Source organism: Lysinibacillus sp. HST-98 (assembly GCF_016757845.1).
GTDB classification, from domain to species: Bacteria; Bacillota; Bacilli; order Bacillales_A; family Planococcaceae; genus Lysinibacillus; species Lysinibacillus capsici.
In genome coordinates this window covers 1-57671 of sequence record NZ_JAENHX010000006.1, presented here as the reverse complement: position 1 = coordinate 57671, position 57671 = coordinate 1, and the positions used below count along the sequence as shown (strand labels likewise).

The 57671-nt window shown below is 36.7% G+C and carries 55 protein-coding genes, 8 tRNA genes and 1 rRNA gene (1 of these 64 running past the window's edge); 52 read left to right on the top strand and 12 right to left on the bottom strand.

The annotated features are described in order from the left end of the window. On the bottom strand, window positions 1–466 hold the start of the coding sequence (gene thrC, locus JIN86_RS14535) for a threonine synthase (protein ID WP_004231969.1). 587 nt of this gene lie to the left of the window's left edge; the window shows 466 of its 1053 coding nt (coding positions 1–466); it begins with the start codon at window positions 464–466; its stop codon lies beyond the left edge, outside the window. A 204-nt stretch (window positions 467–670) separates the two neighbouring features. On the opposite strand from thrC, the gene JIN86_RS14530 reads away from it, so the two are divergent. After that, complete coding sequence (locus JIN86_RS14530; RefSeq protein ID WP_202342255.1) at window positions 671–1900, top strand: MFS transporter; 1230 nt, start codon at window positions 671–673, stop codon at window positions 1898–1900. Window positions 1901–2217: 317 nt separating this feature from the next. Then, entirely contained in the window at window positions 2218–3081 is an 864-nt protein-coding gene (locus tag JIN86_RS14525; RefSeq protein ID WP_202342254.1) for a MurR/RpiR family transcriptional regulator, read from the top strand. Between the two features lie 110 nt (window positions 3082–3191). Here JIN86_RS14525 and JIN86_RS14520 read toward each other — a convergent pair whose 3' ends face one another. Next, window positions 3192–4022: a GNAT family N-acetyltransferase gene (locus JIN86_RS14520; RefSeq protein ID WP_237497296.1), complete on the bottom strand. Its 831-nt coding sequence runs from the start codon at window positions 4020–4022 to the stop codon at window positions 3192–3194. 436 nt (window positions 4023–4458) lie between these two features. Between JIN86_RS14520 and JIN86_RS14515 the strand changes: the two genes are divergently transcribed. Then, on the top strand, window positions 4459–5385 hold the full coding sequence (locus tag JIN86_RS14515) for a manganese-dependent inorganic pyrophosphatase (protein WP_004231973.1): 927 nt from the start codon (window positions 4459–4461) through the stop codon (window positions 5383–5385). Between the two features lie 38 nt (window positions 5386–5423). Here the strand turns inward: JIN86_RS14515 and JIN86_RS14510 are convergent, their stop codons facing one another. Further along, the gene (locus tag JIN86_RS14510) at window positions 5424–6803 is read right to left on the bottom strand and encodes an FAD-dependent oxidoreductase (protein WP_009370647.1); all 1380 of its coding nucleotides are present in this window, start codon (window positions 6801–6803) and stop codon (window positions 5424–5426) included. Window positions 6804–6928: 125 nt separating this feature from the next. On the opposite strand from JIN86_RS14510, the gene JIN86_RS14505 reads away from it, so the two are divergent. From JIN86_RS14505 to JIN86_RS14495, 3 genes are all read left to right on the top strand, one after another. Beyond that, window positions 6929–7636 (top strand): DsbA family oxidoreductase, encoded by a 708-nt coding sequence (locus JIN86_RS14505; protein WP_004231975.1) that lies wholly within the window; start codon window positions 6929–6931, stop codon window positions 7634–7636. A gap of 173 nt (window positions 7637–7809) precedes the next feature. After that, window positions 7810–8436, top strand: coding sequence for an FMN-dependent NADH-azoreductase (locus JIN86_RS14500; RefSeq protein ID WP_048394231.1), 627 nt, complete (start codon window positions 7810–7812; stop codon window positions 8434–8436). 303 nt (window positions 8437–8739) lie between these two features. Then, the gene (locus JIN86_RS14495) at window positions 8740–11100 is read left to right on the top strand and encodes a bifunctional 2',3'-cyclic-nucleotide 2'-phosphodiesterase/3'-nucleotidase (protein ID WP_202342253.1); all 2361 of its coding nucleotides are present in this window, start codon (window positions 8740–8742) and stop codon (window positions 11098–11100) included. Window positions 11101–11131: 31 nt separating this feature from the next. On the opposite strand, the gene JIN86_RS14490 is transcribed toward JIN86_RS14495, so the two are convergent. Both JIN86_RS14490 and JIN86_RS14485 read right to left on the bottom strand, forming a co-directional pair. After that, a complete protein-coding gene (locus tag JIN86_RS14490; protein WP_004231978.1) occupies window positions 11132–11497 on the bottom strand; it encodes a DUF2500 domain-containing protein in 366 nt (121 codons plus the stop codon). A gap of 34 nt (window positions 11498–11531) precedes the next feature. Beyond that, a complete protein-coding gene (locus JIN86_RS14485) occupies window positions 11532–12059 on the bottom strand; it encodes a YceI family protein (protein WP_004231980.1) in 528 nt (175 codons plus the stop codon). Between the two features lie 359 nt (window positions 12060–12418). Between JIN86_RS14485 and JIN86_RS14480 the strand changes: the two genes are divergently transcribed. From JIN86_RS14480 to JIN86_RS14425, 12 genes are all read left to right on the top strand, one after another. Beyond that, the gene (locus JIN86_RS14480) at window positions 12419–12724 is read left to right on the top strand and encodes a winged helix-turn-helix transcriptional regulator (RefSeq protein WP_004231981.1); all 306 of its coding nucleotides are present in this window, start codon (window positions 12419–12421) and stop codon (window positions 12722–12724) included. Window positions 12725–12944: 220 nt separating this feature from the next. Beyond that, the gene (murB, locus tag JIN86_RS14475) at window positions 12945–13859 is read left to right on the top strand and encodes a UDP-N-acetylmuramate dehydrogenase (RefSeq protein ID WP_004231982.1); all 915 of its coding nucleotides are present in this window, start codon (window positions 12945–12947) and stop codon (window positions 13857–13859) included. 52 nt (window positions 13860–13911) lie between these two features. After that, entirely contained in the window at window positions 13912–14667 is a 756-nt protein-coding gene (locus tag JIN86_RS14470) for an exodeoxyribonuclease III (RefSeq protein ID WP_202342252.1), read from the top strand. A 419-nt stretch (window positions 14668–15086) separates the two neighbouring features. Next, window positions 15087–17456, top strand: coding sequence for a penicillin acylase family protein (locus JIN86_RS14465; RefSeq protein ID WP_202342251.1), 2370 nt, complete (start codon window positions 15087–15089; stop codon window positions 17454–17456). A gap of 142 nt (window positions 17457–17598) precedes the next feature. After that, complete coding sequence (locus tag JIN86_RS14460; protein WP_004231987.1) at window positions 17599–17970, top strand: ArsR/SmtB family transcription factor; 372 nt, start codon at window positions 17599–17601, stop codon at window positions 17968–17970. After that, on the top strand, window positions 17951–20074 hold the full coding sequence (locus JIN86_RS14455; protein WP_202342250.1) for a heavy metal translocating P-type ATPase: 2124 nt from the start codon (window positions 17951–17953) through the stop codon (window positions 20072–20074). The genes JIN86_RS14460 and JIN86_RS14455 overlap by 20 nt, the downstream gene beginning before the upstream one ends. 170 nt (window positions 20075–20244) lie before the next feature. After that, window positions 20245–20541: a late competence development ComFB family protein gene (locus tag JIN86_RS14450; RefSeq protein WP_004231991.1), complete on the top strand. Its 297-nt coding sequence runs from the start codon at window positions 20245–20247 to the stop codon at window positions 20539–20541. Between the two features lie 122 nt (window positions 20542–20663). Further along, window positions 20664–21083, top strand: coding sequence for a transcriptional regulator MntR (mntR, locus tag JIN86_RS14445; RefSeq protein WP_004231993.1), 420 nt, complete (start codon window positions 20664–20666; stop codon window positions 21081–21083). Window positions 21084–21112: 29 nt separating this feature from the next. Further along, a complete protein-coding gene (locus tag JIN86_RS14440) occupies window positions 21113–21970 on the top strand; it encodes a CvfB family protein (RefSeq protein WP_004231994.1) in 858 nt (285 codons plus the stop codon). Between the two features lie 158 nt (window positions 21971–22128). Next, on the top strand, window positions 22129–23043 hold the full coding sequence (locus JIN86_RS14435; protein WP_004231995.1) for a DUF1002 domain-containing protein: 915 nt from the start codon (window positions 22129–22131) through the stop codon (window positions 23041–23043). Window positions 23044–23272: 229 nt separating this feature from the next. Beyond that, window positions 23273–23554: a GNAT family N-acetyltransferase gene (locus tag JIN86_RS14430; RefSeq protein WP_009370656.1), complete on the top strand. Its 282-nt coding sequence runs from the start codon at window positions 23273–23275 to the stop codon at window positions 23552–23554. Between the two features lie 499 nt (window positions 23555–24053). Next, window positions 24054–24362 (top strand): hypothetical protein, encoded by a 309-nt coding sequence (locus JIN86_RS14425; protein WP_004232000.1) that lies wholly within the window; start codon window positions 24054–24056, stop codon window positions 24360–24362. A gap of 17 nt (window positions 24363–24379) precedes the next feature. Here the strand turns inward: JIN86_RS14425 and JIN86_RS14420 are convergent, their stop codons facing one another. From JIN86_RS14420 to JIN86_RS14410, 3 genes are all read right to left on the bottom strand, one after another. Beyond that, window positions 24380–25522 (bottom strand): MFS transporter, encoded by a 1143-nt coding sequence (locus tag JIN86_RS14420; protein WP_004232001.1) that lies wholly within the window; start codon window positions 25520–25522, stop codon window positions 24380–24382. A 154-nt stretch (window positions 25523–25676) separates the two neighbouring features. Beyond that, on the bottom strand, window positions 25677–27197 hold the full coding sequence (locus tag JIN86_RS14415; protein ID WP_004232003.1) for a succinyl-CoA:acetate CoA-transferase ScpC: 1521 nt from the start codon (window positions 27195–27197) through the stop codon (window positions 25677–25679). Window positions 27198–27537: 340 nt separating this feature from the next. Continuing rightward, window positions 27538–28188 carry a LytTR family DNA-binding domain-containing protein gene (locus JIN86_RS14410; RefSeq protein WP_004232004.1) on the bottom strand — a complete coding sequence of 217 codons (651 nt, stop codon included), beginning with the start codon at window positions 28186–28188 and terminating at the stop codon, window positions 27538–27540. Between the two features lie 505 nt (window positions 28189–28693). On the opposite strand from JIN86_RS14410, the gene JIN86_RS14405 reads away from it, so the two are divergent. The 4 genes from JIN86_RS14405 to JIN86_RS14390 all read left to right on the top strand — a co-directional run bounded on the left by JIN86_RS14405 (window position 28694) and on the right by JIN86_RS14390 (window position 31669). After that, window positions 28694–29488: a helix-turn-helix transcriptional regulator gene (locus JIN86_RS14405; protein ID WP_004232009.1), complete on the top strand. Its 795-nt coding sequence runs from the start codon at window positions 28694–28696 to the stop codon at window positions 29486–29488. 176 nt (window positions 29489–29664) lie between these two features. Next, window positions 29665–30426 (top strand): membrane protein insertase YidC, encoded by a 762-nt coding sequence (gene yidC, locus JIN86_RS14400; RefSeq protein WP_004232011.1) that lies wholly within the window; start codon window positions 29665–29667, stop codon window positions 30424–30426. 64 nt (window positions 30427–30490) lie between these two features. Next, window positions 30491–30739, top strand: a complete 249-nt coding sequence (locus tag JIN86_RS14395) for a hypothetical protein (RefSeq protein WP_004232012.1) — start codon at window positions 30491–30493, stop codon at window positions 30737–30739. Between the two features lie 150 nt (window positions 30740–30889). After that, a complete protein-coding gene (locus JIN86_RS14390) occupies window positions 30890–31669 on the top strand; it encodes a M15 family metallopeptidase (protein ID WP_004232013.1) in 780 nt (259 codons plus the stop codon). Window positions 31670–31718: 49 nt separating this feature from the next. Here JIN86_RS14390 and cls read toward each other — a convergent pair whose 3' ends face one another. Together cls and JIN86_RS14380 are read right to left on the bottom strand one after the other, a co-directional pair. After that, window positions 31719–33176 (bottom strand): cardiolipin synthase, encoded by a 1458-nt coding sequence (gene cls / locus JIN86_RS14385; RefSeq protein ID WP_202342249.1) that lies wholly within the window; start codon window positions 33174–33176, stop codon window positions 31719–31721. Window positions 33177–33394: 218 nt separating this feature from the next. After that, a complete protein-coding gene (locus tag JIN86_RS14380; RefSeq protein ID WP_004232017.1) occupies window positions 33395–34555 on the bottom strand; it encodes an MFS transporter in 1161 nt (386 codons plus the stop codon). A gap of 368 nt (window positions 34556–34923) precedes the next feature. On the opposite strand from JIN86_RS14380, the gene JIN86_RS14375 reads away from it, so the two are divergent. Further along, a complete protein-coding gene (locus JIN86_RS14375; protein WP_004232019.1) occupies window positions 34924–35061 on the top strand; it encodes an Lmo0850 family protein in 138 nt (45 codons plus the stop codon). Window positions 35062–35118: 57 nt separating this feature from the next. Here the strand turns inward: JIN86_RS14375 and JIN86_RS14370 are convergent, their stop codons facing one another. Continuing rightward, complete coding sequence (locus JIN86_RS14370; RefSeq protein WP_004232020.1) at window positions 35119–36306, bottom strand: FtsW/RodA/SpoVE family cell cycle protein; 1188 nt, start codon at window positions 36304–36306, stop codon at window positions 35119–35121. A gap of 353 nt (window positions 36307–36659) precedes the next feature. Between JIN86_RS14370 and JIN86_RS14365 the strand changes: the two genes are divergently transcribed. The 8 genes from JIN86_RS14365 to JIN86_RS14330 all read left to right on the top strand — a co-directional run bounded on the left by JIN86_RS14365 (window position 36660) and on the right by JIN86_RS14330 (window position 45519). After that, window positions 36660–37412 (top strand): hypothetical protein, encoded by a 753-nt coding sequence (locus tag JIN86_RS14365; RefSeq protein WP_004232022.1) that lies wholly within the window; start codon window positions 36660–36662, stop codon window positions 37410–37412. 244 nt (window positions 37413–37656) lie between these two features. Next, window positions 37657–38736, top strand: a complete 1080-nt coding sequence (locus JIN86_RS14360) for a D-alanine--D-alanine ligase (protein ID WP_004232024.1) — start codon at window positions 37657–37659, stop codon at window positions 38734–38736. An 11-nt stretch (window positions 38737–38747) separates the two neighbouring features. Further along, on the top strand, window positions 38748–40115 hold the full coding sequence (locus JIN86_RS14355; RefSeq protein ID WP_004232025.1) for a UDP-N-acetylmuramoyl-tripeptide--D-alanyl-D-alanine ligase: 1368 nt from the start codon (window positions 38748–38750) through the stop codon (window positions 40113–40115). A 75-nt stretch (window positions 40116–40190) separates the two neighbouring features. Beyond that, on the top strand, window positions 40191–40883 hold the full coding sequence (locus JIN86_RS14350) for an alpha/beta hydrolase (protein ID WP_004232026.1): 693 nt from the start codon (window positions 40191–40193) through the stop codon (window positions 40881–40883). Window positions 40884–41235: 352 nt separating this feature from the next. Further along, window positions 41236–42759: a degradosome RNA helicase CshA gene (gene cshA / locus JIN86_RS14345; protein ID WP_004232027.1), complete on the top strand. Its 1524-nt coding sequence runs from the start codon at window positions 41236–41238 to the stop codon at window positions 42757–42759. A 134-nt stretch (window positions 42760–42893) separates the two neighbouring features. Beyond that, window positions 42894–43373, top strand: a complete 480-nt coding sequence (locus tag JIN86_RS14340; protein ID WP_004232029.1) for a PH domain-containing protein — start codon at window positions 42894–42896, stop codon at window positions 43371–43373. Further along, complete coding sequence (locus JIN86_RS14335; protein WP_004232031.1) at window positions 43366–44832, top strand: PH domain-containing protein; 1467 nt, start codon at window positions 43366–43368, stop codon at window positions 44830–44832. The genes JIN86_RS14340 and JIN86_RS14335 overlap by 8 nt, the downstream gene beginning before the upstream one ends. 111 nt (window positions 44833–44943) lie before the next feature. Then, window positions 44944–45519: a GNAT family N-acetyltransferase gene (locus tag JIN86_RS14330; protein ID WP_202342248.1), complete on the top strand. Its 576-nt coding sequence runs from the start codon at window positions 44944–44946 to the stop codon at window positions 45517–45519. A 65-nt stretch (window positions 45520–45584) separates the two neighbouring features. On the opposite strand, the gene JIN86_RS14325 is transcribed toward JIN86_RS14330, so the two are convergent. Continuing rightward, a complete protein-coding gene (locus JIN86_RS14325) occupies window positions 45585–46208 on the bottom strand; it encodes a rhomboid family intramembrane serine protease (RefSeq protein WP_004232049.1) in 624 nt (207 codons plus the stop codon). Window positions 46209–46273: 65 nt separating this feature from the next. On the opposite strand from JIN86_RS14325, the gene acpS reads away from it, so the two are divergent. The 21 genes from acpS to JIN86_RS14220 form a co-directional block, all read left to right on the top strand. Continuing rightward, entirely contained in the window at window positions 46274–46627 is a 354-nt protein-coding gene (acpS, locus tag JIN86_RS14320) for a holo-ACP synthase (protein ID WP_004232050.1), read from the top strand. Between the two features lie 124 nt (window positions 46628–46751). Next, a complete protein-coding gene (locus tag JIN86_RS14315; protein WP_004232051.1) occupies window positions 46752–47810 on the top strand; it encodes a LolA family protein in 1059 nt (352 codons plus the stop codon). A 181-nt stretch (window positions 47811–47991) separates the two neighbouring features. Beyond that, the gene (gene alr / locus JIN86_RS14310) at window positions 47992–49113 is read left to right on the top strand and encodes an alanine racemase (RefSeq protein ID WP_009370664.1); all 1122 of its coding nucleotides are present in this window, start codon (window positions 47992–47994) and stop codon (window positions 49111–49113) included. Between the two features lie 301 nt (window positions 49114–49414). Then, window positions 49415–49678, top strand: a complete 264-nt coding sequence (locus tag JIN86_RS14305) for a hypothetical protein (RefSeq protein ID WP_004232053.1) — start codon at window positions 49415–49417, stop codon at window positions 49676–49678. Window positions 49679–49682: 4 nt separating this feature from the next. Continuing rightward, the gene (locus tag JIN86_RS14300) at window positions 49683–50033 is read left to right on the top strand and encodes a type II toxin-antitoxin system PemK/MazF family toxin (RefSeq protein ID WP_004232054.1); all 351 of its coding nucleotides are present in this window, start codon (window positions 49683–49685) and stop codon (window positions 50031–50033) included. Between the two features lie 361 nt (window positions 50034–50394). Then, window positions 50395–50796, top strand: a complete 402-nt coding sequence (locus tag JIN86_RS14295; RefSeq protein ID WP_004232055.1) for an anti-sigma regulatory factor — start codon at window positions 50395–50397, stop codon at window positions 50794–50796. 58 nt (window positions 50797–50854) lie between these two features. Continuing rightward, window positions 50855–51805 (top strand): PP2C family protein-serine/threonine phosphatase, encoded by a 951-nt coding sequence (locus JIN86_RS14290; protein ID WP_009370666.1) that lies wholly within the window; start codon window positions 50855–50857, stop codon window positions 51803–51805. Window positions 51806–51868: 63 nt separating this feature from the next. Next, window positions 51869–52201, top strand: coding sequence for an STAS domain-containing protein (locus JIN86_RS14285; RefSeq protein WP_004232057.1), 333 nt, complete (start codon window positions 51869–51871; stop codon window positions 52199–52201). Beyond that, window positions 52201–52671, top strand: a complete 471-nt coding sequence (rsbW, locus tag JIN86_RS14280; protein ID WP_004232058.1) for an anti-sigma B factor RsbW — start codon at window positions 52201–52203, stop codon at window positions 52669–52671. The genes JIN86_RS14285 and rsbW overlap by 1 nt, the downstream gene beginning before the upstream one ends. Then, window positions 52649–53434, top strand: a complete 786-nt coding sequence (sigB, locus tag JIN86_RS14275; protein WP_009370668.1) for an RNA polymerase sigma factor SigB — start codon at window positions 52649–52651, stop codon at window positions 53432–53434. Before rsbW ends, sigB begins: the two co-directional genes overlap by 23 nt. Before the next feature lie 135 nt (window positions 53435–53569). Then, complete coding sequence (locus tag JIN86_RS14270) at window positions 53570–55741, top strand: Tex family protein (protein WP_004232060.1); 2172 nt, start codon at window positions 53570–53572, stop codon at window positions 55739–55741. A gap of 67 nt (window positions 55742–55808) precedes the next feature. Further along, window positions 55809–56270 carry a SprT family protein gene (locus JIN86_RS14265; protein ID WP_004232061.1) on the top strand — a complete coding sequence of 154 codons (462 nt, stop codon included), beginning with the start codon at window positions 55809–55811 and terminating at the stop codon, window positions 56268–56270. Between the two features lie 91 nt (window positions 56271–56361). Beyond that, window positions 56362–56438: transfer RNA gene (locus tag JIN86_RS14260), tRNA-Asn, on the top strand. A gap of 1 nt (window position 56439) precedes the next feature. After that, a tRNA-Glu gene (locus tag JIN86_RS14255) sits at window positions 56440–56511 on the top strand. A gap of 30 nt (window positions 56512–56541) precedes the next feature. Next, a tRNA-Asp gene (locus JIN86_RS14250) sits at window positions 56542–56617 on the top strand. A 5-nt stretch (window positions 56618–56622) separates the two neighbouring features. After that, window positions 56623–56697 (top strand) — tRNA-Gln (locus JIN86_RS14245). A 15-nt stretch (window positions 56698–56712) separates the two neighbouring features. After that, window positions 56713–56785: transfer RNA gene (locus JIN86_RS14240), tRNA-Lys, on the top strand. Window positions 56786–56851: 66 nt separating this feature from the next. After that, a tRNA-Leu gene (locus JIN86_RS14235) sits at window positions 56852–56937 on the top strand. Window positions 56938–56955: 18 nt separating this feature from the next. Further along, window positions 56956–57032, top strand: a tRNA-Arg gene (locus tag JIN86_RS14230). 17 nt (window positions 57033–57049) lie between these two features. Beyond that, window positions 57050–57123, top strand: a tRNA-Gly gene (locus tag JIN86_RS14225). A gap of 199 nt (window positions 57124–57322) precedes the next feature. Next, a 16S ribosomal RNA gene (locus JIN86_RS14220) occupies window positions 57323–57671 on the top strand; the annotation flags it as partial.

Genomic DNA, 57671 nt, shown 5'->3' with positions numbered 1-57671 from the left:
GGTTTACAGAGTTAACAAGTGCAACTGGTGTCGTTTCACTTACTTGGCGAACGATATTGAGTGCATCATCAAAGTTTCCGTCAATTTCAATGATCTTTGCCCCGTACATTGTTGCCTGTGCTAGCTTTCCAAGAGCAACTTTACCTTTTGGAATAACAACGATTGATTGGATGCCTGCACGAGTTGCATAGGCAGCCGCAGCAGCGGAAGTGTTTCCTGTAGAAGCGCAAATAACGCATTGACTTCCATCCTCGATAGCTTTTGCAACAGCAAATACCATTCCTCGGTCTTTAAATGAGCCAGTTGGATTTGCACCCTCAATTTTTCCGTAAAGCTCAATGCCTAGTTTCTTAGATAAATTCACTAAATGTATAAGAGGCGTATTGCCTTCGTTTAAAGTTAAAGCAGGTGTATTTTCAGTTACGGGTAAAAATTGTTTATATTCTTCAATAAGGCCTTTCCACATAACGTAACGATCTCCTTTTGTTCTTATAGAATGAACAGTTGTTTTTGTATAAAAGACATTTTAACGCAAATAGCACTATTATTTCAATACCATTTCACTAATTGTCGAAACAATTCGGTAATTTGAATAGTACTTGTCACTTTCTTGAAACAACTGTATAGTAATCTTATATTGTAAAGTCATGTGTAAAGACAGGTGGTTAGAATGACAATAAATACAGCATTAACAAAGAAACCTCAGCAATCCATTTCCAGAAATAAGTTATTGGGTGTAGCGGGGGTTGGGTGGCTATTCGATGCAATGGACGTTGGTATATTATCCTTTGTCATTGCAGCATTGGCAGCTGAGTGGGGGCTATCACCAAGTCAATCGGGTTGGATTGGTAGTATAAATTCTATCGGGATGGCTGTAGGAGCTCTCTTTTTTGGTGTGTTTGCTGATAAAGTAGGTCGCAAGCAAATATTTATGTGGACACTTGTCCTTTTTTCTATTGCAAGTGGTTTATCCGCTTTTACAACAACATTAACTGCATTTTTAATTTTACGCTTTTTAGTAGGGATGGGCCTAGGAGGAGAATTGCCTGTAGCTTCAACACTCGTATCTGAAAGTGTGGCTGCCAAAGAAAGAGGGCGCGTGGTTGTATTACTTGAAAGCTTTTGGGCGGCAGGCTGGTTAATTGCAGCACTGATTTCGTATTTTGTGATTCCCACATGGGGATGGCGAGTAGCCCTTATACTAACAGCACTTCCAGCGTTTTATGCTATTTATCTTCGTTGGCATTTGCCAGATTCACCACAATTTACAGTGAAAGAAGAAGCAAAAAAACGGAGCATTGGTCAAAATATGAAAGAGGTTTGGTCAAAAAAGTATGCTCGTTCTACATTTATGCTGTGGCTATTATGGTTTACGGTTGTATTTTCGTATTATGGCATGTTTTTATGGTTGCCAAGTGTGATGGTAGGGAAGGGCTTTGACATGATTACAAGCTTTAAATATGTTTTGATCATGACTTTAGCTCAATTACCAGGTTACTTTACAGCTGCTTGGTTTATAGAAAAGTTTGGACGTAAATTTGTCCTTGTTTCCTATCTAATTGGTACTGCAGCGAGTGCTTATATTTTTGGAAATGCAGATACTTTAGCCGTATTGCTAACTTCAGGGATGTTTTTATCTTTCTTTAACTTGGGGGCTTGGGGAGCATTATATGCTTATACACCCGAGCAATATCCATCGGTTATTCGTGGAACAGGTGCTGGTATGGCAGCAGCGGTTGGACGCATTGGTGGTATTTTTGGGCCGTTGCTCGTTGGGTTTTTATTAACGGCAGGCTATGATATAGGTTTTATCTTTGCCATTTTCTGTGGAGCAATTATTATCGGTGTTGTAGGGGTCATCTTCCTTGGTAAGGAAACGAAGCAGCTTGAATTAGAATAATATGAAAACAGAATGTCCTGGATCAGAGAATTGATCTAGGACATTTTTGTCTAATTCCGCTTAAAAAATACATAAAAATGAGCATTTATTAATTTTTATTCGATTTTACTGATTTATTTGTTAAAATGACAAATCAATATAAAATGGTTAAAGAGTAAATCAAATTGTTTTATTAGCAGGTTAATGCGATGAAGATTTTTCAGAAAAGTCATTGTATTCAAATTGTAATCGTGATACTGTATTTTTAATCGAATTTTGAGTCAGTAGGAAACAATCTCCCGTTCGTGATAAGGTCATTGAAAGAAAGGTTGTTAGGAATGAGTATTCATGAGGATATAAAGAAAAGGTTTGTAAGGCTGTCAAAGGGCCAGCGTAAAGTAGCGCAATTTGTAATGGATAATCCCACAACAGTGATTGCTAATGGAGCTGCAGAGGTTGGCAGATTGGCTAATGTAAGTGAATCAACTGTGATTCGATTTTGTTATGCTATGGATTTGTCAGGGTATGTAGAACTGCAAGATGAAATTAGAGGCTATATTATGTCTCAAGATGTAGGTGCAAATCTACAGCCTACATATACTAAGAAGCTGACTAATACTAGCTTTGGTAAGGTGATGCAACGAGATAGCCAAAATATTCAAGAAACAATCCATTTGATTAACGATCAGCAGATCCAAAAATGCTCAAAATGGATGCATGAAGCAGATAATATCTATATTCTAGGTACTCGTTACAATGCATCTGTTGCAAATTGGTTATCTAATACATTGAAAACACTTCGTGCTAATATTAAGCAGCTTCGTTTAGACTCAGATGATTTAGTGAATCAAATAAACAGTATGGGCGAACATACGACTTTAATTGTACTATCTTTTGATAAACAGATTGTGGATATTAAAACGATTGTTGAAATTGCAAAGGTAAAGAAAGTAAAAATTATTGCCATTACAGGTTCTGCATTTTCGCCTATTCGAGAATATGCCAGTGCATTATTTACCCTCGGCACTAAAAATCATTCTTCTCTAGACATTGCCCCAGTCTTGATTTCATTTTTGCATGCGTTGATAGAGGAAATGATAAATCAGGATAAAGACCACTATGAAAAATATCAGCAATTGTATGAGCAAGTAGAAAGTAATGTATTATTCTTAGATGCTGTTAGAGAAAAGCAGGTTTTTTAATGTAAATACGCATAGATAGTTTGTTGAAACACACTATCTATGCGTATTTTTTTGAAATTTTCTATATAAAAAGATGTCCAAATAGTATTTAGACATCTAGGAAAAGTGAATTATAGAATTTTACTTAAGCTATATTCATTAATAAAAGTATCATTTAATTTAATGGCATTTTTTCGAATGCCCTCCTGATGAAATCCTAGCTTTGTAAAGAGGTGTAAAGCTACATTGTTATGCTCCATAACAGATAACTCTAAACGGGATATATCATGTTGTTTAGACCAACTTTCTACAGCTTTCATCAGTGCGGAGCCAATACCCTTTTGTTGATGCTCTGCTTTCACAGCTAAACGAATAGAGGCAACATGTCTAGCTTTTGATTGTTTATATCCATGAATAACTGCATAACCTGCAAAAATTCCGTTTAGTACACAAAGTAGTATAGTACGGTTTTTTAGTTGCTTCCAATAAGTTAAATTTTTACGAAGTTGTTGGACAGTGAGCTCTAGCTCATTTTGAACATTATACATGAAGTCAGTTTCTTGAAAAATCTCCTCTTGTAAATGAATAAATGATCTAGCATCAGATGCTTCAATCCCTCGAATTATGTATGCAGATGAATTCTCCTCACTATTAGAAGTGTTGTTTTCGGTAGACTTCATTTGCGTACGTGAGAAAGATACACTAGAACCTAGTTTAACATCAGTGACATAATAGCCTGCATTTGTCCATGATAAATAATGTGAGAGAGGGGGCTTAGTTTTTTTCCACCAGCTTTTATTTAAGTAGGCAGCGTTCGGTAATGCTTGTCCCATAATGTTTTCTAATTCACTAAAGGATAAAGTAATTTCTTGTTGTAAAGCTACATCAAAATAGTTAGCTAAAGGAATGTACTTTTTTTCTATCTTCTTCGTCATCGTAATCCCCATTTCCTGAATATCCAAAAATATAGACTACCTGATGATAGCATAAAATTATGATGACTTAAATATGAAAACCCAACTAAATATCTATATAAACTAATTATTTTATAAAAAAGAGGCATTTTTACTATTGATTGTTAAAAATAGGTTGGCAAAAATAGAGAATTTTATAGAAGTAATTAGACCTATTAAAAGTATACATAGCAATTGAAACTAGTTATAATATATATATCTTATATGAAAAGTATGGATTTAGCGCACTGCCATTATATTTGCATATTAAATTTGAATAATACAGTAGGGGCCATGAGCACTGTTTGTTATACCGAAAGTGAGGGTCAGTGGCAATTACGCTGAGGCGAAATTGTTCCAAAGTTTCACTTTATCACTTCTCAGGCTATAAGGTATGATAAAATAAAATATAAATGTAAGTGCCATTTTAGGAGGAATTAATTCAATGAGTAAAGTATTAGTTTTTGGACATAAAAACCCAGATACAGACACAATCACGTCTGCAATTGTATATGCCTATTTAAAACAGCAAATTGGTGAAGAAGCTGAGGCGGTCCGTCTTGGAGATATTAATAATGAGACCCAATTTGCATTAGATAAATTTGGCTTTGAAGCGCCTCGTTTAATTTCTTCTGTTGCTGGTGAAGTGGACAAGGTAATCCTTGTTGACCACAATGAATTCCAGCAATCAGCTGACGGCATTGAGGAAGTACAAATTACAGAGGTTATCGACCATCACCGTATTGCAAACTTCCAAACAGCTGATCCATTATACTATCGTGCTGAGCCAGTAGGTTGTACAGCTACAATTTTAAACAAAATATTTAAGGAAAACGAAGTAGCGATACCAGCCAATATTGCCGGTTTAATGTTATCAGCAATTGTTTCTGATACACTACTTTTTAAATCACCAACTTGTACAGAACAAGATGTAAAAGCTGGTGAAGAGCTAGCAAAAATTGCTGGTGTGGAAATTGCAGAGTATGGCTTAGCAATGCTAAAAGCAGGTGCTGATTTATCTGATAAATCATTAGAAGATTTATTATCATTAGATGCAAAAGAGTTTCAATTTGGTGAGTACAAATCTGTTGTAGCTCAAGTTAATGCAGTTGATGTTAATGATGTGCTTAATCGTCAAGAGGAGTTAGAAATACTACTTAATAAAAATGTTGCAGAAAATGGCTTAGATCTATTCTTCTTCGTTGTGACTGACATTTTGAATAATGATTCTACAGCTGTTGCAATTGGGCAAGTAGCAGAAGCGGCAGCAAAAGGATTCGGTGCTGAACTTGTCAACAATCGTGTTGTATTACCAGGTGTTGTTTCTCGTAAGAAACAAATTGTACCAGTATTAACAGAAGCACTAAAATAAAGATAGGAAAGAGGTTGTCTATTCAGACAACCTCTTTTTTAATCGAGTTTTAATGGTTGTACTGCAGGGCCTTCAAGTACCTCACCCTTAGCGTTAAAACGGGAACCATGGCAAGGACAATCCCATGTTTCATCAGCTTCATTCCATTTCGTTTTGCAGCCTAAATGAGTACAGGTTGGAGCAGTGGCATTCCTCATATACCCAGCTATATATTCCTTGGCAACAAAGCCTCCTACTTTCAGCATTTGCATGAATTGGGCACCGAATTTAGTACGTGATGGTGAATAAAGAGCGATAGCACCCTCTTCGATCTTTGAGCCTGTTAAAAGAGACGATAAGATATCACCAGCGACAAAGGAATTGGAGATTCCCCATTTTCGATAGCCAGTGGCAATTAGTACGTTAGGTAAGGAGTTTGTAATTCTTCCAACATAAGGGACAATATCAGGTGTTTCTATATCCTGGGCCGACCATCGATAAAGTGGCTGTTGTTCAAAATGCTCCTTCATTTCATTAGAAATAGCCTCATAATATGGCTCAGTATGAACGGTCTCGCCAGCAATGTGATTCGCCCCTCCTAATACTAAATAATTTTCCTGATTAATCGTGGCAGTACGTATCGAACGAGAAGGAAAATCTACTGATAAATATTGACCTTGCATAGTCTCAGAGGTTTTGCTTGCAACCATATAGGAGCGACTATTGGATAATTTAAAAAGTTTAAGTCCTTTAAATGCTTCGATGGGATAATGTGAACATAAAATAAGTTTATTATATTGAACCGACATATTTTTTTCGGTATATAAGTTATTTTGTGGTATGTTTAACTGCTGAACACGAGTATTTGCATAAAGTTTGGCGCCCATCTTCTGTGCCTCTTTCGCAAGAAAATTACTTACTTCAACAGGATTTATTTGTGCTTGTTGTGTCATACATAAAGCCTTTGTAATAGGGAATGGGAGCTCTGTGTCAGAGGTAAGGTTAGACTTAATGTTTAAAACCTTATAGGCATTCCATTCTTTTAATAATTGTGCATAGCCTTCTTTTGTTTGACAGTATAACAGTGAATCCACTGAACGAACGCTGTCTTGTGGGAGTATTTGTCTAGCTTTATCAATGGCTTGTTGATTCAGTTGATAATACAGCTGTGCCTCTTCTAAAGATAATTTTTCTAAAAGATTTGCATAGACAATACTATGCTGGGCTGTTAATTTTCCAGTTGAATGCCCTGTCGTACCGTGACCAAAATGGGTATTTGCTTCAAGAAGAACTACATCCACACCTGCTTTTGCTAAAGTATAGGCAGTATATAAACCAGTTAAGCCACCACCGATTATACATACATCGCATGTTGTTGAGGAAGAAAGGGAAGATAAAGAGACTGATTCAGTTGTAGCAAGCCAAAGAGATTGTGTCATATAGAAACCTCACATCGTTTTTGTGTTCAGTATGTAGAAGAACTTGAAAATTTATGCAGTGAGGCATTAAAGTTGCCTTGTGATTTCAACTATCGCTACAATGTAGCAAAAGGAGTGAGTAAGAAATGAAAATTGAAATTTGGTCTGACTATGTATGCCCATTTTGTTATATTGGTAAAAAACAATTAGAGAAAGCGATTGAGGATACTGGCTATTCTGGGCAGGTGGAGCTTGTCTATAAAAGCTACCAACTAGATCCAACTACTCCAATAGATTCCCATAGTACTGTCTATGAATCATTGGCAAAGAAATATGGAATGTCCTTAGAGAAGGCAAAGGAAATGACAATGGGTGTAACGGAACGTGCAAAAGAAGTAGGGCTAAACTATGATTTTAGCAATTTGATGGAAGAGAATACGCTAAAAGCACATCGGCTTGTAAAATGGGCTGAAAAACAGGGAGATGTTACAGCTCTAGTGGAGTTACTTTTACACAGTCATTTTATTGAAGGAAAGCGTATCGGTCAAGATGATGTTTTATTAGAGATAGCTGAGAAAGTAGGACTAAAGCGTGAAGAAGTAGCTAAGGTTCTTGCCGATGATGTTTATAAAAATGAAGTAGATGCGGATATTCAAGAAGGTCTCCAGCTTGGTGTACGAGGGGTACCGTTCTTTGTCCTAAACCGTAAGTATGGTATTTCAGGTGCACAACCGCAGGAGGTATTTGAGGATACATTGCGTAAAGTTGCTGAGGAAGAGGGCTTACAACCATCGCTAAAGATGGCTGGCACAGGTGATGCGGGTATTTGTACAGACGATAACTGTAAATTTTAGCTTACTAGAGAGAGGAGTAAGGCTTTCAACTCCTTAGGATGGATGAAAGAGAGAATATTTCAGTCAAAAGTCTGAGACATGTAACATTGACATTTTAGATGAAATTTTTTAAGATAAACACATATCTTGAATTCGAGATATTAGATTTTGAAATTTAAGGGAGATTTTATATAATGAACGTTTTAGTAGTAAAAGCTAACAACCGTCCAGACGGTATTTCAACAAAAATGTATGATACTTTCATGGAAAATGTACAGGGTGCCAATGTAACAACTTTTGACGTATTTGCAGAAGATATGCCTTATTTTGGACAAGACCTTTTCAATGCTTTTGGTAAAGTACAAAATGGTGGAGAGTTAACAGACATTGAATCACGCCTATTAGCTGCAAAACAAAAAGCAATGGATGCATTAACTGCAGCTGATTTAGTTGTATTTGCATTCCCACTATGGAATTTAACAATTCCAGCACCTTTACAAACATTTATTGACTATGTATACCAAGCAGGATTCACATTCAAATATGGTGAAAATGGTCAATTAATTAGCTTAATGACTGACAAAAAAGCGATTATTTTAAATGCTCGTGGTGGCTACTATTCATCACCAGAAGCTCAACCAATGGAAATGTCAGTAAACTACATTAAAAACGTAGTAGGTGGCGTATTCGGGATGGAAGTTATTGAAGAAGTGATTATTGAAGGTCACAATGCTTCACCAGATAAAGCACAAGAAATTATTGCGAATGGCCTAGAAGAAGTGAAAAAGGTAGCTCAATCACTACAAACTGTGAATGCATAAAAATTATTTTTTAATAAAAGTCCTCTCAATTTTGGGAGGACCTTTTTTATTTTGTCAACAGATGTATGGTGTGGTATGGAGGTAGGACATATTGACAGTAACTAATTATTTAGAATTTACATTTACTAACATACTATTTAATAGAAAAATGAAGAATGGTAGAAATCTGTGATTTTGAGGGGAAGTAATTAACCATTCTTTTAAATATACATATAATTAGGACTATATATTCAGTAAAAATTAGAATGGTTTTAATATAATAGAATTTGCAGGAAAATACTAGATTATTAAGGAGGTTGTTGTATGTATAAGAAATTAATAACTAATTTCTTGACGACGTTACTAGTCCTTTTCGCGTTTATACCATTTGGAATTTCTGCTGATGCTGCTTCCAATGATGTAACACGCGCAGATTATGTAAAAGAATTAGTAGAAAATTTAGATGTAGAGATAGGTGACGGCTCTTCGCTTGCCTTTAAGGATGTCTCTAAGGATTTAGCACCTTATGTAGAAAAAGCTGTTCAATTAAAACTTATTAAAGGTAAAACAGCAACGACATTTGGTCCAGCTGACAAATTAACACGTCAACAAGCATTTGTTATTTCTGCTCGCGGACTAGTTAGTGAAAACGCTTCTCTCACAGTTTTAGAACAATTCAAGGATGCAGATCAAATTGCAGCGGCATATAAACAAGATTTAGCGAATGCTGTTGCTGCAAACATTTTACAAGCATTTGAGGATAATACTATTCGTCCTCGTGACTATGTGACAAAGGAACAGATGGAGAGTATTGTGGAGCGCTTTGTAGCAGAATATAAAGCACCTTCAACTGACGTATCAGTTGATCTTCAGATTTTAGGGACAACAGATATTCATACTAATTTAGCTAATTATAATTACTATTTAGATGCTCCATCAGCAGAGCTTGGTTTGGCTAATACAGCCACACTAATTGAGCAAGCAAGAGCAAAAAATCCAAACACATTACTATTTGATAATGGCGATTTAATTCAAGGCACACCACTTGGCTCATATAAAGCATTAGAAAGTGTTTTAAAGCCTGGTGAAGTTCATCCAGCAATTGCTGCACTTAATGCATTGAAATACGATGGTGGAACTTTAGGAAATCATGAATTTAACTATGGTCTAGACTTTTTAGATGAAGTGTTAAACGATGCAAAGTATCCAGTCGTAAATGCTAATACCTATGATGCAAAAACAAAAGAACGCATGTTTACACCTTATGTCATTCTTGATAAAGAAGTGGTAGATAGTTCAGGTAAAAAGCATACACTTAAAGTTGGTGTAACAGGGATTGTTCCAACGAAAATTGTTGAATGGGATGCCATTCATTTAGCAGGTAAAGTTGAAATGCAAGAGCCAGTAGAAGCTGTGAAAGAAGTAGTACCAGAAATGCAAAAGGCTGGAGCAGACGTGATTGTCGTTCTGTCACATTCAGGTATCGGTGAAGATACTTATGTGAAGGGTGCTGAAAATGTTGGTTACCAATTAGCAGAAATTGATGGTATTGATGCTTTAATTACAGGACACTCTCATTTAACATTCCCTGGTGACTATAAGGATTTGAAAGATGTTGACCAAGAAAAGGGTACAATTCACGGTGTTCCTACTGTTATGGCAGGTAGCTATGGTAGTCATCTTGGTGTAATTGATTTAAAACTAGAACAACAAGGGTCTGAGTGGGTAGTGGTAGATGGTAAAGGTTCATTGCAATCGATCAAACAAGAAGGTTTACAACCATCCACAACGGTTTTAGAAGCTATTAAAGAGGCACATGATGGCACATTAACGTATATCCGTCAGCCTGTTGGAGAAACAACTGCACCAATCCAGAGTTATTTTTCAATGGTGCAAGATGATCCATCCATTCAAATCGTAACACAAGCTCAAAAATGGTTTATCGAACAAGAGCTAAAGGGTACGGCTGATGAAAAGACACCCATTCTTTCGGCTGGGGCACCTTTCAAAGCAGGATCTCGTAATAATCCATTAGATTATACAAATATTCCTGTAGGACCACTTGCTATTAAAAATATGGCTGACATTTATCATTATGACAATACTGTTGCTACGATTAAAGTGACAGGCGCACAAGCAATCGAGTGGTTAGAGATGGCTGCTGGTATTTTTGCAACAATTGATCCGACTAAAACAGAAGAGCAAAATATTATCGATGCAGAAGCTCGTTCATATAACTTTGATGTGTTAGATGGCTTAACATATCAAATTGATGTTACATCGCCGGCAAAATATGACCGACGCGGTAATCTTACTGATGAAAAGGCAAATCGAATTAAGAATGTACAATATAATGGTAAACCAATTGATTTGAAACAAGAGTTCATCATCATTACAAACAATTATCGTGTTGGTGGATCATATGGGGCGACATTTAAAAATGCTGACGGCTCTAACATAACAAACTATGCTTATGAAAATCGACAAGCTGTTGTAGATTATATTATGGCGAATAAAACAATTAACCCAGCTGCGGATAATAACTGGTCATTTGTATCGTTCCCAGCCAATACAAAGGTTATCTACCTATCTGCAAAAGATGCACAAAAGTTCATTCCAGCAGGTAGTGGTATTGAATATTTAGAAGATACAGAAGCTGGATTTGCTAAATATTTAATTAAATAAAAGAATAGGAAAAGGAGAGTAACGATAATCGCTACTCTCCTTTTTTATGTCTGTTGAATGAATGATACCGTGTACCTTGATAGGTTAAAATGCCAAGATCACCTTCTACAAGCTGACCATAATCGTAGCCATTCATCTTTAGTTCATGCCGTTCACCGTTTTGCTCTTCAAACGTAACGTAATAGGACGTAGATGCCCCAGTATTGTTAGATCCGCCACGTATATTCGTACGCTTTGTCACAACCTTAGCGGGTACTGTTAAAATTGGTGAACGGTTGTTTTTAGACCAAGTGATAATACCGTTTACAATCATAAAGGCTATGCTCCCAAAAACAATAAAGAAGATGATGGTAATAAAAGCGGAGCCAAATAAAAAATCATTATCAAACCAAAACATAAATTCCTCCCTTTCTTTAAGGTAGCAACAATACTTAAATAGGATTTAATTCAAGATCTACTATCACGTCTATTTCATCGCTAATCAATACACCACCTGTTTCTAAAAAGGTATTGTAGACTAGATTAAAATCACGACGATCAATTTGGGCTTTAGCTTGGAAGCCAAAAACTTCTTGTGCCCATGGATTCACACCTTTTCCTGTATATACTGTTGTAAATACGATAGGTCTTGTTATGTTTTTGATGGTTAAATCACCATGAATAGCAAAATTTTTATCATCAAGTTTATCAATATATGTAGAGGTAAATACTATTTTGGGATAGACGTCTGCATCAAAAAAGTCAGGAGACACAAGGTGGACATCGCGATCATGATTCTTGGTGGAGACACTAGCCACTGTAATCGTGATAGAAATAGTTGCATCCTGCATTTGTTCGATATTGGATGCAACTATTTCACCGCTGTACGATTCAAACGTACCATGAATACGAGAAATCATCATATGTCTTACGGAAAACCCGATCGTTGAATGACTGAAATCGATAGTATATTTTTTCATTTGAAAACCTCCTAAAACAGCATTCTACAACGAATGATAAAGTAAACAAATCGCATATTCAATGAGTTTTTTATAAATGTGGAAGTATTTCCCTCTATAAAAGTGTAATCTGTGAACATGAAACAAAACATATTTAAAATGGAATAGGCATATTATTGGAAATATGTGCGTTTAATTAGGATAGCGTTTAGTCTAAGAAATTTTATGTACCCTTGTTAGATATGACCAACCTTGAAATTGTAAGTTACTTTTTGTAATTAAATATATAAAAGTTAATAGATTATTTTACGTAAATAAGTTACTTCAAATTTACATTTAGTGCATTAATCGTTACAATAGGTACATAGAGGTGAAAAATTATGAATGAGACAACTTTGTGTCCTCGTTTAGCTAAAGCAATGGATTTAATCGGAAAACGATGGACGGGGTTAATATTATATCAATTACTAGATGGGCCACAGCGCTTTAATGAAATCGAATCTGCACTACCTGTCAGTGGACGTTTATTATCAGAACGTTTGAAGGAGCTTGAAAAAGAGGGGCTTGTTGAACGTAAAGTATATTCAGAAGTACCGGTACGCGTTGAGTATTCATTAACAGATAAAGGTCAGGCACTTGAAGGTGCTATCCGTAATATCGAAACATGGGCAAGTAGTTGGCTCTAAGGTGAATAGATTATTTTACTAGATAATACAATGAAATAGTGTGCTAAAAACGACACTTGGAATGACTGTCAATTTTCTTTATAATATTCATCATCTCTGCACAGGTCTTACCTGTCTTTTAATTATGAGATAAAAATACCCTTCATTTTACTTGTCAAATTGGGGTTGTAAATCCATACTGGTGTAGAGTAAGAAGGACGTTAGAAAGGAATTAGCTCTCATGACAAAAGAACAATGGGCGATGGATTTAGCGAAAAGTGTTAATCCTGCCAATATTAAGTTAAATGAATCATTACAGCAATACACAATGACAAAATTAGGTGGCAAAGCAGATGTTTTTGTTCTTCCTGAAACAGAAGAAGAGGCAGCATCCGTTATTCGCTATGCATATATAAATAATATTCCTTTATTAATGTTAGGTAACGGATCTAATATGGTTGTTCGAGATGGCGGTCATAGAGGAATCGTTGTAACATTTTCTCGCTTAGATGAGATTCGTATTACTGGTGAGCATGTGTATGCACAAAGTGGTGCACTGATCAAAGATGTATCGAAGCTATCAGCGCAAGCATCCTTAACAGGTTTTGAATTTGCATGTGGTATTCCTGGATCAATTGGCGGAGCAATGGCTATGAACGCAGGTGCATATGGCGGGGAGATTAAAGATATTATTGTTTCATCGAAGGTGTTAACAAAAGAAGGGGACATTTTAATATTAGGTAAAGAAGAACTTGAGCTAGGATACCGACAAAGCATTATTGCCAAAAAGGGTTATTATGTGCTGTCCTCTGAATTTCAATTAGCAGTAGGTGTACAGGAGGAAATTGATGCGAAGATTGCTGATTTAACCTTCCAACGTGAATCAAAACAGCCTTTAGAATATCCATCTGCTGGAAGTGTATTTAAACGCCCGCCTGGACATTTTGCTGGAAAACTTATTCAGGATAGTGGCCTACAAGGTAAAGGTGTTGGTGATGCTGAAGTCTCTACCAAGCATGCAGGATTTATTGTCAACAAAGGAAATGCTACTGCTTCAGACTATATTGAGACAATCCAAATGGTTCAACGTGTAGTGAAAGAAAAATTTGGCGTTGAATTAGAGACGGAAGTTAAAATTGTTGGTGACGATCTATAATAGGATGCCCTTCGCATAAGCCGAAGGGCGTTTTTTTAGGAGTGTGGATAAAATGAAATTTATATCATGGAATGTTAATGGGATACGAGCATGTCTCGGTAAAGGCTTTTTAGAGTTCTTTCATCAAATAGATGCTGATTTCTTTTGTATCCAAGAAACAAAATGTCAAGCTGGACAAGTAGAGCTCTCTATCGAAGGTTATGAACAGTATTGGAATTACGCGCAGAAAAAAGGGTATTCCGGAACAGCAATCTTCACGAAGCACACGCCATTGTCTGTTAAGTATGGAGTGGGCGCCGAAGATTCTCAGGATGAAGGTAGAATTATAACTTTAGAATATAAGAATTTCTATTTAGTAAATGTTTATACACCAAATGCACAACGTGATTTAGCGAGATTACCACTACGTTTACAATGGGAGGATCGTTTGGCTAACTATTTACAAGAACTAAATTGTCAGAAGCCAGTGGTTTATTGTGGTGATCTAAATGTTGCACACACGGAAATTGATTTAAAAAATGCAAAATCTAATATTGGAAATTCGGGCTTTACATATGAAGAGAGAGCAAAATTTTCAGCGTTATTGGAAAGTGGTTTTGTAGATTCGTTTAGATACAAGCATCCTGAGGAAACTGACCACTACACATGGTGGTCCTATATGAATAAAGTGCGTGAACGTAATATTGGTTGGCGTATCGATTATTTTGTTGTATCAAATCAATTGAAGGAACAAATTGAAAGCGCAACAATTCACCCACACATTATGGGCAGTGATCATTGTCCAATTGAATTGCAATTACAATGCTAGTACTTAAATCGTATTTTCTAAATGGAAATACGATTTTTTTGTATTTATAAATTAATAAGGTGACTTTTAAAACTGTGAGGTGTGGTAATTTTCAGGGGAGATGGCTCGAAAGTGAGGAGTCGCTGCTCCAACCATGTGGGAATCCGCTTCCACCACATAAGGACGGCTTCATGAGAGAGGATAAAAAGAAAATATACTCTAGAGAATCATCATATCTTTATGAATGCGAATTTTTAACATTACTCAGTAGCCTCCATAATCTCTATTGTCTATACTATTCTAATAGCGAATAAATATAAAATTTTGTATTTAGAGACAATTTTATATACATAAAGTAAGAAATTTCGCTAAACAATTTACGTTTCAAAGCGGGTTTGGGAAGGGAGTACGGGAATATAGTGCAAAGAGGGGGTTATTCAGTGGGGAAGAGAAAGTTTAATTGGAAAAAGTGGCTCATTGTCATAGCTGGGATAATAGCTGCTTTGGCTCTTGTGGCTTTTATTGGATTTACATGGTTTATGAATAAATCTAAGCCGGTGATTGATGGTGAGTTAGCTGTTCCTATTCTGGATCAGGATGTGACAGTCACGAGAGATGAAAAAGGGGTTCCACATATTTTTGCCAAAACAGATGCTGATTTATATCGTGCGCAAGGTTATGTCCAAGCGCAAGATAGACTATTTCAAATGGACTTAGCACGAAGGCAGGCAAGTGGTCGATTATCTGAAATTATTGGAGAAGCAACGATTAATACCGACAAACATTTCCGTACATTTAGCTTGAGAAATGCTGCAGAGATATCATTAGCTGCCTATGATGACGAAAGCAAACAAGTACTTGAATGGTATGCTGAAGGAGTAAATGCTTTTATTGCACAGGCAAAGGAAAGCAATACACTAAGCTATGAATTTGCCTTGTTAGGCTATGAACCAGAGGAGTGGACAGTTGTTGATTCCTTAACAATTGGTAAATATATGGCCTATGATTTGGGTGGGAATTGGAATACATTAGCTTTTCGTCATTGGGCATTACAGAATTTTGATGAAGAAAAGGCAAAAGAATTATTTATTAAATATCCAGAAAATGCTTCGGCGATTATCGAGGCCAATATCCAAAATCCTGTAACAGTAGCTGGGCAATTCAGTGCGGAAATGCTACCAAACGAATTTAATGGAAGTAATAACTGGGTAGTTTCAGGTGATAAAACGAAATCAGGAACGCCTATTTTAGCAGATGACCCACATTTAGGGTTAAGCACCCCTTCTATTTGGTATCAAATGCATCTGCAATCACCACAGCAAAATGTTAGTGGCGTTATCTTTGCAGGGATTCCAGGTATTATATTAGGCCATAATGATGAAATTGCTTGGGGAGTAACCAATGTGGGTCCAGATGTACAGGATTTATATATTGAAATACCAAATCCAGATGATCCAACACAATTCAGATACGATGGAAAGTGGGAACAAGCAGAGGTACGCGACGAATCAATTAAGGTAAAAGATGGAGAAACGGTAGATTTTGAAGTCGTTGTTACACGTCACGGCCCTATAATGACAGATTTAGCTTTTAAAGATACAGAGCCAACCGCACAATTTTCGATGCAGTGGACAGCACTACAACCGACAGCTGAACTAAGAGCAGTGCTTGGTTTTAATAAGGCAAAAACTTGGGGTGATTTCGAAAAAGCTTTAGAAGACTTTAAAGCGCCAGCACAAAATTTTGTATTTGCATCAAAGGACGGTACGATTGCTTATAAAGCTAATGGTCAAATACCTATTCGTAAGCAAGGTGAAGGCCAATTACCAGTTCCAGGTGATTCGAGTGATTATGGCTGGGAGGGCTTTATACCATGGGGTGAATTACCAACTCTAGTAAATCCAAAAGAAGGTTTTATTGCAACCGCAAATAACCAAGTAATAGGAGAGGACTACCCTTATCACATCACTGATTTCTGGGCGCAACCTTATCGTTTCGAAAGAATTAAAGAAGTGTTAGAGGCAAATGATGCGATTACAGTAGACGATATGATGGCTTTGCAAATGGATCAGCACAATCTCTATGCAAGAGAATTTCTGCCTGATTTATTAACATCGATAAAAGAAAAAGATCGGGATGGGAAGTACGCTGAGATTATGGCCATGCTAGAGAAGTGGGATATGGTGGATGGAAAGGAATCAGGTGCACCACTTGTGTTCCATACATTAATGATTAAGTTACAGGAAGTTTTGTTTAAAGATCAAATGCCTGAAGATATGTATGGCATCATGTATGGGAAGTTTAATATTACAGACCAGCTCTTACGTACAGCCTATTCAGGAGAGAAAAGTATTTGGGTTGAGGAGCAGGGTGGCATTGATGAAACCGTATACAAGGCATTTGAGCTAACGGTTGCACAATTAGAAAATCAATTCGGGAAGAATTCCTCGAAATGGCAATGGGGTGATTACCATCAGCTTACTTTTGACCATACACTAGGAAGTGCATCGCCTATTCTTGCAGCCTATTTTAATGCTAAAAAGGTTCCTATTGGTGGTTCGAAAGTTACCGTACAAGCAGCAGATAATAATTTAGCTGGTAATGTAGATCACGGTGCATCTTGGCGTTTTGTGGTGGATGTAGGTGATTTAAGCTCAGCCTATCATATTGTTGGCCCTGGTCAAAGTGGTCATGTGAAATCTGATTGGTATCAAGATCAGGTATTGGATTGGGCAAATGGTGATTACCATCAAACATTTATCAAACAGGAAGAGATAAAAGGGAAAACATTACAATTAATAGCGAAGTAATAAAAGGGTTAGCGTACAGAAGGTGCGCTAACTTTTTTTATTTAAGGATATACATCCTAACATTCAAATATTGGTTTGAATATGATGGAATAATATGTTACATTGAATACAATCAAACGAATATTTGAATGAGGTGAGAAAAATGCCAAAAGAAATATGTGAGGTGACGCATGTACATGAAGAAGCAGTCACAAAGGTGAAACAACAAATGCCTGATTTATCAGGTGTAGCAAAATTTTTAAAAGCATTATCTGATGAAACTAGACTTAAAATTGCCTATGCTTTAACGGTGGAAGATGAACTATGTGTTTGTGATGTTGCGACTATTATTGGTTCTTCAGTTGCTACAGCATCCCATCATTTACGCTATTTGAAAGATAATAATTTAGCAAGATCACACCGTAAAGGTAAGCAAATGTATTACTCTTTAGCGGATGAGCATGTATATCAAATTGTAACAATTGCCTACGAACATGCGAAAGAGGGGATTGCGAATGGCAGCGACGCCAATTAAACAAGAATACAGATTACAAAATTTATCCTGCGCTAGTTGTGCCGCAAAGTTTGAGAAAAATGTGAAGGCTATTCCAGAAGTACAGGATGCACAAGTGAATTTTGGTGCTTCTAAAATTACAGTAATCGGTGCTATTAGTGTAGACCAAATTGAAGAAGCAGGTGCCTTTGATGGCATTAAGGTTACACAGTCGGCAGCAAAAGCACTTGAAAATACTACACCTTTTTATCGCAAAAAGGAAAATGTTCTAGCAGGAATTTCATTGCTTTTTGTCATTCTAGGTTATCTATTTGTGGGTATGAATGGGGAATCGAACCCACTACCGATTGCCATGTTTATTATAGCTATCCTTGTGGGTGGAGTGGGTATTTTTAAAATAGGCTTCCGCAATTTAGTTCGCTTTGAATTTGATATGAAGACGCTTATGACAATCGCCATCATCGGAGCTGCTATTATCGGTGAATGGGAGGAAGCGGCAGTGGTCGTATTCTTATTTGCTGTGAGTGAGGCACTTGAAGCGTATTCAATGGATAAAGCACGTCAATCTATTCGTCAATTAATGGATATTGCTCCACCAACAGCGATTATCAAAAGAGCCCACGGTGAACACTACCATGAGGTTGAGTTACCTACGGAGGATATAGAAATAGGAGATATTTTGATTGTAAAGCCTGGGCAAAAGATTGCGATGGATGGCATAGTCATTAGTGGATTGTCTGCAGTCAATCAGGCAGCTATTACAGGTGAGTCGATTCCCGTAAATAAAACAGTAAATGATGAAGTATTTGCTGGTACTTTAAATGAAGAGGGTGCACTTGAAGTACGTGTGACAAAGCGTGTAGAAGATACTACTATCGCTAAAATAATTCATCTAGTGGAAGAAGCACAGGCAGAAAAGGCACCTTCTCAGCAATTTGTAGATCGCTTTGCAAAGTATTATACACCAGCGATTATGATTATTGCTTTTCTAGTAGCTGTAATTCCACCTTTATTAGTAGGTGATTGGCAGCATTGGATTTACCAAGGTCTAGCTGTTTTAGTGGTAGGATGTCCTTGTGCACTGGTCGTCTCTACTCCCGTTGCCATTGTTACAGCCATTGGTAATGCAGCAAGGCAAGGTGTACTGATCAAAGGTGGTGTTCATTTAGAGCAGCTAGGACATATTGAAGCTGTTGCCTTTGACAAAACAGGAACATTAACAAAAGGGCAGCCAGCAGTAACAGATATCGTAACGACTGAAAATTGGTCAGAGGACTATGTGTTACAACTAGTGGCAGCGGTAGAAAAACAGTCACAGCACCCTTTAGCTAAAGCAATTTTAAATAGATTACACGATAAAAAATTATCTGAGCTCATACCAACAGATTTCCAATCAGTAACAGGAAAAGGTGCCTATGCTACCGTTGATAATCAGATTATTTATGTAGGTAGCATGAAATGGGCTACTTCATTAACCTCTGTAGATCAAAATATAGAAAATCAGGTTAAGAATTTGCAAGAACAGGGTAAAACAGTAGTAGCAGCTGTTTCAAATAATCAACTTATTGGCCTGATTGCAATTGCTGATCAATTACGTCATGAAAGCAAGGACGTATTGAACAAATTAAATGCCTTAAAAGTAAAGCATATGGTGATGCTAACAGGCGATGCAGAGCCTACAGCGCAAGCCATTGCTACTTCATTAAAGATGACAGATGTGCGTGCTGGTTTGTTACCAGAAGAAAAATTAAAGGCGATTAAGGATTTACGTGCACAATTTGGTGCTGTAGCAATGGTTGGAGATGGTGTAAACGATGCACCAGCATTGGCTACTGCAAACGTAGGAATTGCCATGGGTGGAGCAGGAACGGATGCAGCTCTTGAGACAGCAGATATTGCCTTAATGGGTGATGATTTGACAAAGCTTCCTTACACTATTGGCTTGAGCAGAAAAACATTACGTATCATTAAAGAAAATATTATATTTGCCCTAGTTTTAAAATTAATTGCATTGCTACTTGTCATACCAGGATGGTTAACATTATGGATAGCAATTTTTGCCGATATGGGTGCAACACTATTAGTTGTGTTTAATTCATTAAGACTAATTAGATCAAAAAAGTAGTAAGTAAGGTGTAGAACGATCTGAAAAGATAGGAAATTAATCTTGCTTTGATCCAAGGGATTTTATGCGAATAGATGCTACTTGTGATTCTTGAAAAAGACTTTTTTTAAGGCTATTATAGTTTCAGGAGTAATGTAACAATTAAATATAAATGAGGCGAAAGTTTGAATATGTCAGATCCTATTTTAGTAAATGTTACAGAAGAAATTGTGCGTGGTTTAGTAAGCTTTTTACTACGAGGACCAGAATATCAAACATTTTGTAAATGCGAAATCTGTGAATTAGACACGGTGGCACTTACACTAAATGCATTGCCAAGTAAGTATGTTACATCTATGGAAGCTAGAGATGAGGCATTTAAAGAAATGAATACTCCTGGAAACATTGAGCGCATTAATAAAGAAATTATTCATGCGTTACATGTGGTAAATAAGTATCCTCGACACAAAGTAGAGCCTACTTCTTAATAGAAGAGGCTCTATTTAAGTTGTAAAGGAAGTGTTTTTCTAGGCTATGTATTTTCAGTTAACTTTTAAGCCAAGCTTGTAGTAAACTAGAGAGTAAGAAAAGGAAAGAGAGGGAAAAGGATATGCCAACACCTAGTATGGAGGACCATATCGAACAAATATATTTATTAATTGCCAACAAGGGATATGCGCGAGTGTCTGACATTGCTGAAGCATTATCTGTTCTTCCTTCTTCTGTTACAAAAATGGTTCAAAAATTAGATAAAGATGGTTATTTAGTTTATGAAAAGTACCGTGGACTGACATTGACGCCTAAAGGGGATAAGCTCGGAAAGCGTCTTGTGCAGCGTCATGAATTGCTCGAGCAGTTTTTACGAATGATTGGTGTGGATGAAGAACGTATTTATGATGATGTGGAGGGAATTGAACATCATTTAAGTTGGAATTCAATCGATCGTATTGCAGATCTTGTGCAAGTAATGGAAGAAAATCCAGACATCGTGAAAAAATTAGAGGCATCTAAGACACAGCACAATCTTTAAAATGATGGTGTGAAGGAAAGGGAGACAATATGAACGCATTAAAATCAGGTGAAGTCGTTACATTAACGGTATTAGAGCAACAAGCATCAAAATGGATTTTAACAAATGGAGTTGAAGAACTACCTTTAAATGCTTCAGAGGTAACTGAGCCACTAACAGTAGGTGACCGCCTTGAAGTATTTTTATTTGCAGACCGTCGTGGAGATTTGGCTGCAACAACGTCTATTCCAGCTTTTACACAAGGTGAATACGGCTGGGCACGTGTCTTGAAAGTAGTGGAACGTGAAGGTGCTTTTGTGGATATTGGTACATCTCGTGAAGTATTAGTAAGAGCAGAGGATTTACCTGCATTAAAAGAGGTTTGGCCAGAACCAGGCGATCATTTATTTATGACACTACGTACAGATCGTAACGGTGATTTATTTGGTCGTTTAGCCACAGAGGAAAAAATTTCGGAGCTATATGAAGGTGCATTTGAAGATATGCATAATAAGAATATCCAAGCACGCCCATATCGTTTGTTACCGATTGGGACATTTTTGCTAGGTGTAGAAGTTCCTTACCGTATTTTTGTGCACGAGTCTGAGCGAAATAATGAGCCTCGATTAGGACAAGATGTAGTTGTTCGTATTATCGATGTAAAAGACGATGGTTCCATGAATGGCTCTCTTTTACCAAGAAAACATGAGCGTCTTTCAAATGATGCGCAACAAATATTAAACTATATACAGGATGTGGGCGGTAAAATGCCATTTGGTGATAAATCGTCTCCTGAAGAGATTCAAGAAATGTTTAATATGAGTAAAGGGGCATTTAAACGTGCCTTAGGAACATTAATGAAAGCTGGTAAAGTGAAACAACAGGACGGTTGGACTGAAGAAATTTAAAGGATGGTTAGTTTGACTAGCTAGCAAAACATTTACAGCAGGAAAAGTGACGAGAGACATCCTTGAAACCTTCTCGTCTTTTTTTCGTACTAATTATTGTATAGTGGCATACATTATACTTGCTAATTATGAAGTTTTAGCGAAAGGGGTCACACGATTTGAAAAAAACATGGATTAAAATACTAACTGCTACAATGTTAGTATTTGGAGTGATGGCACCAGCAACAGGATTTGCATCTGACAATACGCCTCCAAAAGCAATTGATGAAAAATTAGGTGTACCAATCGTCGTGTATGGAGCAAATTTATCTGAGGCTGAAAAAGAATCTGTGAAAAAATCATTAAAAGTAAGCGAAGAACCTGAAATTGAAGAAATTACTGTGTCTGGTGAGGATCTAGTAAAATACATTAAAGATAGTAATTCAAGCTCACGTATGTACTCTTCTGCAAAGATTACACGCAGAGATGCAGGAGAGGGTCTAGTAATACAAATTGTCACACCATCGAATATAACGCAGGTAACTTCAGAGATGTACGCAAATGCGATGTTAACAGCAGGAATTCAGGATGCATCCGTACAAGTAGCTGCACCAAAAGCCGTTACAGGGCATTCAGCATTAGTAGGTATTTACAAGGCATATGAGGTCACTACAGGGGAAACACTGGATATTGATCGTACAGATGTAGCAAACGAAGAATTATCAGTAGCAACATCCATTGCAGAATCTGCAGGGGTAGACGATGCAAAGGTTGCGGAATTACTGACAGAAATTAAAAAGCAAATTGCAGAGTTAAAGCCAGCAACACGTGAAGATGTGGAGAAAATTGTAGAAGAGCAATTAAGTAAGCTTGAAATTAATTTAAGTGAAAAGGACCGTCAATTGCTAGTAGATTTAATGGATAAAATAAGCAAGCTGGACATTGATTTTAGTAAATGGTCTGATCAATTAAATGATATCAGTAATACGATCCAAGAAAAATTCGGTTCACTTATGGAAGATAAAGGTTTCTGGGAAAGCGTAAAAAGCTTTTTTGCTAATTTAAAAGATACTATTTCTTCATGGTTTAACTAAATTTATAGTTGATAGAAAGAAAATCTGTTATACCTTCTCACTTTACTAGAGAAGGTGTACAGATTTTTTTGATTCAACAAGTGAAAAATTTTGAAGTGAGATGTTTTCGACATAGGAAAGCTAACTGATTATCTGGACATAGCTTCGCTGATTAGATAAAAGAAGCGTACACAAATTTTGTGAAAATATAAAAAGCTTATGGTACTATGAATAAAAGGAGTGGTGAGAAATGGAATTCCAATTACAACAATTAGCAGAAAATAAGTTTGCATTTTTGAATGAGCAAGCAGGGGAAAAACTAGCAGAAATTACTTGGCAGCAAAATGGCTCAGTAATGGTAATGGATCACACATATGTATCAGATAAGCTCCGTGGTCAAGGTGTGGCCAAACAATTACTCGATCAAGCAGCATCGTATGCACGCGAAAATGGTTATAAAATGAAGGCCGTTTGTTCTTATGTTGTGGCTGCATTTGAAAAATCAGATGCATACAATGACGTGAAACAATAAAAAATAAGGCAATCTGCTTTTAATTAAGCGGATTGCCTTTTAATTGCTAGAGCAAATCATGTAAATAGCTCCTTATAATAGAATGACACTATAAATTAGTACTGTTAAGAAGCCAGCCCCACCGATTAATGAAGCCATATCTATCCAATCATATGCTAAATCGAATTCTTTCATCATAACCACTCTCCTATTTTAGTAGTAATTCATTAATTCCCTTTACTTGCCTTTTATAATCATAAATAGTTACAAAATTTTGACGAATGCTAAAAATAGGGGTCCGATAACTGGACTTTAATAGGAAATCGAGTGAGATTGTCTGCATTAAAAACTAGACGAACTACAATGGATTGACGGAGTTATTACTAGATAAAAGGGCAAGTATTTATCCATACATTAATATATATGCTAGAGGGTATAAAAAAATAATGTTTATTCTTTTAAGAATAGGGAAAAACTATACTACAGAGCTAGTTTCTATATTTTTAGGAGGTTATAAACTATGGCAAAACGAAAAGGAACAGGTGTTGTCGTTGCAGGATTAGCAGGACTAGCAGCATCTTATTTCAGTAAAAAAGAGAATCGTGATAAAGCACTAACAATGTTTAATAGTATGAAAGCAAAATTAGAGTCGTATCTTACTACAGGTCCTGATATGCATGACAATATTGCAGAACGTGTAGCAACAGAGGTAGCAACAGAGGCTGGTACTTCACCAACTAAAATTGCCTCGAATGAAATGGTAGCTGAAGGTGGAGGACATACTGGTGTCCATTTCTATAATGAAGAAATTCAAGAAAAGGAAAAGTAAACAAAAAACCTTCTCATCTAAGCATGAGAAGGTCTTTTGTGTGGAATAAGGATGGCGCCTGCAAAGAGCAATAACACGAAGCCAGTAAATGCAAAGCCACTGACAGTACCAAGTGATAGCCAACCTAATAAAGAAGAGCCTATAACAACACCTAATGAGAAAAACGCATAGAAGTAGCCGTATGCTTTTCCTCGTACTTTAGCAGTTGTAGAGTCAATTAGAAGCGAATTTACTGAAGGGAATAGGAAACCGAATCCGATTCCATAGCAAGCCATAGCTGTATAGAGTAAAGAGCTAGAATTTGCTTGGCTAATTAATAGCTGGCTTATTCCCATTAAACCTATACCAAAAGACAATGTTTTAAGTGGATTAACCTTATCAAAAATACGATTAGTAGGTAATAGGAAAACAAGGACTGCAATAATTCCAAATGTACTCATTAAAGTGCCGCTTAAACGAGAGTCGAAGCCTAAGGAATGTACTTTAAGCGGGAGTAGATACGCAATAACCCCTTGGGAAAACATTAAGAAAAACGCTCCTAAAAAGGCTTTTAATGTTCCTGTGTTATTAAAGAAGACACTGATCGGAATGTAATCACTCTGTTTAGCCTTCTCTTTTTTTACTTGATTTGCCTTCAATATAAAGAACGCAAAGATACCTAGCAGAAGCATACAGCTTGCTGTGATATTGAAAACAAAGGGTACACTTGTCCGGCTAGCTAAAATGCCACTAAATGCAGGGCCTAGAATGGCTGCTATACCTACAAAGGCGCCAGAAATAGCACTGCCCTTTCCTCTTTTATCCTGCTCTGTAGCGTTCGCTAGATATGTAAAGGCAGCAGGAACAATGAAGCCTGCAACAAGGCCATGGATAAAACGTACAATTAATAGAGCAATAGGCTCTTCTACTAAATTATAAAATGTTAATGATAGACCTGTTGTTAGAAGACCTATTATGAGTATGACGAAAGGTCCTTTGCGATCCGTTAAGAAGCCAGAAATGATATTACCGAATGTATTAGAAAGCGAATACATGCCCACTGCAAGACCAGTGAGGAATGCCGATGCACCTAAAGACTCAGCATAAGTACTCATAACAGGAAGCTGAGTAAAAAGGTCGAAAAACGAAAAGAAAATAATAGCATAGATAAATTTCTTCATGGTTCCTCCGATGAAATAGAACATTATAGTCAATGATTGATATAGTCCTATTATAGCATTTTCCAATCGATAATACTTCTCACTTGTTTTTTTGCGTTCACGTAAAAAAACGTCTAATAAGTATCAACTTATTAGACGTACGACAATTTAATAATTAAGCTTTTGCAACTTCTTTTTTCATTGTTTTGTTTTTAGCGAGATTTACATGCCAAGAAAGTGCTTCCTCTAAAAGATGAGGAGTTTGGTGGTTGCCAGTTGCTTCAACTGCACGGTTATAGTAATCCCATAATTGTTCTTTGTAGTCTGGGTGTGCACAGTTTTCAATAATTAAAGGTACACGTTCTTTTGGTGCAAGACCACGTAAGTCAGCAATACCTTGTTCCGTAACGATAACATCAACGTCATGTTCAGTATGGTCAACGTGAGATACCATTGGCACGATAGAAGAAATTGCTCCACCTTTTGCGTATGATTTTGTAACAAAAATACCAAGGCGTGCGTTACGTGCGAAGTCACCTGAACCACCGATACCGTTCATCATACGAGTACCAGAAACATGCGTCGAATTAACGTTACCATAGATATCTAACTCAAGAGCTGTGTTGATTGAGATTAGACCCAAACGACGGATAAGCTCAGGGTGGTTAGAAATTTCTTGTGGACGTAAGCAAATTTTATCAGCATACTTTTCTAAATTACCATAAACTTTTTGCTGTAATTCTTCAGTAAGTGTGATTGAAGTTGCAGCGGCGAATTTAACTTTACCAGCATCGATTAAGTTAAATACAGCATCTTGAAGTACTTCAGATGCAACAATTAAATCTTCAAATTCTGAATCTGCAAAGCCATCAAGTACAGCGTTTGCTACAGAACCTACACCAGATTGCAATGGCATTAATTGGTTTGTTAAACGACCCGCTTTAATTTCATCACGGAAGAAGTCTAATAAAATGTTTGCCATCGTTTGTGTTTCTTCATCTGGAGGTACGATTAATGAAGGAGCGTCTGGCTCTTCAGAAATAACAATTGCTTTAATTTTAGCTGGATCTACTTTGATACCAATATCACCAAGGCGTTGCATAGCATCTGTCATTGGGATAGCTTCACGTTTACCTTGTTCTCCAGGTACATAAATATCATGGATACCAATTAAAGCTTCTGGATGAGAAATATTTAATTCGATAATAATATTTTCTGCATATTCTGCAAAGATAGGTGAGTTACCTACAGAGTTTGTTGGAATAATTAATCCATCTTCAGTAATAGCAACCGCTTCAAGAATTAAATACTTGATTGGTCCAATAATTCCTTGGCGCACTAGCTCCGCATTATGAGAAAGATGAGCATCTACATATAAGATATCCCCAGAATTAATTAAATTACGGATACCCGCATCACCCTGGAATGGTCCACGTTTACGAATTGCACCAGCTTCTGCTAAGTACTTATCTACTTCTGGTCCTAATGATGCACCTGTATATACATCAATTTTGAATTCTTCATTTTTTGCACGCTCAACTAATGCCATTGGAACAACTTTTGCATCCCCAGCACGAGTAAAACCACTCATCCCAACTACATCACCATTAGAAATCAGTGCTGCTGCTTCTTCAGCAGTTACAATTTTACTCTCAAGTTCTTTTAAACCTAGGCGTTTTTGAACATTTGCATCCATAAAAAAATCCTCCCCTAAATAATTTTGATGGAAACCGATTACAAAACTAGAAAAAACATTTAAGAATTTTCTGTTTATTCAGTTGTAGTATGACTCCAACCATTTGAATAATACTATCACCAAATTGTCACAAAAACTTTAGAATTAGCATTAAATTGAGTAAAAAAAGGAAAATCGAGCATTAAGATGATTTTTCGACAGAGAAAACGTTTTATTGTAGAGCTGTATAAATTTAGTTGTTTTCTACATTAAAAACAGTGCAAAAATAGTTAAATGGGGAGGATTTGTTCGCAAAAAAGAACAGCGAACAATTATAAAAATTGCTCGCTGTTCATACAAATTAGAAACCTAAAGAACGACGGAAATAGCTTGCATAGCGTTGGCTTACCGGAATACGTGTACCATCTTTCATAATTAATAAAAACGTTGAGTGTGAGTCTGGTTGAATTTCATCAATGTAGTCAATGTTAACGATATAAGAGCGGTGACAACGAATAAATGAGTCAGGTGCTAAAAATAGCTCTAGATCACTTAAGTTTAAACGGTGATAACCTTCACGAGTCATTGTTTTAACAAATGTTTTACGGAGTTGTGTTTCTAAATAAATAACTTGATCATGTTTGATTGGGTACCAGCAATCATCAATTTTGATTGTAATGTAGTTTGTTAAGAATGCTGATGGTTTTTGCGGGAAGATAGCAGTAATAGCCCCTTTTGTTTCGCCTTCCTCCATTAAAGGAATACTCATGCCATAATATGCGACACCGAAGACATCAGGTTCGATATAAGAGCTGATTTTTTGACCATAGCTTAATGCTTTGTGTGCGGCTGAACCTTCTTTGATAGGGTCACCAGGTTTAATTTTTAAATCAACTTTCTTGCTTGGTTGATAATACAAATATTCATTTGTATCAGAGATAGCGATGGACGTATTTTCAGGGAAGAATTCCTTAATAATCTCCATAATCTCTTCTATTTGTTTTGGATCCACTTTAAACACCTCGTCTAAACTTTTAAAAATAGTATTATCATCTATTTTACTACATATTCATATAAATTATATAGAGAAGATTTAGGAATAAAATAGAAAAATGTCGAATGATCCATTAGAATGATGTTAGTTGTTTTGTATAATTTGTAAATAAATTTATAAAATGACTAATTTATTTTGATATGTATATGGTAAAATTTAATTGTTAGGAAAAAGTTTACGAGGTTTCTACTATGCGTATGTGATAAATTAGAACTAGAGTAGCAATTAAAATGTGGTTGAAAGGAAATCGCAGAATATGGTAAAATTCACTGTATAGTCTATTTTTTTTATATTTGGTGTTTTAGTAGGGTTATTTTTGATTTATTTGTTAATAAAATTTGTGAAATAGGACTCAGTTCTTATATTGAATAAGTAAATACTATTTTCTTATTTTTAATTCGTCGGGATTGGTGTCAAATATTGTCATGCAATTCGTGCACTCTGAGGAAAGATGGGGAAGATTATGCAACTACATCAACATTCTATGTCAGAAACGATATCCAAAAGATACTTCCAAGAAATCGATAATATTAATCAATATATCGGCGTCGAAGAATTTTTTAATATTGAGTCGAAATTAATTTTTGAAATTTACCATTTAGAATCTGCAAAAGCGAAAAAATCTTTGCATGAGTTAATTGATATTCTCTCAATTCGTTTTGGCAAACAGGTCATTAAAATCGTTCGAAGTTATTTTTCTGTTTTGTCATCAATTGTTGCTCGTAAATTGCTGGACAATCAAGTACCTTCGAAAAAAGCATTTGCTTTTAATATTGCGTGTAACGATATGATAGAAAATCAGATGAAAGACGCAGAATTTTTACAATTTGCTGATGATTTAATTGATTTCTTTGTTTACTTTATTGCAGATCGCAAACAACCGACTTTCCGACATCAAACTGTTAACAAAGTGATAATGTATATAAATGACGAGCTTGAAAATGATTTAACTGTTGAAAGTATAGCGAATAACTTTCATATAAGCACTAGTCACTTATCACGTATTTTTAGAGAACATGTGGGCATTACATTGGTTGAGTATTTAAATGTAAGACGTGTAGAAGAATCACAGTACTACTTACGACATACAAACAAAAGTATTACTTCTATCTCAGATCAATTCCATTTCTGTAATCAAAGTTATTTTACACGTATTTTCAAAAAGTATACGGGAGTTACGCCAAAACATTTTAGAGACGAGCTTCATCACGAATTTTATCGTTTTGAAATGGCAGAGACTGAATTACAAAATGTTTAGATTTTGAGCATAGAGAATGAGAAGGTGCGAACATATTAGCGTTGCTAAAGCTCGCATCTTTTTTGATGAATCATCTGAGGAAAAAGCTGAAGGAATGAGTAGCACTTGCTATTTGATAAAGAGAGACCCTATAAGGTATACTTCACAGTAGTTGATAAATAATAGTAGGTGGAAAAATGAAAAATTTGAAGCTATTCTCAATGCTTGGTATTGCCGTTTTTGTTCTTAGTGGCTGTCAAGCTGTGCAAAACAAAGAAGGTTTTTTCTATAGTATATTTGTAAAACCTATGGAATTTTTATTGGAGTTTTTCGGGAATGATATCTTTTCAGGGAGCTATGGTTTAGCAATCATTGCGATTACTGTTCTAATTCGTTTAGTGTTAATGCCGATTATGTTAAAGAACTATCGTCAACAGCAATTAATGAAAACGAAGATGGATGCTTTTAAACCTGAAATGGAAGCCGTTCAGAAAAAAATGAAGGAAGCTAAGACAAAAGAGGAGCAAACGCAATACCAACAAGAAATGATGGCTCTATATCAAAAGCATGGCATTAATCCACTTAATATGGGTTGTTTACCGATGTTAATTCAAATGCCGATTATTATGGGTCTGTATTTCTCGATCTTGTATTCTGCCGATGTGAAATCCCATGAGTTTTTATGGTTTAGCTTAGGTTCACCTGATATCGTGATGACTATAGTTGCAGGGATTGTTTACCTAATCCAGGCTCGTGTATCTTTGTGGACGGTACCTGAGCAACAAAAAGCGCAGATGAAAATGTTTATTTATATTTCACCAATTATGATTGTCTTTATCTCCATGTCTTCTATGGCAGCACTGCCTTTGTATTGGTCTGTTAGTGGTGCATTGTTAATTATTCAAACATATATTGGACGTAAATATTATTCGGAACATCCTGAGAAAGCAAAAAAATAAACAAAATAAATTGATCGATGTCGAGGCGCCTTTGTTGCCTCGATTTTTTTAGGAGGACAGCAAGATGAGCAAAAAATGGCTATCATCTATTCTTGTTGCAATTTTTAGTATTGCAGCACTTGTATTTATTATTATGGGGAAGTTTAATTTTGCCGTACTTGCAATGACGGTCATGTTTGCCCTATCAAATGGGTTTAGAGCAAAAAGCTTTAAAGAGCAAGGTTATATAAAAGAAGCAAAATGGATGCAGTATATGGCAATTTTTTTTGCAATTGCATCTATAGTAGTATTTGTCATCGTTCTAACAGATTAATTGAATATTTACGTAGGAAATTTACACCTGAAAATGTGAACAGTGCTAAAATAAGATTATAACTAGTAATACAATAAAATAGGTATTTTCAAGGTGAAATGCTTTAAAACATCCTTTTAGATACCTGATATTTTAAAAGGGGTATACAGAGTGAAAAACAATCGTCTTCCGCTTATCGTTGGTGCTTTCATATCTATCGCGTTAATCGTAGCAATTTTTGTAGTCTATAACTATAAAAATAATCAAGTAAATAGTGCATCTGATGAGCAGTCAAAAACAACAGAAACAAACAAAACAACTGAACAAGATTCTACTGCAATAGAGAAACCAGACAATACTGAAACACCTGCAAAGCCAGAGCAACAACCAGACGAAAATGGGTATCTTCCAAATCAAACATTACCTACGGAACCAACTTATATCAATGGTATTCTGTTAGCTAATAAAATTTATCCGCTTCCATCTACCTTTGCACCTGAAGAAAATCCAGAAGCACGAGAAGCGTTAAATCAAATGTTAGCCGCTGCCAAGCAACAAGGATTTGATTTAGTTGCATTTAGTGGCTACCGATCTTTTGAATATCAAACAACACTTTATGATAATTATGTTAAACGTGATGGACAGGCAGCAGCAGATCGATATAGTGCTCGTCCTGGCTACTCAGAACATCAAACAGGCTTAGCGTTTGATATAGGAGAGCGTGGAAAAGAAGATGTGTGGCTGACAGAAGCGTTTGGGGAAACTCCAGCAGGGCAATGGCTATTTGCACATGCACAGGAGTATGGCTTTATTTTGCGTTTCCCTCAAAACAAAGAAGAAATAACAGGTTATATGTATGAGTCATGGCACTATCGTTATGTGGGCAAAGAGATTGCAAAAGAGATAACGAAGAAAAACATTACGTTGGAAGAATATTTAGGCGTAAAATAATAATAGGAAGAGAAGCCATTCTGTGAACAGGCTCTCTTCCTTTTTATTTTTATAAAATGGGTGTTAATAGACGGGAAATAGATTCTTTAAATTTAATCAGTGTTGAACGGTTTTTATACATTTCCCATGTTAATTCCGTACAATCAAAAATATCCTTCTCAAACAGTTCTGCCAATTGGTGCGATATATTTGCATCATATATGAAGGCATTGACTTCAAAATTCAGACTAAAACTTCGTACATCAATATTCGCTGTTCCGACAGAGGAAGCCTCGTCATCAATAATAATAGCTTTAGCATGGATAAAGCCCTTTTCATAGATATAGACTTTGGCTCCAGCACGTAGTAATTGACCGACATAAGAATAAGTAGCCCAATATACAAACATGTGATCAGGCTTGTTAGGAATCATAATACGTACATCAATGCCCGACAAGGTGGCAATTTTAATGGCGTCTAAAAAACTAACATCTGGGATGAAATAAGGTGTTTGAATATAAATATATTTTTGAGCCATATTAATAAGCTTTAAGTAACCGATCTTTATTTGCTCCCAGTCTGAGTCTGGTCCACTTGAAACAATCTGTAAACCCACATCACCTTTTTTCGGGATGGCAGGGAAGTAACGATCCGAGTAGCCCATTTTTTGTTGAGCACTAGCTTGGTTCCAGTCGAGTAAAAAGCGTGTTTGCAAAGGATGTACGGCACTACCCTCAATACGTAAGTGTGTATCTCGCCAATAACCAAACTTTTTTTGTAAACCTAAATACTCATCACCGACGTTAAAACCACCGATATAGCCAATTCGACCATCAATGACAACGATTTTTCGATGATTTCTAAAATTTAAACGAGGGTTAAGAAGTGGCAAAATGGATGGGAAGAAAACTTCTACTTCGCCACCAGCATGCAGTAACTCTTTGAAATGGCGTCTTTTAACATTACGTGATCCCATTTCATCATAGAGAAGACGTACCTTAACACCTTGCTTTGCCTTTTTTATCAATGCATTGACGATACGTGTACCTAAGTCATCAAGTCTGAAAATATAATACTGGATGTGAATGTGATCTTTAGCTGCTTCAATGTCTTTAAGAAGCTGCTCGAACTTATTGGCACCATCATCAAAAATATCCAGATGGTTGTCCTGTGTTAATACTGCATTGTTTGTTCGGAGGTGCATATAAATCATCTCTTGATAATTTTCTGCATTAGCAATACGAAACTCAAACGTTTCATCACGAATCGCTTCCATCTGATAGGTAATCAGATTATCAATCCCGATGTCCTTGCGTCCTTCCCAACGGAATAGATGCTTTCTTCGTAATTGTCTTCCAAGTAATAAGTACAAAATAAATCCAGCTAATGGCAGGAAAAATAAAACGAGAATCCATGCCCATGTAGAGGTAGCATCTTTACGTTCTAAGAAAATGATGGTCATGGCTAATAAAATATTAAAAAACAAAGTTAAAGGAACTAAATATTCTATATCTGTAAAAATGCTCATTCCTACACCTGCCTTTGTATTGTTAATAACATACCTAGTATAGCCTACTTCAAATGCGGAAAGAAGATATGAAATGGCTAGATGGCATGGAAAAGGATTATCCCTTTGATAGATAGGGATAATCCGCATGGTTTAATTAGTAATTCTCTAATAGAATAGGATGTTTCTCCGATTACTGACTCAACGTTTGGTATCCATAAAATGCAACCTACTATATTTTATGGATGGCGCAATGATTTACGAGATGCCTTATATATATAGATTAGGCTTATAGAAAGAATGGCTATTGCAGCGGAAATATAATAACCAAGACTTGCTTGTACGGTAAATAACCATGTGAAAAATAGTGGACCGAGAATACGTCCTAAGTTATCCATTGAATAGGACAGTCCAGCGGCAGTTCCATATTGCCCTCCAGATTCTTTAGAGGAGAGTGATACAACACATGTTCTTGCAAGTGCATTACCTGCTGTAAAGACACAAAGGGCAAGCCCGGCGATAAAAAGATTAGCTGTCAATGTAAATAAAAGCATGCCGATAGCAGTTACAATTTGTGCGCCAATTAACCATGTCGTTTCACTTCCATTTTTTATGCGTCGAACGACCCCTCCTTGAATAGCTGCATCGACAAAGCCACTAAACATGAACAAGTAACCAATTTGTAACGGCGTAATGTGAATTTTTTCGATTTGAAATAGCTGAAATGTAGCCTCAACGCCCGCTAACATAAAAGTTACTAAAAAAGAAAACATAAACAGATAGCGCACACGGTATTGTAGCATGGTTGCAGCACCTTTTGGCACTATAGCACGTTTATTTGAATCTTTTCGTTTTTTAGGTTCTTTTAGGACGAAACTTGCATAAATAAATAATAGTGCAATTAATGATGCTGATGCAGTAAACGGTAGCTGCAAGCTATAATGGCCTAGCATTCCACCGATTGCTGGACCAAAAATAAACCCAAGACCAATGGACATGCCCATAAAGCCCATATACTTATTACGATCCTCTTCACTAGACATATCGGCGATAAATCCTGTTACTGCTGTATATAATGCACCAGAAAATAAACCACCAATAATACGTGAAACATACAGTATAGCTAGGTTATCTATAAATAGTGAAAAAATAACAAAACTAAGGCTAAAGCCAATTAGACCAGTAAGGATTAGTTGTTTTCGCCCTACCTTATCGGATAGCATACCCCAAAACGGTGCTGTGAAAAAACTTGCAAGTGAATAGACGGTCAATAAACCACCTACGTGGAGATCATGCCAATTTTGCTGTACAATTACCTCTGGCAAGACGGGGATAATAATGCCGAACCCTAGATAAACTAGGAATTGAACAGACATCAATAGTAAAATAGCCTTTTTCATACAGTTCCCTGCTTTCATACGATATTTCAATATGTATATTCTACCCTTCTTGTTCTTGCGATTACAACAATAGGGGAGGATAAGCTTGAATAAAGTGGAACAATTTAGTAAAGAAATAATGAAGCAATTTAAGATTTTTTAAATCTATGTTCTGATTTTTGAATAAAATGTAGCCATTTTGGGTAATTTAAATATGTTTGATGGAAAAGTTTGATGATGTGAAAAATTTACAATGTAACAAAATTGAAAAATTTTAATGGTAAGTTAAATGGTATGATAAATTTGTCAGACATCATACTCGTAGAAAAATGAAACTTTTTCGTAAATAAAACGTTATATAAAATCGAGGAAAGATTGAGGTGGAATGTATGACAAAAGAAGTAGATTTGAAAAAGATTGTTTCGAATTTATCTAAGTTGGGTGTAACAGCCACTGTAACAAAGTCTCGACTAGAACTTTTAAAAGTGCTAACACCACCAACGCAAACTCCGCAAGTTCAAGCTTAACTCGTTTCCAATAGAAAAAGGGAGGTCTCAATACGCGAGACTTCCCTTTTTCTATAGTTATTCATCTTCATCATGGGTGGTAAACATATATGTTCGATAATGGAATCGCATACTAAAGACTAGCCCAATCGCTAAAGCATTCCCCATAAGTGAACTTCCTCCATAGCTAATGAATGGAAGTGGAATACCTGTGATAGGTAATAATTGAATAGTCATACCAATATTTTCGAAAACGTGGAAAGTAATCATGGCAATAATCCCAGCACATACATAGGTCGAGAAGGGATCTTTCAATAAAAGGGTTGTCTTTGTTAAATGATAAATTAATAAGAAGAATATACAAATAACAATACTAGCCCCAATAAAGCCCCATTCCTCACCGATAACGGTAAAAATGAAATCGGTATGGTTTTCAGCTACATATACTTCACGATTTCTAAATCCCTTACCAAAAATTTCACCTGATCCAATGGCATTTAAAGAGGTAATTAAATGATAGCCATCGCTGGATGAATAGGAATAGGGGTCTAGCCAAGAATAAATACGAGCAAATTGATAAGCCTTAAAACCAAATGTTTTTTCTAAAAAGTCTTGCATATAGAGTGCCATCCACAGTAGTGTACCGCCTGCTACCATACCACCTAAAAATGTTGGTAGAATGATTTTCCAAGAAATACCTGCTACGATGATGAGTGCGGCAGTAATAGCAAAGAATACAAGTGCTGAGCCTAGATCAGGCTGCTTTAAAATAATAGCTAATGGTACGATTAGGGTGATAGCGATTTTACCTAGGAGCAAAAAGTCTGTTTTAATTGATCGTAATGAATAAATTTCATGGTGCTTACTAATTAATCGAGCTAGTGCTAAAATGTAAAAAGTTTTCATAAACTCAGAAGGCTGAATATTTCCAATCGGCGTATGATACCAGCTTTTAGCACCATTAACGGGTGCACCGATTTGACCTTCTCCCTCTGGCATAAAAATAAGCAGTACCAGTAAGACAATCCCTGCTCCATACATATACCATGACATTTTTTTATATTGATCTGGCTCAAAAAACATGACTATACCAATAATTACTGCACCGATCACATACCATTGCATTTGTTTTGGTACGTAGTTAATGCCATATTGTCCTGAGGTTTGGGCAGATGCAATAGCTAACAAACTAATGACTAGAAAAGTGAAGAGTATAAATGCAAGTGTCCAGTCAAAACGATTTGCGAAATTTCGTTTATTTTCCATAAAAGCCACCTAAAATTAAAATAGTATCTCAATATGAGTAAATGTGATGCGATTCTCCCTATTTCGTTTATAATTGGTCAAAGAAGAAAGCAAAATAATAACCAGCAGTGGTGTAAGAATAGCTCATATCTATTGATAAGCTTGCAATTTGCTTTGAATATTGTCAATGGAATTTTAAGCAAATACGTCAACTCATTGAGTAATCTAAACTTTATATGCAAATGCATGTTTAACATTCCTAATTATAACGCAAAAATTACTTTTATGCCTGCGTATATAGTAGTGACGACAATTAACATAAAATGTTTCAAAAAAATCATGTTTAGTCTTATAATGTAGTGAAGAATGGGGTGATGGTTGTGGCTAAAAAATTAAAGTCATCTGATGATTTTATGTATCATATTTATGTTCATATGAATGATGTCGATAAATTTGTTATATTTAGCGGGTTAAAATTCTCGCAATTTGTGGCTGCACTTGAACCACTACATCACTTGCTGTTATTAAAACATTCCTATGAAGACGGTTCTTTTAATATGCATACACAATTTGAATATGTATTAGAAGAAGATGTTCCTCGTTTTGTTAAAAAATCTGCTGAATCTAAAGAATTATGCTGGATTGATTTTATGGACGAGAAGAGGCTAGATCATTTAACACCGATGGAACAAGGAGAATTGCTTTACATAAGTCACAAGAAAGAACCGATTACGTCAGCATTTTTTAATAAATTACAAAATAGATTTGTCTATTATTCTTCAGACTTAGAGAAAATGACGAAAATTTATTTTCGTCATTTAAGTGATTCGGATTTATTGGTTGCCAATGTTTTTAATAGTTTAATTCGTGAAAAGGAACGCAGCACTGGATTTTGGCGTCGAAAAGTAAAAGCGAGTATACCCGCTATATCACCAGATTTTTTACGTTCTTACCGATCCTTTGCGAAAGATGGAGCATTACTATCTCTGTACCGAATTGAGAAACCGAAAGTAGCGTATGGAATAGAAGTTCGCAATCTATCTGAATATTCTTTTCCTGATGAAGTTTGGGATGACTTAAGTACGATTCTAAAAACAGAGCACGATGAATTAATCTATATTCTTTAATCTTAAAAGGTGACGCAATCAAAGAACAATGACTTCTATAAACTGAAGATAGGATGTTGGTAGATATTATTCATATTGCATGGTTCCTGTATAATTCTATAGCAGTAACTAATGATGCCAGGGCATAATCGATGAAATATACGTAAAATCTCACCGTTAAAAATACGGTGAGATTTTTATGTCATTTGTCAAGACGTTTCATGATAAACTAATAGTACTCAAGAAGTATGTGGAGGGCACAAAAATGAAAAAAAGAATCGGTTTATTATACGGCGGAAAGTCAGCGGAGCACGAAGTGTCATTATCGACAGCACGTGCAGTCACGGGAGCTTTGAATTTCGAGGAGTATGAAGTATATCCGATTTTCATTACATCTGATGGGGAATGGCGTCGTGGAGAGCGTTTAGAAAAACCCGTAAGTGCAATAGAAGAACTACAATTTGGTGATAATACTACAATTTTGGAAAATAATATCACTGATTTTTTGATTGATAAAAGTGGCAATGAGGTAAAGTTTGATGTGATTTTCCCATTGTTACATGGTACGAATGGTGAGGATGGAACAGTGCAAGGTTTACTTGAAGTTCTAAATTTACCATATGTAGGAAATGGTGTATTAGCATCCTCTGCTGGAATGGATAAAGTGGTAATGAAGCAATTATTTGAAATTGCTGGATTACCTCAAGTGCCCTATACGTATTTTATTCGTAGTGAGTGGAAGAATGAGCAACAGGCAATCATTGAACGCTGTGAAAATAACTTGAATTGGCCAATGTTTGTAAAGCCTGCAAACTTAGGATCAAGTGTTGGGATTAGCAAGGCAACAGATCGCGAGCAATTAGTAAAAGCAATTGAGGTTGCTTTGCAATATGATCGTAAAATCGTTGTTGAACAGGGAATTGTCGCTCGTGAGGTTGAACTGGCAGTGTTAGGAAATGACTATCCTGAAGTATCAGTGCCAGGAGAAATTAAACCCGTTACTGATTTTTATGATTATGATTCAAAATACAAGGACGGTTCTACAGCACTTATTATTCCAGCTGAGCTTCCAGTAGAAACTGTGGCAAGCTTAAAAGAACTGGCAAAGCGTGCATTTAAGGCTATAGATGGTAGCGGCTTAGTACGTGCGGATTTTTTTGTAACGGCTGAAAACAACGTTTACATTAATGAAGTAAACACAATGCCAGGTTTCACACCTGTAAGTATGTATCCATTATTATGGCAGCATACAAATGTGAGTTATCCAGAGCTGATCGACCGTTTAATTACCCTAGCAATTGAGCGCTATGAAGAAAAACAACAGCTTCACTATAAAAAAGACTGAGTGGGATTATCGTGAAAAAAACTTTAAAACAATTAGCTGCATGGTTAAATGAGGATATGGCGGCTTTTGGTGACACTGTTGTGTCAGGAATTTCTATTGATACAAGAACAATTCAACAAGGAGACCTATTTGTTCCGTTTCGTGGTGAGCATACAAATGGGCACAAGTTTGTAATGCAGGCATTTGAGAAAGGTGCCGGAGCTTCTCTTTGGCAAAAGGATGAGCCGAACCCACCAGAAGGTTACCCTTTGTTGTTTGTGGATGATCCAGAATTAGCTTTGCAAGAAATGGCTAGAGCATATCGTAATGAACATAAAGCAAAATTTATAGGCATTACAGGTTCAAATGGTAAGACATCAACAAAGGATATATTAGCGGGAACACTAGCTCCATTCTTTAAAGTACAAAAAACGATCGGGAACTTTAATAATCAATTGGGCCTGCCCATTACTATCTTACAGCTTGATGAAGATACAGATGTGGCTGTCCTTGAGATGGGCATGAGTGGATTTGGTGAAATTGAGTTTTTATCGAAGCTCGCTCGTCCACATATGACGGTTATTACCAACATTGGTGAGGCCCATATGCAGGATTTGGGGTCTCGTGCTGGTATTGCAAAAGCAAAGTTTGAAATTATTCAAGGAATGCAAAATGATGGTCTATTATTCTATGATGGCGATGAACCTTTGCTCCAAGAATTAGTGGCAAAGGAACAGCACTTACAGTCAGTGCCGTTCGGATTAGAATCCAATAATCTTTTATACGCAGACAATATTCATGCTAACGCTGATGGCAGCCACTTCACTACACACGGTATGATGGAGGGTGATTTCTTTATTTCAGTGCTTGGCAGGCATCAAGTGAAAAATACACTTGTGGCAATGTTAATTTCTCATAAGCTTGGTTTAAGCAATGAACAAATACGTACATCCTTAGAGCATGTCGTATTAACAGATATGAGGATGCAACAGATACTAGGAACGAATGGCGCTCTATTTATCAATGATGCCTATAATGCAGCACCAACCTCCGTAAAAGCTGCCATTCAATTTATGGCTACATCAACTATTCGACCTGAAAAATGGCTTGTGTTAGGAGATATGCTAGAGCTTGGACCAAATGAGCGAATTTTCCATGAGGGCCTAGCTGAGCATATTAATGAGGATGAAATTGATTATGTCTGTTTGTTTGGCCCTCGAATGCTATATCTTTACAAAATATTAGAAAAGCGCTTTGAGGCGGAACGTTTATTGTATACAGAAGATGATTATACGGCTATTATTGAAAAGCTAGAACAAGCGAATGAATCATCTATTGTTTTACTTAAAGGCTCACGTGGTATGAAATTAGAGACGATCTTAAAGGCATTTATGTCATAGTAGCAATGAATCGGTGAGAGAAACGCTCACCGATTTATTTGTGTAGGTTTATCTTTGTTAAATGAGGTGAGAACGTTGTCAGTAGGTGTACTATGTATTCATGGATTTTCAGGTGGACCATACGAGGTGAAGCCATTCACAAGTTATTTACGTTCACATACAGATTGGATAATTGAAGAGCCAACATTGTCTGGGCATGGTGAAGAATTACATATGAGTGGTTTTAAGGCGAAACACTGGTTGATGGATGCCGAATTAGCTTTCCGATCGTTGGCAAAAAAAGTTGATGAGGTAATCGTTGTTGGCTTTTCAATGGGAGGAATTATAGCGTTATATTTAGCTAAACGCTATAAAGTGAAAAAGCTTGTATTACTAAGTGCTGCTGCAAAGTATGTGAGCCCTAAACAGCTAGTCAAAGATTTTAAAATGTTAACTACTGAAGCCTATCACCATAATTTGACTAATAACGAACTCTATCTACGATACCGTCATAAGTTTAACAATGTGCCGCTTGTCTCAACAGTAGAATTTATGAAGCTGGTAAGAATGGTGGAGCCGTATTATCGACATATTCAAACTCCTGTATATATTGTGCAGGGGAAGTTGGATGGGATAGTGCCTTATCATACGGCTCAATTTCTTTTTGATGAATTAGCCTCTATAGACAAATTCTTGTATTTTTCTGATAATGGCAAGCATCATATATGTTTTGAGGAAGATTGCTCTAAATGGTTTCCACAGGTTTTAATGTTTTTGAAAGACAAATAAAGTAGTCAGATTATTACGACTCATGCGTTATCGTTGCATAGGATTTAAAGCCATGTTAGACTAGTATAAGCAATGGATACATTTTGTGCGAAGACTCTTCATATTTGGTTGAAGAGTACTTTTTTTTGAACACAACGGTTTTATTCTAAAGTGAAAAATTACGACAGAATCGAACCGCTCGGTAAAGACCGGGCTTTCCTTTTCATATAAGAGAGCTCTATATGGACTATCATGTAGAGAAAATTTTTAAGTAACGGAAACGTTCCACTACACAGGCTCGAATTTGCCGACAACTTCATCTGAAAATGTAACCATTTGTCAACTTAAAAGGAAAAAAAGGAGATTGAGAAGTTTGACAAATTTTTCAGAATTAAATATTAGCGAATCTACATTACGCTCAGTAAAGCGTATGGGATTTGAAGAAGCAACACCAATCCAAGAAGGTACTATTCGTTTTGCAATTGAAGGCCGTGATGTATTAGGTCAAGCACAAACAGGTACTGGTAAAACTGCCGCTTTCGGGATTCCACTAATTGAAAAAATCGATCCAAAAAACCCTAATATTCAAGCATTAGTCATTGCTCCAACTCGTGAGTTAGCGATTCAAGTTTCAGAAGAGCTTTATAAAATTGGCTATGACAAACGCGTAAAATTATTATCAGTATACGGTGGTCAAGAAATTGGTCGTCAAATACGTGCACTGAAAAATAAACCTCAAATCATTGTTGGTACGCCAGGTCGTATTATTGATCATATAAATCGTCGTACGTTAAAATTAGAAGATGTTCAAACATTAGTATTGGATGAAGCAGATGAAATGTTAAACATGGGCTTTATCGATGATATTAATTCAATCTTAGAAAACGTACCTTCTGAGCGCCAAACATTACTTTTCTCAGCAACAATGCCACCAGCAATCCGTAAAATTGCAGAAACATTTATGCGTGATCCAGAGATTGTAAAAATTAAAGCAAAAGAATTAACTGTTGATAACATTGATCAATATTTTGTTAAGTCTGCTGAACGTGAAAAATTTGATGTTTTATCTCGTTTATTAAATGTACACCAACCAGAGCTAGCTATTATATTTGGTCGTACAAAACGTCGTGTAGATGAGCTTGCACAGGCCCTATCTATTCGTGGCTATTTAGCTGAAGGTATTCATGGTGATTTAAGCCAAGCGAAGCGTATCTCAGTATTACGTCAGTTTAAAGAAAATAAAATCGATATCCTTGTTGCGACTGATGTAGCCGCTCGTGGACTTGATATTTCTGGTGTAACACATGTTTATAACTTTGATATTCCTCAAGATCCTGAATCATATGTGCACCGTATTGGACGTACAGGTCGTGCCGGTAAATCAGGTCTTGCTGTAACATTTGTAACACCACGTGAAATGGGCTACTTACGTATTGTAGAAGAAACTACGAAAAAACGTATGACACCTCTTCGCCCACCAACAACGGATGAAGCATTAGAAGGTCAACAACGTTTAGCAGTGGAAACTCTGGAAGGTCTTATTGCTAATAACAATTTAGGTGATTACCGCACATTTGCAGCAGAATTACTAGAGAATCATGATGCAGTCGATGTTGTTGCAGCTGCTCTACGTTCATTAACAAGAGAGCCAGACGATACACCAGTAACAATCACAGAAGAACGTCCATTACCAATGCGTCGTGAACGTTCTAGCAATAATCGTGGTGGCGGTGATCGTGGCCGCGGAAACCGTAGCTTTGGTGGAGGACGTCGTGACAATGCTCGCAGTGGAGAGCGTCGCAGTAGCAGTAGCCGTCGAGAGGGTGGACGCCGTGAAGGTGGACGTCGTGAAGGTGGACAAGGTCGTTCTCGTTCTCCAAGACGTCACGAAGGATAATTTTAGACGAAATACACTTAATTTTTAATTAAACCTTACAGTCATGATGGCTGTAAGGTTTTTTTTCGGCTATAGTTGAAACAAAAAGGTGAGTGAATTCGTATACACCTAATGAAGAAAGAGGGGGAACGACAATGAGAGCACAACCGATTCATCAAATTTCTCGTAAAGGGCTAACAGTGTGGCGTTTATATGGAGTCATACAAACATTGGTGCTGTTAGTTGTAGCAGGACTTGTAAGCTATGGTACTTATTATTTTGAATGGCCTTCATTTATTTACTTCATAGCGTGTGCAATTGTATTACTAAGTGCGATATTATCTATTTTTATTTTCCCGAAAATCAGATGGGAAAGATGGCGCTATGAAGTTCGAGAGCATGAAATCGAAGTACAACATGGTTTATTTGTTGTGAAACGCACATTAATTCCAATGGTACGTGTGCAACATGTTGATACAACACAAGGGCCGATATTAAAAAAATACGACCTAGGTAATATCTCTATTTCTACAGCTGCAACTGTACATACGATTCCTGCACTTGTTATGGATGAAGCAGACGTACTGCGTGCGCGTATTTCTGATTTAGCAAGGGTGGCTGAAGATGATGTCTAAGGAAATTAATCGTTTACATCCAGTGTCTGCAATTATAACAAGTGTAAAAGCATTGAAAAGTATGATATTACCAATTGCGATTATTATCATAAGTAACGGCTTTAATTTTTCTTTGAATTTTCGTAGTGATCATTTTTTTGAAACCATTTTACTGTTCGGTGTATGGGGAGTTGCAGCACTTCTTGCGTTCGTGGGAGGAATCATAAAATGGCGGACATTTGTTTACTGGTTTGAAGATGGGGAATTGCGTGTGACATATGGATTATTTGTTAAAAAGAAACGTTATATCCCTTTTGAACGTATTCAAAGTTTAAATTACAATGAAGGTGTTTTTCATCGCATTTTTGGTTTAGTGAAAGTTCAGGTGGAGACTGCTGGTAGTAAAGGAGGAAAACCTGAGGTTGAGCTGACAGCCATTCGAAAAGCAGCAGCAGATATTATTGAATTAGAAATGCGTCATGCTAAAAACGAAGCGGTTCAACATCAGGATCAAGTGCAGGTCGTAGAGGAAGCGATACCAACTCCGATGATTTACCATATGTCTATGCGAGATTTACTGGTATTAGCAACAACATCAGGTGGAATTGGTGTTGTGTTATCAGGTCTTGCAGCAGTTGCTTCACAATTTTCCGATATTATTCCTTATGAAACTGTATTTCATGAGTTAGCTGATTTTGTGAAAATCGGCGCATTTTTAGTAGCATTGACGGTGATGGTTGTTTTAATCATTGCTTGGATTGTATCTGTGGTCATCACACTGATAAATTATTATGATTATACGGTCCGCATTGAGGAAGAAAAGTTGATTATCACAAAAGGACTGTTAGAAAAAAAGCGTATTACTTTGCCGTTGAATCGAATTCAGGCAATTCGTATTGTGGAAAATCCATTACGTCAGTTAACAGGCTTTACTACAGTGGTTGTTGAAAGTGCTGGTGGTAACGGTGAAGATGGAAATGATAAAAAAATTACGCTATTTCCACTTATTAAGAAGCCGGATTGTATGCAAACATTAGAACAGCTTTTCCCAGATATGAATTGGCAGCCTACATTTACTCGCTCACCAAAAAGGGCAAGGCCATTTTTTTATCGCATTGATTTTTTCTGGCTAGTTCCGATTATCGGTGCATCTATCTATTTCTTTTATCCATACGGGCTATTGTCGTTGCTGTTAATTCCATTAACAATTTTACTTGGTATTTGGCAGCATAGAACAGCAGGCTATCAAATAGATGGCAAGCAACTGGCTATGCAGTATCGGGTGTTTAGTCGAATTACGTTAATCATGGAGAAGAAGCGAATTCAATCTATTGAAAGTACACAATCATACTTTCAAAAAAGAAAGAATGTTATATCTGTAAAAGCAACTGTCATGTCAGGAGCAACTGGTACAACGGGGAGTGTTTCCAGCTTAGAGCAACAAGATGCCGAGACGATCTTAACTTGGTATGAACATTAATGAACTGAAAAGCTAATCCTTTCAATTTAATGGAAGGATTAGCTTTTTTAACTATAAATAAATAGAGATGCTGTTTATAATAAAGTAAATAGAACAAAAGGGGTGGAGACATTGTTTAAATATGACATTAATGAAAGCGCTTATTTAAAGCTTTTGGATTTAAGTGATGTAGAAGAGTTATTCGCTTTAACTGATCGTTCAAAGGATACATTACGTGAATGGTTGCCCTTTGTAGATGATGTCAAAACAGTAAGGGATACTGAGCAATTCGTAAAAAATGCTATGCAACAATATGCTGATCACAACGGCATACAAGCAGGGATATACTATGATGGAAAGCTTGCGGGTGTTATTGGTTATCACCAAATCAACTGGCAACATAAATGGACAAGTATTGGCTACTGGCTAGGGAACGAATTTGTAGGAAAGGGGCTCGTTACGAATTCCATGAAAGCATTGATTGATTTTGCCTTTAATTATTTAAAGTTAAATCGTATAGAAGTGCGTGTTGCAGTAGGTAATATTCGTAGTCGTACAATCCCAAAGGTATTAGGCTTTCATGAAGAAGGGCGTTTAAGGGATGCTGAGTGGCTATATGATCACTACGTAGATCAGGTTGTTTATGGTTTAACAGCAACTGAATGGAAAAAAATAAAGATGTCAAATGAAGCTACAGTGGTTTTATAATGGATGTCATGGTAAGGAAAGAGGAGCTGCTCTATAGGTGAGCAGCTCCTCTTTTCTTTTTAATGTTATGGTCTACCAGCCATCTTTTGTTTTCGCCAACTTAAAATTCTTTTTGGATGTAAATAGACAAGTCCAAGGATAAATCCGGTTACTAAACCGCCTAAATGTGCAAAGACATTCACATTTGGTTGGAGAAAAGTCATAATGACACTGATGACGATGATTGGTAAAATGAGCTTACGAAGCATTGGCATTGTACGTCGAGTATAGTAAACTAATGCCCCAAATGCACCAAAAATTCCAAAAATAGCCCCACTTGCACCAAGACTCGCATAACTACTATCATAGAATATATAGGTTGCCATGTTGCCTACAATACCTGATACTAAATAAATTGTAATGAAACGTGCTTTCCCTGCGATTTTTTCTAGCTCTGGTCCAAAGAGATATAAGGAAAACATATTAAAAAACACATGCATAAAACCTGCATGTAAAAATATGGCAGAAAAAACACGCCACCATTCACCACTTTGAATCAGGAAATTTGCTTGGATTCCGTAATTCCACAAGAGTGTTCCTATGCTGGGTATGAGAGACAATACATAAAGAGTAAGATTTATTGCTATTAAAGTTGAAACAACAGGGTAATACTTTGTATATTGCTTAAAATTTTCCGTTCTACTAAACATGGCTCCACCTCAATTTACAATTATTATACATGCCTTGTTGGAAATAGGTAAAGGAGAAGGTTCACATGATTAAGGGAATTGGCCTCGATATTGTAGAGATTGATCGTATTGCAAAGGCTATGAAACGAACAGATAAATTTAAAGACCGCATTTTAACGATAAATGAAAAAAAAATATTTGATGGTTATTCAGAAACTCGTAAAATAGAATTTTTAGCTGGGCGTTTTGCTGCAAAAGAAGCATTTTCGAAAGCTCTGGGAACAGGGCTTGGGGAACAATGTAAGCTTCATGATATGGAAGTATTAAAAGGAGCGGCAGGCAATCCTGTTTTATATTTTAAGGATGAACTTGTCAATGGATTTGTTAGTATTACGCATTCTAAGCAATACGCAGCTGCTCAAGTAATCTTATTAGAGTAGTACTTAACTTGTCTAAAAGGATTGCATGTAAATTTAAATATATTGCCCTTTCTTCAAATGACATAACTGACAAATACGGTTCATATATTGTCGTAGTGGATTTGAAAGAAGAAAGGGTGAAAGCGTGGGCAACCGTATAGTTAAATGGCTCGTCTTACTTTGTACGATATTACTTCTGTCGGCATGTGGTGCAGCCTCACAGGAAAAAGTGTTGAAGAAAGTGAATGGTAAATGGGCAGAGACGAATGGTTATGAATTAAATGCATCGATGGAAATTAAATCGGGTGGGGAACCAAGAAATTATGATGTAACAGTATGGCACACAAAACCTGATTTCTATCGAGTAGAAGTAGTTGAAAGTGGGAAAGATGTTTCTCAAATGATTGTACGTAATGCTGATGGTGTTTTTGTCGTAACACCGACATTAAACAAAATGTATAAATTCCAAAGTGATTGGCCAAAGAAAAATAGTCAGGCATACTTAATTGGAGCGCTAGCAGAAGATTTAGCAGAAGATAAAAATCTTGTCATGAAAGAAGAAGAAAAAGCATATATATTTGAAGCGGCTACTAGAAATAGCTATAAGAACAGTATGCCACATCAGGTTATAACAGTAGATAAGAAAACTTTATTGCCAACCTCAGTAGTTATTATGAATGATGTGAAAGAAGAGCAAATCAAAATCACATTTAAGAAAATTAAGCTAGGTGTACAACATGCTGCAAAAGAGTATGCAGTTGAGCAATTCACTGATAAAGATAACACGAAAGGTGAACAAGCTAAACCTGCCGAAAAAGAAGGGCAAGAAGATAATGAGGATAAGGAAGCTGTTGGAGCAGAAGTTGAATATCAAGAATTCCAAACACATTATCCTGTTGTAAATTGGGCACAATTAGCGAATGAAAAAGTTGTGCAGGAAAGTGGAATGGAACGAGTAATCTTAACATACGAAGGTGAGAAGGCATTTACTGTTATGCAGCAACCAGTAATGAAGGAAAATTCAATGTTACCTGTATCGTCACCTGGTGATCCAGTTGATTTAGGCTATACAATTGGTGCTATTACAGATACATCAATTAGTTGGGAAAAAGATGGTGTTGAATTCTTTGTAGCATCAAGTAAATTAACGCGAGAAGAAATGATTGAAGTTGCTACATCTATGACGATAAGTAGTATGAAGTAACTTTTCTAGCTACAGCCTTCTGGAATACGGAGGCTGTAGCTTATTGATAATTATAAAGTGAACCTTATAAAGTATAGGCTCATGCGAAAGCTAAAACTTTGTGTGTACAAGCTAAATTGACATACTTTGCAACATGTATGTCCTACATAATGTTTTAATTAAAAATAAAGAGGGTATTCTTATGAAGACACAGCAGTTTTTTCGTCCAACCAAAGCAATAATAGACTTACAAGCAATTCAACAAAATGTAAAAAACTTAAAAGAATTTTTACGACCTAATGTTCAAATTATCGCTGTAGTAAAAGCAAATGCGTATGGTCATGGAGATGTAGCCGTTGCACGGGCAGCTCTTGAAGCTGGTGCCACAGTACTTGCAGTGGCAACGCCCGATGAGGCATTACATATTCGAGCACATTTTGAAGAACCAGACATATTAATATTAGGTGCATCTCCAGTTTCATTTGCTCCTTATGCAGCGCAGCAACGTATTATACTTACGGCATTTGCCGATGATTGGATGCAGCAAGCTGCTTCTCTGTTAGTGGATGAAGCGCTTCCTTTACGACTTCATATAAAAATAGATAGCGGGATGGGTAGAATAGGTATTCGCTCAGAGCAGGAATTATTAGAGCTCTATCAAACAATACAGTCTACAGAGAACATGGAGCTGGATGGAATATTTACACACTTTGCGACAGCTGATGAAGAGGATACGCTACATTTTGATCAACAGGTACAATTTTTTGAGAAATGTTTAGCTGTAATACCTAATAAGCCGCGACTTGTTCATGCATCTAATACAGCAGCCTCATTAGTAAAAGATCCGCATTTACAATATGATGCTGTTAGATTTGGTATTTCAATGTATGGGTTATCACCTTCTGCATATGTGACAAGTATTTTACCTTTTCCTTTGTTACCAGCGTTCTCGCTTGAAAGTGAACTTGTTCATGTAAAGCAAATAAAATCAGGTGATTCAGTTGGCTATGGAGCTACATATGTTGCTCCGACAGATATGTGGATAGGAACAATTCCAATAGGCTATGCAGATGGCGTGATTCGCAAGTTAGGTGGGCAAGAGGTTTTAATTGATGGACAAAGAATGCCGATTGTTGGACGAATTTGTATGGACCAATGTATGGTTGCCCTACCAAAAGCATATGATATAGGTGAGAAGGTAACACTCATTGGTCGACAAGGAAATACTGGAGTATCGATCGATGAATGGGCAACAAAGCTCGAAACAATTAATTATGAAATACCATGCATTATAACAACAAGAGTTCCTAGAATATATCTTTAGTTGTCTTTCATTAGAATTAGTCAAATCTCAATGTAATGTCATGAGCAATGTTCCAAGTTGAATTTGGTAAATAAATTAGCACTGGAGAACTTATTTCTTTTCCAAAACATAGTAATGACTCATATTTGAAAACACATTGCAATAATAATTATTCAGCATATACCTTCGACAACCAACATATTTTTACAATTTGTACTTCAAATTGTCAGATATTTTGTCATTTCATGTCTTTTCAACAATATCTTTCAATGATAGAATGGAAAGTAATGAAAAGTGTATGGTTCCGTTGGAGGTGCTTGCTGTGTACGAGAAAAAGTTAAGAGAAGCTACAATTGCTGTTCAAGACAGACTATTTCTACAAACAAAGGAAGTAATTGAAGGTGAATCTTTTGTGCGTATTTTAGCGCGCAAAAATTTAATGCAGGAGCAACCAAATCAAATACGGGAAGCTATGATTAAAGGATATGTTGAAATGTCTCATATTAATTTAATGATTGCGAGCGAATGCTTGCATGCAGAGTATGAAGCACAACATATGGTGGAGCGTCTCGTTAGCGGGGGATGACACTTTGAATGTAAAACGTGGTGACGTTTTTTTTGCAGACTTATCACCGGTAATAGGTTCTGAACAAGGAGGCACTAGGCCGGTGCTGATTATTCAAAATGATATTGGCAATCGATTTAGTCCGACTGTCATCATCGCAGCTATCACTGCACAGATTCAAAAGGCAAAGTTACCGACACACGTTGAAATCAATGCTGAAAAGTATGGTTTTGAACGTGATTCGGTTATTTTGCTAGAACAAGTGCGAACAATTGATAAGTCAAGATTGACGGATCGTATTACGCAACTTGATCATGCTGTGATGGAAAAAGTTGATGGTGCATTGATGATTAGTTTAGGTCTAGTTAAATTTTGATATACATATGTGTATAGAAGCATCGAGATTATGAAATCTCGATGCTTTTTTGTCTTATATGCTTGAAATGCATCTACTATAATTTGGATTACTGTAGATCTTGTTCAGCAAACGATTTTGCTACGAAAGATGAAGTGCCTGAAATAATTAAGCCAAGGTGTAATTGATAAATGTTACAAAAAGCTTTAAGATATACACAAGATTTTTAATAAAAATAGATTTTTGAAAAAATTCTTAAAAGGTATATGAAAATATACATAGAATATTCCATTTATAGAGGCGATTAATTCAACTTAAATTATGGCAAGCAGGTTGAATAAAAGTGTTAGAGTATAACTCCAAAAGAAGTGGAGGGACAGCAGTGGCATATAGGTCTTCGGTTGAAATTATTACAGAGTGGGATATTGTTGCAGCTAGACAACTGGGGCGCAATGAAGCAAAAGCACTTGGATTTGGCACTGTTGATCAAGCCCGCATCACCACGGCAATTAGTGAATTAGCACGAAATATATATTTATATGCAAGTATAGGCGTCATAGAAATTGAAAGGGTGGAGGCGGATACTGAAAAGAAAATAGTTGTTGTTGCAATAGATCAAGGGCCTGGTATTAAAGATGTTCGTAAAGTAATGGAGGATGGTTATTCCACCTCGGGGGGGCTAGGTGCTGGTTTGCCAGGTGTTAAACGATTGATGGATAGTTTAGATATTCAATCTGTCATTGGAGAGGGAACAACAATAAGAGCGGAAAAATGGTTGCGTTAGGACGTGAAGAAAACTGAAACAATTAGAAGCTCAGTATAAAAAAATATTAGCAGATTATATGGTCAACCAAACAGAAAGAAATTTATATATCGCTCAGAACTTCACACGTCAGTTAATTCAAAAAAATATCTCTCCCGAGGATGTTATTAGCATTCATAAAAATGCTGTAGAACAAATATTTCCGAATCAAATGAACGAATCACAGCCTGCTTATGATTTTTTGATTGAAGTAATGGTGCATTATGGAATGGCACATAGAGAGCATCAAAGTTTACTACAAAAGCAAGCTGAATATGAAATGGAAATGAAAATAGCGACAAACATCCAAAAAACATTATTGAAAACTTATGTGCCGAATATGCAAAATATTGATATAGGTATGATTTCAGTACCTATTCGAAAAATGAACGGCGATTATGTACATTTTTTTCATGATGGAGAAGAATATTTGAGTGTAGCTGTGACAGATGTTGTGGGTAAAGGAGTTCCTGCTGCTTTATGTATGTCGATGGTTAAATATGGACTTGAAACATTGGTATATGCATATAAAGATCCCTCATATGTTTTAGAAGTTATTAATAGGGTAATAGAAAAAGGTGTGGATGACAGTATGTTTGTTTCGATGTTTTATGGTTGCTTAGATGTAGAGCATAACATTTTTTCTTATGCTTCGGCAGGCCATGAACCAGCTTTACATTATAGTGCAAAGAACGATCAGTTCTTTACCTTAGAGGCTAAAGGTTTACTACTGGGTGTATTGTCTGAAACAAACTATATGTTTCATGAAATTGTTTTAGAAGAGAATGATTTGATTATTATGATGACCGACGGTGTGACAGAATTTAGAGTGAAAGAAGAAATAAATTCGCGAGACGTAATCACAACTTTAATAAAAGAAAATAGACATTTATCTGCCCAGCAATTGTGTCAGCTCCTTTATAAGGAAATAGAGAGAGTGCAAAATTTTAAACTATTTGATGATTTTACTGTAGTTATTTTAAAAAAATAGGTTTAAGTTTTAATTGAACAGGGTAAAGAAAATAGTCTAACAAATATGGTGGAGGTGTGCTATATGGACGTAACGATACATTTTAAAGAAATTGATCATAAATTATTTGGCTTTGTTGAGGGTGAGATTGATACGTTTACTGCTTCAGGATTACGAGAGGAATTGGAAGCTGTAAAGATTACAGAGGGTTTAGAAATTGAACTTGATTTATCAAAGGTAAATTACATGGATAGTACAGGGCTTGGGATTTTTGTTGCCTTTTATAAGAGAGCATTACGTGAAAATGGTAAAGTAAAGCTCGTTGGTTTATCGAATAGGTTACAAAGATTATTTGAAATTACTGGTCTTAGTGATTTGATGGATATCGAAACTGATAAAAAGGTGGAATTAAGATAATGAAGGAATTTGACTATATTGAAATTAGAGTTCCTGCTAAACCGCAATTTGTCAGTGTCATTCGATTAACTGTCTCGGGCTTAGCAAGTAGGATTGGCTTTAATTATGATGATATTGAAGATTTGAAAATTGCAGCAAGTGAGGCTGTGACAAATGTTGTTCACCATGCTTATAAAGACGAAGAAGAGGGTGAAATTGTCATTGGGTGTGCGCTGTATGACGATAAAATGGAAATGATGATTGCAGATTACGGCAATAGTTTTAATTTTGAAGAGATTAAATCTAAGATTGGGCCGTATCATCCTGAAGAAAGTATTGCAGGGCTAAGAGAAGGTGGTTTGGGGCTTTATTTAATGGAAACTTTGATGGATGAGGTGATGATTAATAACGATGGTGGCGTAACTGTCTTCATGACAAAGTATGTCACTAGGGAGCAGGTGGAGAAAAATGTCGAAAGAATCACTACATAAATCTTCATCTAAAGAAGATGTACTTAAGTGGATTGAATTGTACCAGTCAACGGAGGATGATGAAGCACAAACCAATTTAGTGATTCATTATCGATATCTAGTTGAATCTATAGCTCGTAAATATTCGAATGGTAAATCTTATTATGATGATATTGTTCAAGTAGGGATGCTGGGATTGTTAGGTGCAATAAGACGTTTTGATCCGAATGTTGGTCGTAGTTTTGAAGCTTTTGCCGTGCCAACAATTGTTGGGGAAATCAAACGTTTTTTACGTGATAAAACATGGGATGTGCATGTGCCTAGACGTATTAAGGAACTTGGGCCGAGGATTAAATCAACGGTGGAGGCGCTGACAATTGAATTGCAGCGTTCTCCATCCATTAAAGATATTGCTGAACGATTAGAAGTAGCAGAAGAAGAGGTACTAGAAGCAATGGAAATGAGCCGTAGTTATCAAGCTCTTTCTATGGACCATTCGATAGAGTCAGACTCAGACGGTAGTACAGTCACGTTATTCGATATTTTGGGCAGGGAAGACGATGGCTATGAAATGACAAATCAACGAATGATTGTTCAAGATGCGCTGGTCGTCTTGAACGAGAGGGAAAAACAAATTATTCAGCTTACATATCTAGAGCAACTTAGTCAAAAAGAAGCTGGAGAACGATTAGGGATTTCTCAAATGCATGTATCGAGGATACAAAGGAAAGCAATAAAGAAATTACAAGAGGCTATTCTAGCAAGTGGCGGTGTTTCGCTCTAATCTTTCGTGGGTGTTTAATGAAAAATACCTTTAAAATGAATGGAAATAGTCTACTCATATTCGTCTGAGTAGACTATTTTTTTGCATTTTTAGTAAAGTGTAATGGTAAAATGAAAAGAAAAAGGTAGTGATGATGTGGAGCAAAAGCAAATGTTACAGCTCATTGCAAAGGATGTAGCAGTCAAACCAGGGCAAGTAGAAGCTGTTATTAACTTATTAGAAGAGGGAAATACGGTACCATTTATTGCGCGCTATCGAAAAGAGGTTACAGGATCACTCGATGAGGTGCAAATTAAAGCTGTAGAAGATCGTTATCACTACATACAGCAACTTGAACAACGAAAAGAAGAAGTTATACGATTAATCCAAGAGCAAGAAAAGCTTACACCAGAATTAGAGCAGGCTATTCTTTCAGCAACAATCTTACAACGTGTTGAGGATTTATATAGACCTTATAAGCAAAAACGACGTACAAAGGCGACGATTGCAAAAGAGAAAGGCTTAGAGCCTCTTGCAGATCTCCTGTTAGCATTTAGTGATGATGCATTAGAGCAATTAGCAACTGACTTTGTGGACAATGAACAAGTTGCTAATACGGAAGAAGCTCTGATAGGAGCTCGAGATATATTAGCAGAACGTTTTGCGGACGATGCCTCTATTCGTGAAAAAATCCGAGCTTATTCATGGAAAGATGGAATTCTTGTGACGTCTGTGAAAAATACAGAAATCGACGAGAAAAATGTTTTTGAAATGTATTACGAATATGAAGAGCCTGTTAGTCGCATTGTACCACACCGTATTTTAGCGATAAACCGAGGAGAGAAAGAAGAAATCTTAAAGGTTTCTATTCATGTGCCGGTGGACCGAGTATTAATGATTATGTGGAAAGAATGGATACCTGCAACTGGTTCGTCTCCTGCTATTGCAGAAGTTAAACTAGCAATCGAGGATTCGTACAAGCGTTTAATTCAGCCTTCAATTGAAAGGGAATTGCGAAACGAGCTTACAGAAAAAGCTGAGGCACAGGCTATTCATATTTTTTCCGAAAATTTACGTAACCTATTGCTTCAGCCACCTATGAAAGGTAAATATGTTTTAGGGGTTGATCCAGCTTACCGTACAGGTTGCAAGCTAGCAGTTGTAGATGAAACTGGGAAAATGCTTGAGGTTACAGCTATTTACCCACATCCACCGAAACCAGATGTAGCAAAATCCAAAGCTATTGTAAAAGGAATTTTGGCAAAGTATCCAATAAGTATAATTGCCATTGGTAATGGTACAGCATCTCGAGAGACAGAACAATTTATCGCGGATGTATTAAATGAGCTTACTACTGACATAGCCTATGTGATTGTCAATGAAGCGGGGGCATCTGTTTATTCAGCGTCTGAAATTGCACGTACAGAATTTCCTGATTTACAGGTTGAACAACGTAGTGCTGTCTCCATTGCACGTCGCTTACAGGACCCTTTATCAGAGTTAGTGAAAATTGAACCAAAAGCTGTGGGTGTAGGTCAGTATCAGCATGATGTTTCTCAAAAAAAATTAAATGAATCACTATCTTTTATAGTAGAAACTGCTGTTAACCAAGTTGGTGTTGATGTAAATACGGCTTCATCATCACTCTTACAATACGTTTCTGGCCTATCAAAAACTGTTGCAGAGAATATCGTAAAGACGCGAGAGGAAAATGGTCAATTTACTACACGTGCGCAATTAAAGAAGATTCCAAGGTTAGGCGCCAAAACGTATGAACAAGCTATTGGTTTCCTACGTGTCCCAGAAGCAAAAAATCCGTTTGATGCTACAGGTATTCATCCTGAGAGCTATGCTCTTGCTGAGCAAATATTAGCAGAGGCTCAAATAGATAAAAAAGAGTTAGGGACACAGAAGGCAGAGGAAGCTATTGCAGCACTAAATATCCAAAAGTTAAGTGATGTGCTTGGAGTAGGAGTTGTGACAATTCAAGATATCGTGGATACTTTAATGAAACCTAGTCGTGACCCACGTGATGCATTCCCACAACCATTGCTTAAGACTGATGTATTAAAAATGGAAGATTTAAAAGTTGGTATGGAATTGCAGGGGACGGTAAGAAATGTAGTAGATTTCGGCGCATTTGTTGACATTGGCGTGAAGCAAGATGGACTTGTGCATATTTCTAAACTCCAAAATAAACGTATTAAGCATCCATTAGAAGTTGTGGCGCTTGGGGATATTGTAACTGTCTGGGTTGAACAAATAGATATAACGAAAGGACGTATCTCTTTAACGATGCTTCCACCTAAAAATCAAGTATTAGTTTGAGTACTAAATTTTTGCCACACTGTCTATACTAAGCAGTGTGGTATTCTTGTTGTTAGAGGTGATTACTATGGACAATCAAGAATTACAAGAGCTTGTTCGTCGCTTATCTTTAGAAAACTTTCAGAGGCCATTTCTGCATCAAGCCTACTTTAATGCGAGATTACGTTCAACGGGAGGACGATATCTTTTACAATCCCATAATATTGAGATTAATCCTAAAGCCTATGAGTTATACGGTTTGGAGGAGATTCAAGGTATTGTTTTACACGAATTATGCCATTATCACCTACATATTGAAGGTAAAGGGTATCAGCATCGAGATAAAGATTTTAGAGAATTATTAAGGAAAGTAGATGCCCCCCGATTTTGTGCAGTTTTACATGTCCCTAAAGCTACAGTTAAAAAACAGCGACGACGCTATACATATACTTGTGTCAATTGCCACCAATTATATATACGGAAAATAAAAATGAATGTTGAAAAGTATTGTTGCAGTAAGTGTTTGGGGAAATTAAAATTATTGGAGTAAAAAAAGTTTAAAAAATAGTTGACGTTTTGTTGAGTTGTCCCTATAATAGTAAAAGTCGACAAGATAACGGCGACAACATAACATGAATTATTCCGAAGTAGCTCAGTTGGTAGTAGCACCTGACTGTTAATCAGGTTGTCGCAGGTTCGAGTCCTGCCTTCGGAGCCATGGCCCCTTGGTCAAGTGGTTAAGACACCGCCCTTTCACGGCGGTAACACGGGTTCGAATCCCGTAGGGGTCATTTTTCATAATTTAATGTAAATAATATTTTGGTCCCGTGGTGTAGCGGTTAACATGCCTGCCTGTCACGCAGGAGATCGCCGGTTCGATCCCGGTCGGGACCGCCACTTATTGGGGTATAGCCAAGCGGTAAGGCAACGGATTTTGATTCCGTCATGCCTAGGTTCGAATCCTAGTACCCCAGCCATTCATTTCTTAATTCGAGCCATTAGCTCAGTTGGTAGAGCATCTGACTTTTAATCAGAGGGTCGAAGGTTCGAGTCCTTCATGGCTCATCTCTTTAAGAAAAAGAGTTGACTTTTCAAATTATCATAGTATAATAAAAAAGTTACTAATCGAATGCGGTCGTGGCGGAACGGCAGACGCGCTAGGTTGAGGGCCTAGTGGGGGCAACCCCGTGGAGGTTCAAGTCCTCTCGGCCGCACCAAGTCAATTAATTTCATATGCGCCCGTAGCTCAATTGGATAGAGCGTCTGACTACGGATCAGAAGGTTGTGGGTTCGACTCCTGCCGGGCGCGCCATTTTTAAGAAAATATATGCGGGTGTAGTTTAATGGTAAAACCTCAGCCTTCCAAGCTGATGTCGTGAGTTCGATTCTCATCACCCGCTCCAAAAAAAGTATTGACAACCTTTTGGTTGTATGATAAATTTAAATAGTTGTCCAAAAGGGTGACAATATGAACCTTGAAAACTGAACAAGCAAAACGTAATCAATAAAGTTTTAAGTAGCTAGCTTCGGTTAGTGAACAAAACAAAAATTTTGGACATCAAACATGATGCCAGCAAAACAATTTGAGCTAATCAAATTTCTTTTATGGAGAGTTTGATCCTGGCTCAGGACGAACGCTGGCGGCGTGCCTAATACATGCAAGTCGAGCGAACAGAAAAGGAGCTTGCTCCTTTGACGTTAGCGGCGGACGGGTGAGTAACACGTGGGCAACCTACCCTATAGTTTGGGATAACTCCGGGAAACCGGGGCTAATACCGAATAATCTCTTTTACTTCATGGTGAAAGACTGAAAGACGGCATCTCGCTGTCGCTATAGGATGGGCCCGCGGCGCATTAGCTAGTTGGTGAGGTAACGGCTCACCAAGGCGACGATGCGTAGCCGACCTGAGAGGGTGATCGGCCACACTGGGACTGAGACACGGCCCAGACT

What these genes read in the sequence shown, in the direction of transcription:
- JIN86_RS14530 (WP_202342255.1), top strand. Translation starts at nt 671, where the DNA reads ATGACAATAAATACAGCATTAACAAAGAAACCTCAGCAATCCATTTCC.
- JIN86_RS14525 (WP_202342254.1), top strand. Translation starts at nt 2,218, where the DNA reads ATGAGTATTCATGAGGATATAAAGAAAAGGTTTGTAAGGCTGTCAAAG.
- JIN86_RS14515 (WP_004231973.1), top strand. Translation starts at nt 4,459, where the DNA reads ATGAGTAAAGTATTAGTTTTTGGACATAAAAACCCAGATACAGACACA.
- JIN86_RS14510 (WP_009370647.1), bottom strand. Translation starts at nt 6,803, where the DNA reads ATGACACAATCTCTTTGGCTTGCTACAACTGAATCAGTCTCTTTATCT.
- JIN86_RS14505 (WP_004231975.1), top strand. Translation starts at nt 6,929, where the DNA reads ATGAAAATTGAAATTTGGTCTGACTATGTATGCCCATTTTGTTATATT.
- JIN86_RS14500 (WP_048394231.1), top strand. Translation starts at nt 7,810, where the DNA reads ATGAACGTTTTAGTAGTAAAAGCTAACAACCGTCCAGACGGTATTTCA.
- JIN86_RS14495 (WP_202342253.1), top strand. Translation starts at nt 8,740, where the DNA reads ATGTATAAGAAATTAATAACTAATTTCTTGACGACGTTACTAGTCCTT.
- JIN86_RS14490 (WP_004231978.1), bottom strand. Translation starts at nt 11,497, where the DNA reads ATGTTTTGGTTTGATAATGATTTTTTATTTGGCTCCGCTTTTATTACC.
- JIN86_RS14485 (WP_004231980.1), bottom strand. Translation starts at nt 12,059, where the DNA reads ATGAAAAAATATACTATCGATTTCAGTCATTCAACGATCGGGTTTTCC.
- JIN86_RS14480 (WP_004231981.1), top strand. Translation starts at nt 12,419, where the DNA reads ATGAATGAGACAACTTTGTGTCCTCGTTTAGCTAAAGCAATGGATTTA.
- murB (WP_004231982.1), top strand. Translation starts at nt 12,945, where the DNA reads ATGACAAAAGAACAATGGGCGATGGATTTAGCGAAAAGTGTTAATCCT.
- JIN86_RS14470 (WP_202342252.1), top strand. Translation starts at nt 13,912, where the DNA reads ATGAAATTTATATCATGGAATGTTAATGGGATACGAGCATGTCTCGGT.
- JIN86_RS14460 (WP_004231987.1), top strand. Translation starts at nt 17,599, where the DNA reads ATGCCAAAAGAAATATGTGAGGTGACGCATGTACATGAAGAAGCAGTC.
- JIN86_RS14455 (WP_202342250.1), top strand. Translation starts at nt 17,951, where the DNA reads ATGGCAGCGACGCCAATTAAACAAGAATACAGATTACAAAATTTATCC.
- JIN86_RS14450 (WP_004231991.1), top strand. Translation starts at nt 20,245, where the DNA reads ATGTCAGATCCTATTTTAGTAAATGTTACAGAAGAAATTGTGCGTGGT.
- mntR (WP_004231993.1), top strand. Translation starts at nt 20,664, where the DNA reads ATGCCAACACCTAGTATGGAGGACCATATCGAACAAATATATTTATTA.
- JIN86_RS14440 (WP_004231994.1), top strand. Translation starts at nt 21,113, where the DNA reads ATGAACGCATTAAAATCAGGTGAAGTCGTTACATTAACGGTATTAGAG.
- JIN86_RS14430 (WP_009370656.1), top strand. Translation starts at nt 23,273, where the DNA reads ATGGAATTCCAATTACAACAATTAGCAGAAAATAAGTTTGCATTTTTG.
- JIN86_RS14425 (WP_004232000.1), top strand. Translation starts at nt 24,054, where the DNA reads ATGGCAAAACGAAAAGGAACAGGTGTTGTCGTTGCAGGATTAGCAGGA.
- JIN86_RS14420 (WP_004232001.1), bottom strand. Translation starts at nt 25,522, where the DNA reads ATGAAGAAATTTATCTATGCTATTATTTTCTTTTCGTTTTTCGACCTT.
- JIN86_RS14415 (WP_004232003.1), bottom strand. Translation starts at nt 27,197, where the DNA reads ATGGATGCAAATGTTCAAAAACGCCTAGGTTTAAAAGAACTTGAGAGT.
- JIN86_RS14405 (WP_004232009.1), top strand. Translation starts at nt 28,694, where the DNA reads ATGCAACTACATCAACATTCTATGTCAGAAACGATATCCAAAAGATAC.
- yidC (WP_004232011.1), top strand. Translation starts at nt 29,665, where the DNA reads ATGAAAAATTTGAAGCTATTCTCAATGCTTGGTATTGCCGTTTTTGTT.
- JIN86_RS14395 (WP_004232012.1), top strand. Translation starts at nt 30,491, where the DNA reads ATGAGCAAAAAATGGCTATCATCTATTCTTGTTGCAATTTTTAGTATT.
- cls (WP_202342249.1), bottom strand. Translation starts at nt 33,176, where the DNA reads ATGAGCATTTTTACAGATATAGAATATTTAGTTCCTTTAACTTTGTTT.
- JIN86_RS14380 (WP_004232017.1), bottom strand. Translation starts at nt 34,555, where the DNA reads ATGAAAAAGGCTATTTTACTATTGATGTCTGTTCAATTCCTAGTTTAT.
- JIN86_RS14375 (WP_004232019.1), top strand. Translation starts at nt 34,924, where the DNA reads ATGACAAAAGAAGTAGATTTGAAAAAGATTGTTTCGAATTTATCTAAG.
- JIN86_RS14370 (WP_004232020.1), bottom strand. Translation starts at nt 36,306, where the DNA reads ATGGAAAATAAACGAAATTTCGCAAATCGTTTTGACTGGACACTTGCA.
- JIN86_RS14365 (WP_004232022.1), top strand. Translation starts at nt 36,660, where the DNA reads ATGGTTGTGGCTAAAAAATTAAAGTCATCTGATGATTTTATGTATCAT.
- JIN86_RS14360 (WP_004232024.1), top strand. Translation starts at nt 37,657, where the DNA reads ATGAAAAAAAGAATCGGTTTATTATACGGCGGAAAGTCAGCGGAGCAC.
- JIN86_RS14340 (WP_004232029.1), top strand. Translation starts at nt 42,894, where the DNA reads ATGAGAGCACAACCGATTCATCAAATTTCTCGTAAAGGGCTAACAGTG.
- JIN86_RS14335 (WP_004232031.1), top strand. Translation starts at nt 43,366, where the DNA reads ATGTCTAAGGAAATTAATCGTTTACATCCAGTGTCTGCAATTATAACA.
- JIN86_RS14325 (WP_004232049.1), bottom strand. Translation starts at nt 46,208, where the DNA reads ATGTTTAGTAGAACGGAAAATTTTAAGCAATATACAAAGTATTACCCT.
- acpS (WP_004232050.1), top strand. Translation starts at nt 46,274, where the DNA reads ATGATTAAGGGAATTGGCCTCGATATTGTAGAGATTGATCGTATTGCA.
- alr (WP_009370664.1), top strand. Translation starts at nt 47,992, where the DNA reads ATGAAGACACAGCAGTTTTTTCGTCCAACCAAAGCAATAATAGACTTA.
- JIN86_RS14290 (WP_009370666.1), top strand. Translation starts at nt 50,855, where the DNA reads ATGGTCAACCAAACAGAAAGAAATTTATATATCGCTCAGAACTTCACA.
- JIN86_RS14285 (WP_004232057.1), top strand. Translation starts at nt 51,869, where the DNA reads ATGGACGTAACGATACATTTTAAAGAAATTGATCATAAATTATTTGGC.
- rsbW (WP_004232058.1), top strand. Translation starts at nt 52,201, where the DNA reads ATGAAGGAATTTGACTATATTGAAATTAGAGTTCCTGCTAAACCGCAA.
- sigB (WP_009370668.1), top strand. Translation starts at nt 52,649, where the DNA reads ATGTCGAAAGAATCACTACATAAATCTTCATCTAAAGAAGATGTACTT.
- JIN86_RS14265 (WP_004232061.1), top strand. Translation starts at nt 55,809, where the DNA reads ATGGACAATCAAGAATTACAAGAGCTTGTTCGTCGCTTATCTTTAGAA.